The 57,671-nt window shown below is 68.8% G+C and carries 46 protein-coding genes and 6 pseudogenes (1 of these 52 running past the window's edge); 11 read left to right on the top strand and 41 right to left on the bottom strand.

Annotated features, from left to right (window positions below; translation table 11 throughout):
• Positions 1-178: pseudogene (locus OG948_RS57280) on the top strand (IS1182 family transposase) (its annotated part extends 74 nt beyond the left edge of the window); the annotation flags it as partial.
• Between the two features lie 11 nt (positions 179-189).
• Here OG948_RS57280 and OG948_RS57275 read toward each other — a convergent pair.
• From OG948_RS57275 to OG948_RS57230, 10 genes are all read right to left on the bottom strand, one after another.
• Positions 190-1,764, bottom strand: coding sequence for a GMC family oxidoreductase N-terminal domain-containing protein (locus OG948_RS57275; RefSeq protein WP_331772997.1), 1,575 nt, complete (start codon positions 1,762-1,764; stop codon positions 190-192).
• 92 nt (positions 1,765-1,856) lie between these two features.
• Positions 1,857-2,840, bottom strand: coding sequence for a sugar kinase (locus OG948_RS57270; RefSeq protein ID WP_331772996.1), 984 nt, complete (start codon positions 2,838-2,840; stop codon positions 1,857-1,859).
• On the bottom strand, positions 2,837-3,541 hold the full coding sequence (locus OG948_RS57265) for a bifunctional 4-hydroxy-2-oxoglutarate aldolase/2-dehydro-3-deoxy-phosphogluconate aldolase (RefSeq protein ID WP_331772995.1): 705 nt from the start codon (positions 3,539-3,541) through the stop codon (positions 2,837-2,839). The genes OG948_RS57270 and OG948_RS57265 overlap by 4 nt, the downstream gene beginning before the upstream one ends.
• Positions 3,538-4,701, bottom strand: coding sequence for a glycoside hydrolase family 88 protein (locus tag OG948_RS57260; protein ID WP_331772994.1), 1,164 nt, complete (start codon positions 4,699-4,701; stop codon positions 3,538-3,540). The genes OG948_RS57265 and OG948_RS57260 overlap by 4 nt, the downstream gene beginning before the upstream one ends.
• A gap of 53 nt (positions 4,702-4,754) precedes the next feature.
• Complete coding sequence (locus OG948_RS57255; protein ID WP_331772993.1) at positions 4,755-5,543, bottom strand: enoyl-CoA hydratase-related protein; 789 nt, start codon at positions 5,541-5,543, stop codon at positions 4,755-4,757.
• Positions 5,530-7,104 (bottom strand): CoA-transferase, encoded by a 1,575-nt coding sequence (locus tag OG948_RS57250; protein WP_331772992.1) that lies wholly within the window; start codon positions 7,102-7,104, stop codon positions 5,530-5,532. Before OG948_RS57250 ends, OG948_RS57255 begins: the two co-directional genes overlap by 14 nt.
• A gap of 62 nt (positions 7,105-7,166) precedes the next feature.
• Positions 7,167-8,702, bottom strand: coding sequence for an aldehyde dehydrogenase family protein (locus OG948_RS57245; protein ID WP_331772991.1), 1,536 nt, complete (start codon positions 8,700-8,702; stop codon positions 7,167-7,169).
• 49 nt (positions 8,703-8,751) lie between these two features.
• Positions 8,752-9,978 (bottom strand): ABC transporter permease subunit, encoded by a 1,227-nt coding sequence (locus OG948_RS57240; protein ID WP_331773638.1) that lies wholly within the window; start codon positions 9,976-9,978, stop codon positions 8,752-8,754.
• Positions 9,979-10,016: 38 nt separating this feature from the next.
• The gene (locus tag OG948_RS57235; protein WP_331772990.1) at positions 10,017-10,853 is read right to left on the bottom strand and encodes an ATP-binding cassette domain-containing protein; all 837 of its coding nucleotides are present in this window, start codon (positions 10,851-10,853) and stop codon (positions 10,017-10,019) included.
• A 75-nt stretch (positions 10,854-10,928) separates the two neighbouring features.
• Complete coding sequence (locus OG948_RS57230) at positions 10,929-12,011, bottom strand: substrate-binding domain-containing protein (protein WP_331772989.1); 1,083 nt, start codon at positions 12,009-12,011, stop codon at positions 10,929-10,931.
• 222 nt (positions 12,012-12,233) lie between these two features.
• On the opposite strand from OG948_RS57230, the gene OG948_RS57225 reads away from it, so the two are divergent.
• Entirely contained in the window at positions 12,234-13,025 is a 792-nt protein-coding gene (locus OG948_RS57225) for an IclR family transcriptional regulator (protein ID WP_331772988.1), read from the top strand.
• Between the two features lie 78 nt (positions 13,026-13,103).
• On the opposite strand, the gene OG948_RS57220 is transcribed toward OG948_RS57225, so the two are convergent.
• Together OG948_RS57220 and OG948_RS57215 are read right to left on the bottom strand one after the other, a co-directional pair.
• Positions 13,104-13,697: an ATP-binding protein gene (locus OG948_RS57220; RefSeq protein ID WP_406300815.1), complete on the bottom strand. Its 594-nt coding sequence runs from the start codon at positions 13,695-13,697 to the stop codon at positions 13,104-13,106.
• Between the two features lie 441 nt (positions 13,698-14,138).
• Positions 14,139-14,447 carry a hypothetical protein gene (locus OG948_RS57215; RefSeq protein ID WP_331773637.1) on the bottom strand — a complete coding sequence of 103 codons (309 nt, stop codon included), beginning with the start codon at positions 14,445-14,447 and terminating at the stop codon, positions 14,139-14,141.
• Between the two features lie 277 nt (positions 14,448-14,724).
• Between OG948_RS57215 and ligA the strand changes: the two are divergent.
• Positions 14,725-16,404, top strand: a pseudogene (gene ligA / locus OG948_RS57210) (NAD-dependent DNA ligase LigA); the annotation flags it as partial.
• Positions 16,405-16,459: 55 nt separating this feature from the next.
• On the top strand, positions 16,460-16,975 hold the full coding sequence (locus OG948_RS57205) for an SMI1/KNR4 family protein (RefSeq protein ID WP_331772986.1): 516 nt from the start codon (positions 16,460-16,462) through the stop codon (positions 16,973-16,975).
• A 520-nt stretch (positions 16,976-17,495) separates the two neighbouring features.
• Here the strand turns inward: OG948_RS57205 and OG948_RS57200 are convergent.
• The 8 genes and pseudogenes from OG948_RS57200 to OG948_RS57165 all read right to left on the bottom strand — a co-directional run.
• Complete coding sequence (locus tag OG948_RS57200; RefSeq protein ID WP_331772985.1) at positions 17,496-18,278, bottom strand: hypothetical protein; 783 nt, start codon at positions 18,276-18,278, stop codon at positions 17,496-17,498.
• A gap of 339 nt (positions 18,279-18,617) precedes the next feature.
• A complete protein-coding gene (locus tag OG948_RS57195; protein WP_331772984.1) occupies positions 18,618-19,295 on the bottom strand; it encodes a response regulator transcription factor in 678 nt (225 codons plus the stop codon).
• Complete coding sequence (locus OG948_RS57190; RefSeq protein WP_331772983.1) at positions 19,292-21,250, bottom strand: histidine kinase; 1,959 nt, start codon at positions 21,248-21,250, stop codon at positions 19,292-19,294. Before OG948_RS57190 ends, OG948_RS57195 begins: the two co-directional genes overlap by 4 nt.
• 19 nt (positions 21,251-21,269) lie before the next feature.
• Positions 21,270-21,455 (bottom strand): annotated as a pseudogene (locus OG948_RS57185) (reverse transcriptase domain-containing protein); the annotation flags it as partial.
• Between the two features lie 21 nt (positions 21,456-21,476).
• On the bottom strand, positions 21,477-22,358 hold the full coding sequence (trpA, locus tag OG948_RS57180; RefSeq protein WP_331772982.1) for a tryptophan synthase subunit alpha: 882 nt from the start codon (positions 22,356-22,358) through the stop codon (positions 21,477-21,479).
• A gap of 1,224 nt (positions 22,359-23,582) precedes the next feature.
• Entirely contained in the window at positions 23,583-23,924 is a 342-nt protein-coding gene (locus OG948_RS57175; RefSeq protein ID WP_406300814.1) for a hypothetical protein, read from the bottom strand.
• Positions 23,925-23,935: 11 nt separating this feature from the next.
• Positions 23,936-25,009, bottom strand: a complete 1,074-nt coding sequence (locus tag OG948_RS57170) for an IS4 family transposase (protein ID WP_331772981.1) — start codon at positions 25,007-25,009, stop codon at positions 23,936-23,938.
• 618 nt (positions 25,010-25,627) lie between these two features.
• Positions 25,628-25,892: pseudogene (locus OG948_RS57165) on the bottom strand (ISAzo13-like element transposase-related protein); the annotation flags it as partial.
• 68 nt (positions 25,893-25,960) lie between these two features.
• Here OG948_RS57165 and OG948_RS57160 point away from each other — a divergent pair.
• On the top strand, positions 25,961-27,124 hold the full coding sequence (locus OG948_RS57160) for an IS4 family transposase (RefSeq protein ID WP_331772980.1): 1,164 nt from the start codon (positions 25,961-25,963) through the stop codon (positions 27,122-27,124).
• Between the two features lie 217 nt (positions 27,125-27,341).
• Here the strand turns inward: OG948_RS57160 and OG948_RS57155 are convergent.
• The 8 genes and pseudogenes from OG948_RS57155 to OG948_RS57120 form a co-directional block, all read right to left on the bottom strand.
• A pseudogene (locus OG948_RS57155) lies at positions 27,342-28,292 on the bottom strand (ISAzo13 family transposase); the annotation flags it as partial.
• Between the two features lie 124 nt (positions 28,293-28,416).
• Complete coding sequence (locus tag OG948_RS57150; RefSeq protein WP_406300813.1) at positions 28,417-28,947, bottom strand: helix-turn-helix domain-containing protein; 531 nt, start codon at positions 28,945-28,947, stop codon at positions 28,417-28,419.
• Between the two features lie 559 nt (positions 28,948-29,506).
• A complete protein-coding gene (locus OG948_RS57145) occupies positions 29,507-30,070 on the bottom strand; it encodes an MFS transporter (RefSeq protein ID WP_331773636.1) in 564 nt (187 codons plus the stop codon).
• Between the two features lie 376 nt (positions 30,071-30,446).
• Positions 30,447-31,328, bottom strand: coding sequence for an alpha/beta hydrolase (locus OG948_RS57140; RefSeq protein ID WP_331772977.1), 882 nt, complete (start codon positions 31,326-31,328; stop codon positions 30,447-30,449).
• Positions 31,329-31,366: 38 nt separating this feature from the next.
• A complete protein-coding gene (locus OG948_RS57135) occupies positions 31,367-32,665 on the bottom strand; it encodes a hypothetical protein (RefSeq protein WP_331772976.1) in 1,299 nt (432 codons plus the stop codon).
• Positions 32,666-32,838: 173 nt separating this feature from the next.
• Positions 32,839-33,417 (bottom strand): TetR family transcriptional regulator, encoded by a 579-nt coding sequence (locus tag OG948_RS57130; protein ID WP_331772975.1) that lies wholly within the window; start codon positions 33,415-33,417, stop codon positions 32,839-32,841.
• Between the two features lie 259 nt (positions 33,418-33,676).
• Positions 33,677-35,491 (bottom strand): SpoIIE family protein phosphatase, encoded by a 1,815-nt coding sequence (locus OG948_RS57125; protein WP_331772974.1) that lies wholly within the window; start codon positions 35,489-35,491, stop codon positions 33,677-33,679.
• Between the two features lie 129 nt (positions 35,492-35,620).
• The gene (locus OG948_RS57120; RefSeq protein ID WP_406300933.1) at positions 35,621-36,478 is read right to left on the bottom strand and encodes a shikimate dehydrogenase family protein; all 858 of its coding nucleotides are present in this window, start codon (positions 36,476-36,478) and stop codon (positions 35,621-35,623) included.
• 174 nt (positions 36,479-36,652) lie between these two features.
• Here OG948_RS57120 and OG948_RS57115 point away from each other — a divergent pair, with 174 nt between their 5' ends.
• Together OG948_RS57115 and OG948_RS57110 are read left to right on the top strand one after the other, a co-directional pair.
• Positions 36,653-37,567 carry an alpha/beta fold hydrolase gene (locus tag OG948_RS57115; protein ID WP_406300812.1) on the top strand — a complete coding sequence of 305 codons (915 nt, stop codon included), beginning with the start codon at positions 36,653-36,655 and terminating at the stop codon, positions 37,565-37,567.
• A gap of 122 nt (positions 37,568-37,689) precedes the next feature.
• Positions 37,690-37,850: pseudogene (locus OG948_RS57110) on the top strand (amidase family protein); the annotation flags it as partial.
• Positions 37,851-38,314: 464 nt separating this feature from the next.
• Here the strand turns inward: OG948_RS57110 and OG948_RS57105 are convergent.
• The 9 genes from OG948_RS57105 to OG948_RS57065 all read right to left on the bottom strand — a co-directional run bounded on the left by OG948_RS57105 (position 38,315) and on the right by OG948_RS57065 (position 46,931).
• Complete coding sequence (locus OG948_RS57105) at positions 38,315-39,076, bottom strand: SDR family NAD(P)-dependent oxidoreductase (RefSeq protein WP_406300811.1); 762 nt, start codon at positions 39,074-39,076, stop codon at positions 38,315-38,317.
• 38 nt (positions 39,077-39,114) lie between these two features.
• On the bottom strand, positions 39,115-40,008 hold the full coding sequence (locus OG948_RS57100) for a TIM barrel protein (RefSeq protein ID WP_331772970.1): 894 nt from the start codon (positions 40,006-40,008) through the stop codon (positions 39,115-39,117).
• Between the two features lie 399 nt (positions 40,009-40,407).
• Positions 40,408-41,490, bottom strand: coding sequence for a maleylacetate reductase (locus OG948_RS57095; protein WP_331772969.1), 1,083 nt, complete (start codon positions 41,488-41,490; stop codon positions 40,408-40,410).
• Positions 41,480-42,403: a dioxygenase gene (locus tag OG948_RS57090; protein WP_331772968.1), complete on the bottom strand. Its 924-nt coding sequence runs from the start codon at positions 42,401-42,403 to the stop codon at positions 41,480-41,482. Before OG948_RS57090 ends, OG948_RS57095 begins: the two co-directional genes overlap by 11 nt.
• On the bottom strand, positions 42,400-43,230 hold the full coding sequence (locus OG948_RS57085; RefSeq protein WP_331772967.1) for a sugar phosphate isomerase/epimerase: 831 nt from the start codon (positions 43,228-43,230) through the stop codon (positions 42,400-42,402). The genes OG948_RS57090 and OG948_RS57085 overlap by 4 nt, the downstream gene beginning before the upstream one ends.
• Entirely contained in the window at positions 43,212-43,868 is a 657-nt protein-coding gene (locus OG948_RS57080) for a nuclear transport factor 2 family protein (RefSeq protein ID WP_331772966.1), read from the bottom strand. The genes OG948_RS57085 and OG948_RS57080 overlap by 19 nt, the downstream gene beginning before the upstream one ends.
• A gap of 164 nt (positions 43,869-44,032) precedes the next feature.
• On the bottom strand, positions 44,033-44,824 hold the full coding sequence (locus tag OG948_RS57075; RefSeq protein WP_331772965.1) for an SDR family NAD(P)-dependent oxidoreductase: 792 nt from the start codon (positions 44,822-44,824) through the stop codon (positions 44,033-44,035).
• Entirely contained in the window at positions 44,821-45,579 is a 759-nt protein-coding gene (locus tag OG948_RS57070; protein WP_406300810.1) for an alpha/beta fold hydrolase, read from the bottom strand. The genes OG948_RS57075 and OG948_RS57070 overlap by 4 nt, the downstream gene beginning before the upstream one ends.
• Before the next feature lie 23 nt (positions 45,580-45,602).
• Entirely contained in the window at positions 45,603-46,931 is a 1,329-nt protein-coding gene (locus tag OG948_RS57065; protein ID WP_406300809.1) for an MFS transporter, read from the bottom strand.
• 304 nt (positions 46,932-47,235) lie between these two features.
• Here OG948_RS57065 and OG948_RS57060 point away from each other — a divergent pair, with 304 nt between their 5' ends.
• The 3 genes from OG948_RS57060 (at position 47,236) to OG948_RS57050 (ending at position 50,277) form a co-directional block, all read left to right on the top strand.
• Positions 47,236-47,985, top strand: coding sequence for an IclR family transcriptional regulator (locus OG948_RS57060; RefSeq protein ID WP_331772962.1), 750 nt, complete (start codon positions 47,236-47,238; stop codon positions 47,983-47,985).
• 679 nt (positions 47,986-48,664) lie between these two features.
• Positions 48,665-49,198 (top strand): alpha/beta fold hydrolase, encoded by a 534-nt coding sequence (locus tag OG948_RS57055; RefSeq protein WP_331773635.1) that lies wholly within the window; start codon positions 48,665-48,667, stop codon positions 49,196-49,198.
• Positions 49,171-50,277: a hypothetical protein gene (locus OG948_RS57050; RefSeq protein ID WP_331772961.1), complete on the top strand. Its 1,107-nt coding sequence runs from the start codon at positions 49,171-49,173 to the stop codon at positions 50,275-50,277. Before OG948_RS57055 ends, OG948_RS57050 begins: the two co-directional genes overlap by 28 nt.
• 352 nt (positions 50,278-50,629) lie before the next feature.
• On the opposite strand, the gene OG948_RS57045 is transcribed toward OG948_RS57050, so the two are convergent.
• Positions 50,630-51,487 (bottom strand): hypothetical protein, encoded by an 858-nt coding sequence (locus OG948_RS57045; protein WP_331772960.1) that lies wholly within the window; start codon positions 51,485-51,487, stop codon positions 50,630-50,632.
• Positions 51,488-52,091: 604 nt separating this feature from the next.
• On the opposite strand from OG948_RS57045, the gene OG948_RS57040 reads away from it, so the two are divergent.
• Entirely contained in the window at positions 52,092-52,640 is a 549-nt protein-coding gene (locus OG948_RS57040) for a GNAT family N-acetyltransferase (protein WP_331772959.1), read from the top strand.
• 79 nt (positions 52,641-52,719) lie between these two features.
• Here OG948_RS57040 and OG948_RS57035 read toward each other — a convergent pair whose 3' ends face one another.
• The 3 genes from OG948_RS57035 to OG948_RS57025 all read right to left on the bottom strand — a co-directional run bounded on the left by OG948_RS57035 (position 52,720) and on the right by OG948_RS57025 (position 57,504).
• Positions 52,720-53,301 carry a transcriptional regulator gene (locus tag OG948_RS57035; RefSeq protein WP_331772958.1) on the bottom strand — a complete coding sequence of 194 codons (582 nt, stop codon included), beginning with the start codon at positions 53,299-53,301 and terminating at the stop codon, positions 52,720-52,722.
• 50 nt (positions 53,302-53,351) lie between these two features.
• Complete coding sequence (locus tag OG948_RS57030) at positions 53,352-55,841, bottom strand: DnaB-like helicase C-terminal domain-containing protein (protein WP_331772957.1); 2,490 nt, start codon at positions 55,839-55,841, stop codon at positions 53,352-53,354.
• A gap of 1,189 nt (positions 55,842-57,030) precedes the next feature.
• Positions 57,031-57,504 carry a hypothetical protein gene (locus tag OG948_RS57025; RefSeq protein ID WP_331772956.1) on the bottom strand — a complete coding sequence of 158 codons (474 nt, stop codon included), beginning with the start codon at positions 57,502-57,504 and terminating at the stop codon, positions 57,031-57,033.
• Between the last annotated feature and the right edge of the window lie 167 nt (positions 57,505-57,671).

Genomic DNA, 57,671 nt, shown 5'->3' with positions numbered 1-57,671 from the left:
GTTCGACCCGCACCAGGTCCTGCTGCTGCCCCCGTCGCTGGACGACTGGCTGCCCCAGGATCACCTGGCCCGGTTCGTCGCCGATTTGGTCGACGATGTGCTCGACCTGGCCGCGATCCGCGCCGACTACACCGGGAAGCGCGGCTACCCGCCCTACGATTCACGGCTGATGGTGCGCTGAGCGGTCTTCTACTTCTTGATCAGGTCGGCGCCCTTCTCGGCGATCATCATGGTCGGGGCCATGGTGTTGCCGCTGATCAGCTTCGGCATCACGGAGGCGTCCACCACGCGCAGTCCGGCAATGCCGCGCAGGCGCAGTTGTGGATCGACGACCGCGTCGTCGCCGGGGCCCATGCGGCATGTGCCGACGGGGTGGTAGTCGCAGGAGGCGTATTGGCGGACGTAGGTCATGATCTCCTCGTCCGTTCGCATCCGGGAGCCGGGCAGGCGCTCTTCCTTGATGAAGTGGGCCATTTCCGGCTGGGCGAGCACTTCGCGGATCGTTCGCACCTGCAGCAGCGCCATCTCCTTGTCGCGTGGGGCGCTGAGGTACCTGGGGTCGATCAGCGGCTCGGCCGTGGGGTCGCTGTTGGCGAGCTTGACCGTGCCGACGCTTTCGGGTCGCAGGAACGTCGAGTTGATGGTGAACCCGTGCCCGTCGAGGCGGGTCCGGCCGCCCCGGACCACCATCGCGGGTGCGATGTGGATCTGCATGTCGGGGCGATCTGCGCCGGGGCTCTCGAAGAAGCCGCCGCCTTCGACGATGACGGAAGAGGCCGGTCCGGTGCGCATGAAGATCCAGCGCATGCCGGGGGCCAGGAGCTTGGGGAATCGGTCGAGTCCGTCGTAGCTGATGGGTTCCTTCAGACGGGAATGGACGTTGGTGTTGAGGTGGTCCATCAGGTTCTTGCCCACCCCCGGTAGATCATGGACAGGCGTGATGCCGAGCGGGCTGAGTTCATCTGCGGCGCCGATGCCGGACAGCATCAGCAGGCGGGGGGTGTTGATGGCACCGCTGGCGAGGATGACCTCGTGGTCCGCCCGGACGATCTTGGAGGTGCGGCCGTGGCCGATCTCCACGCCGACGGCACGCCCCTTCTCGATGACGACGCGCAGTACACGAGCGCCGGTCTTGAGAGTGAGGTTCTTGCGGCGCAGGGCCGGCCACAGGAATGAGGTCGACTGGGAACGACGCATGCCACTGCGGAAGGTCACCTGGTACATGCCCGCGCCGTACATGGAGGCGCCGTTGAAGTCGGGGTTGCAGGGCAGGCCCCAGGACTGTGCGGCGCGTACGAAGGATGTGCTCAGGATGTGGGGGTTGGTCTGGTCGGAGACCGCCTGAGGGCCGCCCTGCCCGTGGTACTCGTCGACCAGACGGCTGTTGTCCTCGGACTTCCTGAAGTAGGGCAGCACGTCGTCGTACGACCAGCCTTCGTTGCCCAGGGACGCCCAGTGGTCGTAGTCCTCTCGTTGGCCGCGGATGTAGATCATGGCGTTGATGGAGCTGGAGCCGCCCAGGGTCTTGCCCTGGGGGTACCAGATGCGCCGGTTGTCGAGGTGGGGCTGAGGCACGGTGTGGAAGCGCCAGTTCACCCGGGGGCCGAAGAGCATGCCGACGCCGCCCGGGACGTGGATCATCGGGTTGAGGTCGCGGCTTCCGGCTTCCAGAAGCAGCACTTTGACGCCGGGGTCCTCGGTGAGTCGGTTGGCCAGAACGCAGCCCGACGTGCCGGCACCGACGATGATGTAGTCGTAACTCACGGACCTTCTCCTTGGCTGTCAGGCTTCCGCGGGGCCGGGGGTTGAGCGGCCGGGGTTCGCGAAACCTGAGGTGCGGTGTGGTGGTGTCGGGCTCAGCGCACGACGTCGCCGGTCGGCTTCAGCAGTGCGTCGAGTTCCCTGCGCGTGGGCAGCAGCTCGCAGTCCCCGGGCACGGTGACGGCGTAAGCGCCCATGGCGCAGGCCGTGCGCAGCCGCTGGTCTGCTTCGGCGCCTGCCATGTGTTCCGCGAGATATCCGGCGACGAAGGCGTCACCGGCGCCGACCGGGTCGACGACGTGGACCGTGGGTGCGGGTTCGACGAGTTCGGCGCCGTCGATGGATGCGACGCAGCCGTCGGGGCCGGCTTTGATGATTGCTTCCTTCGGGCCGAGCAGGGCCAGGCCTTCGGCCAGCGACACGACGTCGTCGGTGTCGGTGTCGAGGACCAGTTGGGCTTCCTCCACCCCGGCGAAGACGATGTTCGCGTGGCTGACGAGCCTGCGCAGGAGGGGGCGGGCGTTGTGACCCGTCCAGAGTTTGCTGCGGTAGTTGATGTCGAGGCTGACCGGCACACCGGCGGCCTCGGCAGTGGACACAGCGTGCAGCACCGTGTTCCGGGCGGAGTCGCTGAGTGCGGGCGTGATACCGGTGATGTGCAGGATCGACGCTCGCCGGATCAGCGCGGAGGGCAAGTCGGACGGCGCCAGGCGGGAGCCTGCGGATCCGGTGCGGTGGTAGTCGACGTGCACGGTGCTGCCGGCCCGGCAGTGACGCACCATCAGCCCCGTGAACGCTTGATCGCGGGGGGTCAGGACGTTGATCCGCTCGGATCGCAGGCGCCGCTCGATCAGGTCGCCGGCCGCGTCGGAGCCGATGCGGCCGGCCCAGGTGACCGGGGCGCCCAGGCGGGCCGCGCCGATGGCGACGTTGCTCTCGGCTCCGCCGATGCTGAAGGTGAAGTCCCGCGCGTAGTCGAGGAAGCCGGTGCCGACTGCGGAGATCAGGCCCATCGTCTCGCCGAAGGTGAGCAGGCCGATGGGGGGCGAATCGGTGGCTGCCGTGTTGCCGGCGCTCATGGTGTGCTCCGGGCGGCGGCGATGAGGTTCAGGGCCTTGCGGGCCCGCGAGGTCAGGGATGCGGTCACTCCGTCGGTGGCGTCGTTGCCGATGAGGGGGCCGCCGAGGCCGACCGCGGCAGCTCCTGCCGAGATCCAGGCGGGGATGTCGAGCAGGGTGATGCCGCCGGTCGGAATGATGGGAACACCGGGGAGGGGGCCGTGCATGTCGGTGATGAACCGTGGTGGGACGGCTGAGGCCGGGAAGAGCTTCACGGCTGCCGCTCCGGCATGGACGGCGGCCGCGATCTCCGTCGGGGTGAGAGCGCCTGGGTAGGCGGCCACGCCGGCGATGCGGGCCGCTGCCGCGACGTCGGGGGATGCCACCGGTGACACGAGGAAGGACGCCCCGGCTTCGATGCACGCCTCGGCCTGGTCGGCGGTCATCACCGTGCCCGCGCCGATGACGACGTCGTCGCCGTAGGCCGCGGTCAGAGCACTCAGGCACGGCAGGGCGCCCTGGGTGGTGAGGGTGACTTCGATGGCCCGGATGCCGGCACTGACCAGAGCGTCCGTCAGGGCGGGGAAGTTCTTGGCGGTGGGGGCACGCAAGATGGCGATCAAGCCGCCGGCGGCGATGGTCTCGGTGACGATGCGTTCCCGGCCGCCGGTGATGCTGCTCACGGCGGCGGGCGATGGGACGGTGCGTAGGGTTCTGGTCATGCCGACTGTCCCGCCCTAGCCGTCAGTTGGTGTGCGACATCGAGTGCCTCGAGGAAGTAGTAGTCGCCCCACATCACGCTCTCGTCGATACCGAGGCCGTTGCGCTGGTGGTAGGTGGCGTGGCGGATGATGCCCTGCCAGCCGGGTGTGTCGGCGGCAATGAATTCGGTGGACGAGAGCGTGTTGAGGCTCCGAAGCCCATACGACTGGTAGTCGTCGAGGCCGGAGGCGGCGCCCAGGCGAAGCATGGCGGCCGCGGCGATGGCGGCGGCGGAGGCTTCCCATGGCAGTGCCGGTGACGGATCGCTCCAGTCGTTGGGCGGTATTCCGTGCCCGGGGGTGTGGTTGATGTAGAAGTCGGCGGCGCGGCGTGCGGCGTCGAGCATGTCCTGGTCACCGGTGTACTGGTAGGCGGTGGTGAAGCCGTAGATCGCCCAGGCCTGGCCGCGGGACCAAGTGGAGTCGGCACGCCATCCCTGGTGGGTGGCGCTGCGCATGAACTCACCGGTGCTGGTGTCGAACCAGCCCTCGTGCAGGGTGCTGCCGTCTCCGCGCATCAAGTAGCGCCGGCTGGTGCGGCAGTGGGTGACGGCGACATCGTGGAGGGCGGAGTCGTTGCTGTAGGCGGCGGCGCGGAAGATGATGCCGACGTTCATCATGACGTCGATGAAGGTGCTGCCTGGGTCGACCCAGGTGCTGAGGTAGCCCCCGGGGGCCTGGAGCCGGCCGGCCATGGTGCGTCCGCCTTCGATGAGGACGTCCCGGGCGCGAGGCGTGGGGTTCAGGTCGTACCAGCGGCCCCAGCTGGGTTCCAGCACGAATCCGATGTCGTGGGTACCGGTGTCGGACTTTCGGGGCTCGAGCAGTTCGCTGTAGTGCTCGGCCTGCTGACGCCACCATGGATCCTGGGTATGGCGGGCGAGGATCCACATCATGCCGGTCAGGAAACCCCCGCTCCACGTCGGCGCCCATGGATCGTCTTCGAGCACCCAGTGGCCGTGTTTGGTGTAGGTGGGCATCCGCCCGGGGTCCTGGGTGATGAGGGTACGAACCTGGTGCTGGGCGAAGGCCATGGCCTCGGTGAAGTCGAGGAGGCGGCCGGGGTGGGTGGATGGGGCGGCGGCCTTCGGGTCCCGGGACTCGGTGTTGGGGGAAGCCATGACGAGAAGCCTTTCGTGGGGTGGCGGTCCAAGGGGCTCGGTCGGTGGGCCGATCAGGAGCCACCCGAGGCTTTGCGCTTGAGGAAGGCCTGCACGGCCGCCTTTTGTTCGGGCGTTTCGCAGCAGGCGGCGACGGCGTCCGCCTCCATCTCCAGGCCGTGCTGGATGCCGTGGGTCAGGCCCGCGTGAATGGCACGCTTGGCCCCGGCGACCGCGGTCGCGCTCTGGGCCGCGATCCGGGCGGCGAGGTCGAGTGCTGCGGTCACCGGGTCGTCGGCGACCCCGTCGACCAGGCCGAGGTCGGCGGCCTGCTGCGCTGTGACGAGGTCACCCGTGAGAATCAGCCGGGTGGCCCGGCTGCGGCCGATGAGCCGTGGCAGCCGCTGGGTTCCTCCCCATCCGGGAAGGTTGGCGAGGGTGATTTCGGGCTGCCCGAGGCGCGCGGTGGGCGCGGCGATCCGGATATCGGCGGCCATCGCGAGTTCGAGACCACCGCCCAGGGCGAAGCCGTTGACGGCGGCGATGACCACGACGGGAAGCCGCTCGATCCGGTCGAAGACCCGCTGACCGTGGCGCATCTGCTCACCGGCCCTGGCTCCGCCGATGCCGTCGAGTTCCGTGACGTCCGCGCCGGCACTGAATGCCTTGGCACCCGCACCGGTCAGAATCAGGGCCCGGCAGCCGTCGTGGCGGCTCTGGTCCCTCTCCACCTCGGCGGCAAGGCTGTCGAGCGCGTTGATGAGGGGCTGGTTGAGGGCGTTGCCCTTGCGCTGCCGGTTGAGTGTGGCCAGCAGGGCAGGCCCGCGCCGTTCGCGCAGCAGGAGGTCGTCATTCTGCGTCACGGGCGTGTTCCCTTCGGGACGGGGGCAGGGTGAGCCCCATGGGATGAGGCTGGAACAGGCGGATGTCCATGGGCACGAGGTCAGGGCTGACGCGCGGCTTGAACTCCAAGTGGTCGAGCACGTCCTGGGTGAGGTCCAGGCTCGGCGCGATCTCGGTGAGTTCCAGGCCCTCTTCGGTGAGCCGGAAGACGGCCCGTTCCGTCACGTACGTGACCGACTGTCCCGCGCGCAGTGCCTGTGCGGCGGAGAAGCTGATCTGTGCGACGTCCTGGACGGCCTTGGTGGGCCGGTTCCGCGGAACGCTGATGGGCTGGTCGCCGCCGAGGGTGTAGGAGCCGCCGACCACGAGGGTGCCGACGAAGACGAGGCGCTTGGCGCCCTGGGAGATGTTGATGAATCCGCCGACACCGGGAATGCGGTCGCTGAAGCGGCCCACGTTGACGTTGCCGGCCGCGTCCAGTTGGGCGAAGCTGAGGACCGCGACGTCCAAACCGCCGCCGTCGTACCAGTCGAACTGATGGCCGGCGTCGACGGAGGCGTCGGGATTGATACACATGCCGAAGTCGCTGCCGCCTACCGGGATGCCACCGATGTGGCCCTGCTCGACCGTGAAGGTGACGTCGTCACTGTGTCCTTCCTCGGCGAGCACGGCCGCCACCCCGTCGGGCATGCCGTAGCCGAGGTTGATCACGTCGCCACGGTGCAACTCGATGGCGGCACGGCGGGCGATGACCTTGCGGACGGACAGCGGCATGGGTGCGTGCGCTGTGGCCGGGGCACGCAGCGCGCCCGTCATGAACGGGTCGTCTGCGGTGGCGAAGGACAGGCGTTGCGTGGGGTCGACGACCAGGGCGTCGACGAGTACGCCGGGGACGCGCACCCGCCGCGGGTCGAGCGTGCCGGCCTGGACGACTTCACGGACCTGGGCGATGACCAGACCGCCGCTGTTGCGGGCGGCCTGCGCAGCAGAGAGGGTCTCGGCGAACAGGCCCTCCCCGTCCATGGTGATGTTGCCGTTGGTGTCGGCGCGGGTTCCGCGGATGACGGCGACATCGATGGGGAAGGCGGGCGTGAACAGCCACTCGCGCCCCGCGAGTTCGATCAGCTGGACGATGTCGTCCCTCGCCGAGGCATTGAGACGCCCCCCGCCGAGACGGGGATCGACGAAGGTGCCGAGCCCGACCGACGAGACGACGCCGGGCCGTCCGGCGGCGATGTCGCGCAACAGGTGAGAAAGGGTTCCCTGCGGGAGGCAGTAGGCCTCGATCCGTTCGTCCCGAGCCAACTGCTGCATGCGGACGGTCCAGCCCCAATGGCCGCCGATGACCCGACGGACCATGCCCGGGTGGGAGAAACGGTCGATGCCGCCGCCGTGGCCGTCTCCCATACCGGAGACGTGCATCACCGTGAGGTCGCGGGGGCGGCTTTCGGCGAGGAAACGGGCCTCGAGACCGGTGAGGACCGCCGCGGGTTCGTTCACTCCGCCGCCGGAGCCGTCGACCAGGACGGTCGCACCGTCCGGCACCAGGGCCGCCGCTTCTTCGGCACTACAGATCTTCATTCTCGCCGCTCCTTGAAGAACTCACGCGTGGGGTGATGTCGTTGCCGCCTCGCGCCGGTGTGTCAGGCCGTGCGCTCATGAGTCCCGCCGAAGGCGAAAGTGCCGCTGCGCTTGCCGGTGCGAATGCTCACCGACTTCAGTTCGGTGAACTCCTCGAAGCCGGCCTGTCCCATTTCCCGGCCGACGCCACTGGCCTTGTAGCCGCCGAAGGGCAGCGTGGGTGGGGCGTCGATGGTCGTGTTCACGTAGACGGTGCCGCTCTTGAGGGCCTTCGCCATGGGCAGCACGGTGTCGACGTTCTTGGACCAGACACTGTTGGCGAGGCCGTAGTCGACGCTGTTGGCCAACGCGATGGCTTCCTCGGCATCGCAAAAGCGCGAGACGGTGAGCACGGGGCCGAAGATCTCCTCGCGGAAGACGCTCATGTCACGGCCGACGCCGTCGAGGATGGTCGGCTGGACGAACAGTCCCTCGTCCAGCGCCGGTCCGGTCGCACGGGAGCCGCCGGCCACCACCTTGGCGCCCTGCGTCCGGCCCTGGCTGATGTGGCCGAGGACCGACTCCAGGTGCCCGGGGTCGATCATGGCGCCGACATCGGTGGCGTGGTCGAGCGGCTGCCCGACCCTGACCCGGCGGGCACGGGCTTCGAGTTCGGTGACGAAGGCGTCGGCGATGCTGTCCTGCACCAGCAGACGGGCCTGGGAGACACAGCATTCGCCGTTGTTGAAGAACGCGCCGAAGATCACTCCTTCGGCGGCGTCCTCCAGATCGGCGTCGGCGAAGACGATGTTGGCCGCCTTGCCGCCCAGTTCCAGGGACAGCTTCTTGAGGTTGCCCTGCGAGGCGGTGAGGATCTTCCGGCCGGTCGCAGTGGAGCCGGTGAAGGACAGCACGTCCACGCCGTGGTGTTCGGCCAGTGCCCCTCCGGCGCGCCCGTCGCCGGTGACCACGTTCAGCACACCGTCCGGGAGTCCGGCCTCGGCGTACAGGCGGGCGATCTCCAGGGTGCTGCTGCTGGTCAGCTCGGACGGCTTGACGACGACGGTGCATCCCGCCGCGAGCGCGAAGGGCAGCTTCTGGCACAGGATGAGCGCCGGGAAGTTCCACGGCGTGATCAGGCCGGCCACCCCCGCCGGTTCGCGCAGCACCAGGCCGGTGTGGTCGGCCCCGTTGTTGGTGTGGGTGGTGCCGTGCATCTGCACGGCCAGGCCCGCCGCGTACCGGGTCAGGGAGGCGGCACCGGCGATGTCGCCCTCGCTCAGCCGGATGGGCTTGCCGCCTTCCTCCGCGTCCAGCGCGGCCAGCGGGGTGCTGTTCGCATCGATCAGGTCCGCCGCACGGTTGAGGATCCGCGCCCGCTCGGTGGCCGGAGCCTGCGACCAGACTCCCCTGTCGAAGGCACGGCGCGCAGCGAGGACCGCGGCGTCGACGTCGGCAGCGCCGCCCGCTCCCACCATGCTGACGACAACCCCGGTGCCGGGGGCCCGCCGCTCCAGTACGTCGGCCGGCTCCCGCCAGGCCCCGTCGATGAAGTACCCGTAACTCCGCGGGCCGTTCGCGCTCTGCGAGGTGCCGGTCCGGATGGCGTCTGCGGTCATTGTTCCTGCCTCTTCCGACGAGAATCGCGGTCGTGCTGGTGCACATGTGCTAGGCGCGGCCGTGCGCTGCGCGGGATCGCCGCGCCATCGAGTCGACGATCACGGCAATCAGCAGGACCACGCCGGTGATGACGAATCGGATGGCCGAGCTGAGGTTGAGCAGGGTCAGCCCGCTGGCGATGGACTGGATGACGACGATGCCCAGCAGCGCGGAGTAGGCAGTGCCCCGTCCGCCGAACAGGCTCGTCCCGCCGATGACGGCCGCGGCGATGGCATTGAGGTTGGTGTCGCCGGCTCCGCTGCTGGTGCTGGCGGTGGCGAGTCGGCCGGCCGCCAGCACCCCGCCGAGCGCGGCCAGCAGCGAGCACAGGGCGAACGCGGAGAGGTAGATGCGGTTGACGCGGATGCCGACGCGGCGGGCGGCCTCGACGGAGCCGCCGACGGCGAACACCGACCGGCCCCACCTGGTTCGCGTGAGCGCGAAGTTCGCCGTCACGACGAGCGTGACGAACAGGACGAAGGGCGCGCTGACGCCGCGGTCCCGGTTGAGGTACCAGCAGCCGGCCTCCAGCGCGATCAACAGGAGTCCCGTCTTCACGAGTGCGGCGGTCGGCGGTGCCGTGGACAGGGAGTGCGTGCGTCGACGCCGGTTGCGGGCCAGTTGGGAGGCGAAGTAGGCCGCTGCGATCAGGGCGGCCAGGATGTAGGACACCGGACGGGACACGAACGTCTGCTGGCTGAAGCGGACGATCCAGTTGTCGAAGGGGATGTTGATCGAGCCGTTCGTGCCGAGGATGTTCAGCTGCAGTCCCAGCAGCGCCAGGAGCCCGCCGAGGGTGATGACGAACGACGGCACACCGAACCGTATGAAGATCACGCCGTAGAGCAAACCCGTGGCCAGCCCGGCAGTCAGGGCACAGCCCATTGCGATCCATACGGACCAGCCCATTTGGGTCAGTCCGATGCCGAGGATGGCGGAGGCCAGGCCGCTCATTGATCCCACGGACAGGTCGATCTGCCCCAGCAGCAGTACCAGGACGATGCCGAGGGAGATGGTCCCGACTGCGGCGCACTCGGTGGCGAGTGAGACGAGATTGGCACTGGAGAGGAAGAAGCCGTTGAGGCTCTGGAAGATGACGGCGATCAGGACCAGCCCCGCGACGACGGGCAGAGATCCCAGGTCACCGCCGCGGACCCGGGCGGTGAAGGCGGTCAGGGCGCCCCGAGGCCCGGTGGTGCGAATGAGGCGTTCGTCGTGCAGGTCGATCGGCGTCATGACCGGATCGACGCCGGTCTTGGTAATCTTCGTGGCGCTCACGGCGCGGCCCCTTCCGTGTTCTGCGTCGCGTTTGCCGTGGCGGCCGCCCGGCGCGTCACGGCGCTGTCGGCAGCCCCTGTGATGGCCGCGACGATCTCTTCGTGGGTGACGTCCTCGACCCGGAACACCCCGTTGTTGCGGCCCAGGCGCAGGACGACGGCACGGTCGGCGACTTCGCGCACGTCGGCCATGTTGTGCGTGATCAGCAGAACGCCATGGCCGCGGTCACGAAGCCGTTCGATGAGGTTGAGGACTTCGGCGGTCTGCTCGACGCCCAGCGCAGCGGTCGGCTCGTCGAGGATGACGATCGACGGATCCCCGATCAGGGAACGAGCGATGGCGACGGTCTGGCGCTGGCCGCCGGACAGGCCTGCCACCAGGGTGCGCACCGAGGGGATCTTGGCCGACAGCTGGCGCAGCAGCGCCCAGGCCTGTTCCTCCATGCTCTCCTCGCTCAGCGTGAGGCGGGTGCGTTCACGGCCGAGGAACAGGTTGGCGACGACGTCGAGGTTGTCGCACAGGGCCAGGTCCTGGTAGACGGTGGCGATACCGAGGCGGCGTGACTCTGCGGGAGAGGAGATGTTCACCGGCTCGTTGTTGAAGGTGACCGTGCCGGAGTCCGGGGGATGCACGCCGGAAAGGGTCTTCACCAGCGTGGACTTGCCTGCGCCGTTGTCGCCGAGCAGGGCGACGACCTCGCCTGCGTGGATGTCGAGGTCGACGTCGGTCAGGGCGCGGACGACACCGAAGGTCTTGTTGAGTCCTCGCAGTGACAGCAGCGGCTGCCGTCCGGAGGACGAGGTGACGGAAGCGGTAAGGGTGGGAGACGTCATCGTTGCTCCTGGCGATGCCGAGAGTTGTGCAGAACGGGCCGGTGCGCTGCGGCCGGGGCGCAGCGCACCTCTCCCCTACTTGATGCCTTGCTCGGCACACGCCGCGTTGTAGGCGGAGGTGCACAGCTGGGAGACGGACCAGAAGCCGTCGCGGATCACGATCGACTCGATGGTGGAGGCGGTCACCGCCACCGGCGGATTGAGAGTGGCCGGGTGCCCGTCCACCGTCGCCGGCGCCTGCGGCGGCACACCCCTCGCCAAGTCGTAGGCGACCGCAGCCGCCGTCTCGGCTTCCTTCTGGAAGGAGTTGTACGTCGTCATGTACTGGTTGCCGACGAGGATCGCCTGCAGGCCGGACAGCGTGGCGTCCAGGCCGGTGATCGGGGGCATCGGCGCGACGCCGGCGGCCTTGAGCGCGGCGATGGCGCCGCCGGCATTCCCGTCGTTGGCCGAGTACACGCCGACGATCTTGGTGCCGAAGCGCGTGATCTGACCGGACGCCCAGCTCTGCGCGGCGGCGGGTTCCCACGTGTCGGTGGAGGACAGGACCTTGTAGCCGCTCTTGTTGATCACGCTGAGCGCGCCCGCCTTGATGGAGGCCGCGTTGTTGTCGGTGCCGGCGCCGTTCATCATGATGATCCCGCCCTCCGACGGGGACACCTTGCCCGCATTCAGCTTGTCGACCAGAGCCTGCGCCTGCAGTTTCCCCACCTGCTCGTAGTCGTTGGAGACCACGTACGACAGTTCGGGACTCTTGATCAGCCGGTCGTAGGCGACGACGGGAACGTTCTTGGCCTTGGCGGCCGTGACGATGCTCGCCGCGGCCACGCCGTCCACCGGGTCGACCACCAGTACGTCGGCGCCCTGCGTCAGCATGGACTGAGCCTGCTGCTGCTGCGTGTCGGCGCTCGCGTTGGCATTGGCGTAGAGCAGGGTGCACGAGGCGCACAGCTTCTTCAGCTCTGCCTTGAAGTAGGGCTTGTCCTTCCCGTCATAGCGGGGAACCGCCGTCTCCGGGAGCAGCAGGGCGATCTTGTAGTCCTTTCCATCGCCCTTGGCCGCGGCGGAGGACTGGCTCGGGCTGTTGGTGCTGCATGCGGCCAGGGCGAGTACCCCCGCGGCGCATCCAGCGAGCAGGCGCGCCTGTGCGTTTCTCATGGAACGAACCCCCACTTTCGGGACAACGAACGAGTGCCTACAAATCGCCACAATATGGACGTGGCGGCTGAACTGCGCTCACCGTAGGCCCAGCGTTTCGTTCGCGTTAACGCTGTTAGCGCACTGCTAACGAATGTTCCCGGCCGCGCACGCTCGGGGTGCAGACTGGGGCCGGATACCGTTTGGCATGAGCAAACGGTCCACGAAGAAGGGAGCGGAAACATGGCCGAACCTGCCGCCGGCAAGTCGCGCCGCGTGCGAGCGGTCGACCACGCCGTGGACGTGTTGCAGGCCATCGCGGGCGCCTCACACCCCGTGGGGGTCAGCGACCTGGCACGACGCACCGGCCTGAGCAAGGCGAGCGTCCATCACCTGCTCGCCACCCTGGAGAGCCGGCGCCTGGTGATGCGGGACGACGAGACCGCCCTCTACCGTCTCGGCTGGGGCCTGTACGAGTTGGGAGCCAATGTCGTACGCAACACGGACATCTCCCGTGTCGCGCGGCCCTACCTGGACAAACTGGCCCTGCAGACCGGTGAATCGGTCCTGCTCGGCATCCTCGACGACGAGTCGGTCCTCTATCTCGACCGGGGAGAACCACCCCAGGGGCTGCACATGGTGGCCAATGCCGGCCGGCGCGGGCCCCTGCATGCCACTGCCTCGGGAAAGGCACTGCTGGCGTTCGCGGCGAACTCCGAACTCGTCGAGAAGATTCTGCTCGAGCCGCAGCACCGCTACACCAAGACGACCATCACCGATCCATCCCAGCTGAGGCAGGAACTGGCTCAGGTGCGCCAACAGGGCTACGCCACCTGCTGGCAGGAGCGGGAAGTGGGCCTGTGCTCGCTTGCCGTGACCCTCAGGGACTACACCGGCGCCGTGGTCGGTGCCCTGACGGTGGCAGGCCCCGCCACGAGACTCACCTCGCGCACCGTCGGCAGCCACCTCACCCCCCTGCAAGCGGCCCGCCATGCCATCGAAACCCGGCTGGGCGCTCAGCCGGACGGATCGTGACGTGCAAGTCGCCGGGACGTGCAAGTCGCCGGCGGGACTCACCCCTTGGTGCCTGCTGCGCTCCGTCGGGCCGTCCAGTCATCCCGGGCGAAGGCAGGAAACGTGGCCATGGCCCGACGCGTCCACATGAGCCCAGACGGCCTGTCCTGCCTCTATCCGGCGCCTTCCCCAGGATGACGCGGCGTGGGCGACGAGGAAGAGCCCCCGCCCGGACTCGTCCTCGTCCGCCGCCCCGCCCGGCTCCAGCGAGCCACCCCCGCCCGGCCCCTCGTCACGTACCTCGATGGCGATGGTGGAATCGGTCAGCGCGAGCCCGAACCACACCCGGGCCGAGCGGGTATGGGTAACGGAGTTGGTGATCAGCTCGGAGACGATCAGCTCCACCGCATCGGCCGGCTCTCCCCCGATCCCCCAGCCGGCAAGGCAGATCCGAGCCAGCTTCCTGGCCCGCCCCGGGCTCTCCGGCGTCCGCGGGAACTCCCAGAGCCGGCTGTGGTTCAGGGATCGCTTCTCACGGCACGCGTCCACCCTGCCGGGAGAACGACACGGCGCGGGGCCGACCGTCGACCTCGCCCCCACGTGACCCGACAGGTCCGTCAACAGCCCGGTCACTTCTCGCATCGCACTCACCTCTCCGGAACCGGCGACGACCTGAACGGCCTTCTCGCCCAAGGTAGGCACTTGCGTTTCCCGATCGTAAACACCGTTTGGCTATGACTAACAGAATTCGCGATGATGGGGGCCGTCAAGAACGCCCACCTGCACGCACTGAGCGGCGAGTTCCCGCAGACTGAGAGGAAATGGGAGGCCTGTCGGTCGTGTCCGACGGGGTTCCGGAGCGACGGCAGGGACCGGGGAGAGGGGAATCACGGTGGGGTGGTTCGGGCGGGCGGCCCGGGCCACGACGACAGGAGGTGGGGTCGTGCCGTACCGCAGGCCCGATCGCTCTCGAAGGCCGAACCGTGGTCTCAACTACCGGTCCTGGTGCCACATTCATGGAGCTTCGGGTGGAGCCTGATCGAAGAGTGACCGGAGAGGGCGCGGGGCGTTCGCCGTCAGTCGGCTGTTCCGGCGGGGCCACCCATTGGGTGGGCCGGCCGGTGACGGCGGCGATCATCTCGTAGTCGCCGTCGTAGTGCAGGACCACCACGCCGTGACGCTCCGCGGTGGCGGCGACGAGCAGATCGGCCATGGACAGCGCCCGGTGGAACCCTTGCCCACCGTCAGGCGCCGGACGTCCTTGGCGCGATCCCACACCCCGTCGATCGGGAGCAGCGCCCGCGCGCCGCGGGGCACGACCGCGCCCGTCGAGACCGCCACGGCGCACCCCGCGGCCAACCCGTCCCCGATCCACGCCCGCCCGGCAAGCGCCTGGCCCACGACCCGCCAAGGTCCGACCCCCACCACGGCGAAGCCGTCCATCGCCGCAGTGTCGAACCCCGGCAAAGGCGCTCCGGCGACCAAGAAGCCGTCTCATTTGGCGTATCGGCGGTAGCAAATGAAATGCGGCCGCGATGCTGACGAACGCTCCGAAGTGCGATGCCTTGACCTCGTATCGACGGGTGAACTTCGTCGTCTTCCACCTTTGGTGCGACGAGTGCCAACCCCGCGAAGACCAACCCGGCGAACGCCTCGGCCTCAGCGGCCAACGTCAACGGCACGGGTCGCACATCACGATCCGAGACCCCCGCCCCTGACCACCGCCGGGGAGGACGTGTCGCATGCGATCGGCACGGTGCAGGGTCTGCCGGAGCGGCTGGCCGAGCCGGTGTCGATCGAGGTTCGCGGGGAGATCCTGTTGACCGGCGAGCAGTTCGAGCGGACCAACGAGATACGCGTCGACAACGGCGCGACCGTCTTCTCCAACCCGCGCGGCGGCGCGGCGGGAACGCTGCGGGCCAAGGACCGGCCGTACACGATCCCCACGACGTCCTACGGCTACGTCGGCATGCCCGTGGCCGACGACGATGGCTCCTTCGCCGCGTTCCTGCGCGAGGCGACGCACTCCGAGGTGATGGCCGCGGTCGCGAACCTGGGGGTGAACACCACCGGTGGCACCCCCGCCGGGCTGCGGGTGTGCCCCACGTTGGTGGAGGTGCAGGAGGCCGTGGACGCGATCGCGGCCATGCGGCCGGACCTGCCGTTCGGCATCGACGGTGTGGTGATCAAGGCCGACGGCGCGCAGGACCAGGCCGACGCGGGCAACGGGTCGCGCGCGCCGCGCTGGGCGATCGCGTACAAGCTGGCCGCCGTGCACAAGATCACCCGGCTCGTCGGCGTCGACTGGGCCGTGGGCCGCACCGGGGTGATCGCGCCGCGCGCGATCCTGGACCCGATCGAGATCGACGGCAGCGTCGTCGGCTTCGCCACCCTGCACAACCCCGCCGACATCGAACGCCGCGGCCTGATGATCGGCGACCAGGTCAGCGTGTACAAGGCGGGCGACATCATCCCGCGCGTGGAGGCGCCGTTGGTGCACGTGCGCACCGGGGACGAGACACCGATCGAATTCCCCGCGGTGTGCCCGCAGTGCGGCGGCGGGATCGACACGTCGGAGCAGCGGTGGCGGTGCGTCCAGGGGCGGGCGTGCGGGTTGTACGCGGGGATCCTGTACGCGGTGGGCCGGGACCAGCTCGATGTCGAGGGCATCGGCGGCCGCTTGGTCACCCAGCTCGTCGACATCGGAGCCGTCGCCGACGTGGCCGACCTGTTCACCCTCACCCGCGAACAACTCCTCGCTCTCGACCGCATGGGCGACAAGAGCGCGGACAAACTCCTCGCCGGGATCGAGGACGCCAAGTCCCGGCCGTTGAGCCGGGTGCTGTGCGCGCTGGGGATCCGCGGCACGGGGCGTTCGATGTCCCGGCGGATCGCCCGCCACTTCGGCACCATGGACGCGATCCGGGCGGCGGACGTCGTCGAGATGGCACAGGTCGAGGGCATCGGCGACGGCAAAGCCCCCGTCATCGTCGCCGAACTCGCCGACCTGGCGGAGGTGATGGACAAACTCGTCGCCGCCGGCGTCAACACCACCGAACCCGGCGCCACCCCTGCGGGAGCGGCCGACCCGGACGCCGCCGACTCCGCGAGCGGGGACCCGTCCACGGGCCCGCAGCCGTTGGCCGGCCAGACCGTCGTCGTCACCGGAGCGATGGCCGGGCCGCTGGCCGCGCTCTCCCGTAACGAGATGAACGAACTGATCGAGAAGGCCAGCGGTCGGGCCGCTTCGAGCGTCTCCGCCAAGACCACCCTGGTCGTCGCCGGGGACAAGGCCGGCTCCAAACGCGCCAAGGCCGAGACCCTGAACATCGAGATCATCACCCCGGAGGAATTCGCGACGCTGGTGGCGCCCGTCCTGGACGACGGCGCGTCGAACTGACGCTGCCCGCTCCCGGATCCCACACCCGATCACGACTGCATACGAAGGACATCCGGTGGAGCTCGCGCGCGTCCTCGGCGCACCTTTGTTGAATCACGACGTCGACTCCGATTGGCGGGATTTCGAGAACGAATTCGAAGTCCGCCTCCCACTCGACTACAAGAGGTTCATGTCGGCCTACGGGCCGTGCGTGATCAGCGACACTTTGACCCTCTTCCATCCTCGGGCACCGAATGCGGACGACAGTCTCAGCCTGCGCTGGAAGATCGCGACTGTTTCCGACGTGTACGCGCAGACCGAACCGTCTCTCGTGCCGTACCGGATCTTCCCGATGGCGGGTGGTGTGTTCCCGATCGGGCACACGCCGTTCGGGCACCAGGTGTTCCTACGGCCCAGGGCCGCCCGAGTCGACGACGGTTGGTCCGTCCTGGTCGACTGGGGCACCGAGTGGCTCGATTATCAGATGGGTTTCGAGGAGTTCCTCACCAAGGCGCTCGCGGGAGATGTTCATTTCTTTCACGATTCGGTTCTGGAAGAGCCGTCCTACGAGATGGTGGGTCGTGTGCAGTAGCCATCGGGGGGCCCGGATGCGCGGCGCGGGCCCGGATCAGCACCGAGTGCTCGGTGGTAGAGCGAGCGCACGTGTGCTGCGATCTTGGAAAGTCCGTGATGCCTGCCACGGCACTCGAGGCCGCCATCGACGTACTGCAGTGCAGCGTGGCCGCGAGGCGGCTCGCCGGGGGCCCGTGGCGCGGTCCGCGGCGGCGATGTGGAGCATGCGATGCCCCGGCTCGGATCGCGGGGAAGCGCTGCATGGGCCGAATCTTCCACCGAACCGCAGGGCCGGGGAAGCAGGTTGTGAAACCCGAGGTGGGTCGCACCGCAGCCGTTCGGCAAGTCAAGGTGGACCGGGTCGAGTTGGCGTTGCCGCGAGTGGCGGGTCCGGGACGCATGGCCGGTTCCGCTGTCGTCACGGGCGATCCACGCCGACACCGCGCAACGCCCGGAGCGTCCACCCGCGCGGATCATGTGGTGGCCGTCGACGGAGACGGTCGCCATCACGCCATGCCGGCGAACCTTCCGTGATGTGTTCACCCGGTCGGGCCGTTGTGCCCACCGTGCAGGCCCGGCGTCCCCCCGTCGCAGGTGTCCCGCCACACCCGACGGCCCATCCCCCGAGGCCGGCGGGGCCGGACGCGGTCGGCGCCGGCCGGCACGACGCCGGCGCCGACCGCCCCCGGCGCGCGGGCGGCACCCGACCCTGCTCCCGGGCCGCGACCGCGGCGCCGAGCCGTCAAAAGGGCGGGTCGTCGGCGCACCCCTCGGGTGCCGCCCAGGGGTCGTCGGCGCCCGCCGGGCGTCGGCGGGAATCCGGGTCGAACATCCGCTGCAGGGTGTGGGTCAGTCCGTCGCCGTCGTAGTCGACCCGGGTCATCCAGGGCACCGAGGCCATCGAACGGCCGAGTTCGTCGGTGACGCACTCGTCGAGGACGGCGCAGGGTGTCCGGCGCGGGGTCGTCGACCAGGCACAGCCATCCCAGGGCCGCGCTCACCCGGACCTCGGCGGGACGCGCGGGGTCCGACCACAAGGCGCGGGTGAAGGCGGCGGCGTCCTCGTGCCGGTGTTCCCGGGCCAGTTGCGCGATCGCCAGGACCAGGCTCGCGCCGACCCGCGCGTCGTCCTCGGCCCGGAGGCGGTCGTGCAGGGCGGCGGAGATCTCCCCGGCCCGACCCGTCGACGCCGCCGGCACGTACGCGGACGCCTCGCGCACGTCGGGGTCGGGGTCGTCCAGGAGCGCGATCGGGATGTGCGCGTCGGCGGCGATCGCGTCGCGCGCCGCCTCGACGGTCCAGTTCTGGAAGTAGCCGCTCATGTCGAAGTGCCAGTCGTCGTCGCCATCGGCGACCTGCTGGCTCTATTCACGAGTAGTGACGTCAGTTGTTCATGGGTTTGGGAGGCACCCGGATCCACGGTCGGGTGATGTTCACGAGTTTTGACAGCACTGGGGTACTTGCCAGGGCAGCATCGGGGTGCTCCTGGTGAAAGGTCCTGGTCATGCCGCAGATGTCCAAGGTCGAGCTGTACGCGGCGATCCGGCGTGATCACCGCGCCGTCATGACGATGCGTGAGCTTGAGCGCAAGTACAACGTGTCGTGGCGGACGGTGAAGAAGGCCGTGGACTCGGTCTGGCCGGAGCCTCGACGGCGCGGGCTCAGCCCGGTGGGGCCACCAGGCCCGCCTCGTAGGCGGCGATGACCAGTTGCACCCGGTCGCGGGCGCCCAGTTTGGTCAGCAGGCGGCCGACGTGGGTTTTGGCGGTGGCGGAGCCGATGTGCAGCTCGGCGGCGATCTCGGTGTTCGTCAGGCCGCGTCCGACCAGGGTGAGCACTTCGCGTTCGCGGGTGGTGATGCCGGACGGCGCCGGGCCCGAGCGTACCGCCCGTCCCGGGGCGCCGGCGGGGTCGGGGCGGCCGGCGAATTCGGCGATCAGGCGGCGGGTGACGCTCGGTGCGATCAGGCCGTCGCCGTCGGCGATCACCCGGATGGCCGCGAGGATGTCCACCAGGGCCATGTCCTTGACCAGGAACCCGGCGGCGCCCGCGCGCAGCGCGCCGTACACGTTCTCGTCGTCGTCGAACGTGGTCAGCACCAGGACCCGGGTGGCCGGGCACTCGGCGGTGATGATCCGGGTGGCCTCGATGCCGTCCATGTCGGGCATCCGGATGTCCATCACCACCACGTCCGGGCGTAGTTCGGCGGCCAGTTCGACGGCGCGCGTGCCGGTGCCGGCCTCGCCGACCACCTCCAGGTCGGGCAGGCCGGCGATGACCATGCCCAGGCCCGCGCGGATCAGTTCCTGGTCGTCGACCAGGACGACGCGGGTGCTCACGCGGGCAACCTCGCCGCGACCCGGAAGCCGCCCTCGGGCCGCGCCCCGGCGCCGAACCGCCCGCCGACCAGGGCCACCCGCTCGCGCATCCCGGCGATGCCGAGGCCACCATCGCCGGCCGAACCGGTGCCGGTCGAGCCGGTACCTGCCGAAGCAGTGCCCGCCGCGCCGCCGTCGCCGTCGTCGACCACCTCGATCGCCAGTTCCTCGGCCGAGTACTCCACGGAGACCCGACACCGCCGGGTGCCGGAGTGGCGCACCGTGTTGGTGACCGACTCCTGGATGATCCGGAACGCGGTCAGGTCGATCTCGGGTGGCAGCGGGCGCCGTTGGCCGTGCCAGGCCACGTCCACCCGTACGCCCGCCGCCGCCGCGGTCGCGACCAACCGCTCGACCCCCTCCAGGCCCACCGCCGGCGCGAGCCGGGCGCCGTCGGGCCGGGTGTCCCCGTCGACCCGGCGCAGCGAGACCAGCATCCGGCGCAGCTCGGCCAGGGTCTGCCGACTGGTGCTCTCGATCGCGTCGAGCGCGGTGCGCGCGCCGGCCGGCTGCGAGTCCAGGACCAGGCTCGCCGCGCCCGCCTGGATCGCGATCACGCCGATGCTGTGCGCCACCATGTCGTGCAACTCCCGGGCGATCCGCAGCCGTTCGGCCAGTACCGCGCGGGCCGCCGCCTCGGTGTGCAGCGCCTGGAGGTGGTCGTGGCGTTGCCGGGCCGAGGTGCCCATCATCCAGCCGATCAGCACCATGACGAAACCGGCCGCGAGTTGGGTGAGCACGTCGCCCAGGGTGTCGCTGCCGGTGTCGACCGCCCAGCGGCCGACGAACACGGCGCCCCAGGCGGCCCATACCAGCCCGGCCGCCACCGTGCCGCTACGGCGCGACGCGTCGGCGGCGTACCGGCCGACCAGAACGGCAAGGGCCGGGACCAGCGGCCAGGCCCGGTCGCGCAGGAGCAGTACCGCGATCGCCTCGGCCGCCATGATCGCGAGCACCGGCAACGGCCGTTTGCGCAGCGGCCCCACCGGCAAGGCGAGCAGCACGGCCACGATCGCCGCAGCCATCGTCGCCAACGGCGTGTAGGACTGCTCCGCTTGATACAACAACATATGCAGCACGAACCACAGGACGACCACGACCAGGCCGACCAGCGCGGCGAGCACGGCACGGACAACGGCGGACAGGGTCGGACGGGGTGGACGAAGCGGCGAGCGCGGCTTCGTGGGCACCGGGGTCGAGATCGGCGGAGACGAACTGTCTGCGGGCACGGGCCGATCGTAGCCGGCGCCCTCCCCACCGAGCGTCCACCGCCGGGCGTACACCCGAGCGGCTACCCGGCCCGAACGGCTACCGCGAGTACGACGGCGCCTGCTGCCATTTCTCGTGAACATCCACGGGCCCCGAGACCCGCAAGTGCCGCTAAAAGCAGGAGACAAACGCTGCTGCGAGAAGTGAACGAAGCCAACCTGCAGCAGATCGGTACGGAACCCGTCCTCCCAGCACTTGCGCCGCGCCACGACCGCGACCAGTTCGAGCGTGTCCGCGCGGTGGTGCGTGGAGCGATCCGCGGCGATCCGCAGCAGGAACGGCACCGCGAGCGGGGCCACCGAACACCGCGATCCCTGATGGGAGATCGATCCCCACCACGACCGGAGCCCCCGCCCCGCCGTCACGGCGTCGGCACAACGCATCTCCTCCAAGCGCTCGGGGACGTTCTCGCCCGAGCCGTAGGCGTGGGAGAACCGGCCCCACGGAACCCGGTCGTAGACGAAGCCGTCCCTCACCTCGACCGGCATCCGCGCCACCACCATCCGCACGTCCCGCTCGCTCCCGCGCCACTCCTCCGACCAGACCTCCGGCAACCGGACCTCCGGCGACGTCTCGCCGCTCCAGGCCTCCCGCAACGAATCGCTCCAGGCCTCGTGCAGCGCCTCGACGTCGAAATCGTCGTTCATCCGCACCCGTCCCCAAGGCGGCTTTGACGATGAGGTCCCACCGGACTCTGTCGAAGAACTTCTGGACGTCGAGATCGATCACCCAGTCCCTCTTCCTGCAGCGCTTCCGGCAGCGTTCGACCGCATCCAGTGCCGACCGTCCAGGGCGGTAACCGTAGGAGTCTTCTGGCGAAGGTCCACGAGCGTCTCCCTTCCAGGCGATCACGGGCGAACAACACCTCTGGCGTCACCGCGACACGGCATCCGCAGCCCCCGCCGCGCAGGCCCGGGGCAGCCACGGGAACCGGGGCGCCGAGCGACGGACGCCGTCGGCGAACTCCCGGGCCAACGCGCCGGCGGCGGCCGCTGCATCGGAACTGGCACGCATCCGTCGAATCAGCGGGGACCCGATGATAACGGCGTCGGCGAAGCCCGAAACGTGCGCCGCCTGTTCGACGGTGGACACCCCTATACCGACGCCTATCGGCAACGAGGTGAGCGACCGCAGACGGTCGACCAAGTGTGGAAGATGCGGACTCAGCGGTCCCTGGGCGCCTGTGCCACCAGTCGTGGCGGGTACGTAGATCATTCCGGTGGAAACGGCACACGTTCGGACGAGTTGCGCGTGGGTTGCGTGGGGCGCCACGAGATTGATCGTGTCCAGCCCCGCGGACTGTGCGACGGCCGCCCAGGGTCCGATGTCCTCGATGGCGAGGTCCGGCACGATCACGGCGGAGGTTCCGGCGGACGCCAGTTCACGGGCGAAGTTCGTGACGCCGTAGCGCTGGATGGGTGCCCAGTAGGTCATCACCGACAGCGCGGCCGGTGACGCCGACAACTCGCGCAGCACCGCGAACAAATCTCGCGTCCGAAACCCGGAGGCGAGGGCCTGCGCAGATGCCTCTCGAATGACGGGCCCGTCGAGTACGGGGTCCGTATGGGGGACACCGATTTCGAGGACGTCCGCACTCTGTGCCAGTTGTCGCAGTGTGTCCAGGCTTTCGGGTACCGATGGATACCCAACGGGCACATACGTGACGAGCGCCGCGCGGCCCTCCTTCGCGGCCACGGCGAGCACCCGGTCGAACCGGGCGAGGGGTTCGGGAGAGGACTGCGACAAACGCAACATGATGACGACCGTCTCTCTGCTCCGGCTTGAGGTGTCCGATGGCCGGGCCCGACACGGCGACGGGCCGGAAGCCTGCGGCAACCTCCGCTGTCGGCGAAGTGGTCGGCGGGGACGCGGCGGGTGGGGTTCGGCCTCGAGAGCACCGCGGATCCTGCACCACTTGATCGTCATCTTGGTGTCCCTGAGGGTTGGTCACTATCCAGGAAACGCGAACGATGTCTTCGATTTCGGATCGTCACGCCCGGTATGCGCAGTCTCACGTGGCCGTGCGGCCTCGGAGTCGGCACGCAGCCGGTCGGTGAGCGCGGCGAGCGCCGCCAGTTGCGGGCGAGGTCGATGCACCGCGAAAGGACGCGACGACCTGCACCGGTGTCGCTGCATCGGGGAGAACCCAGGTCGTAGCCACGGTCCGCCAGAGCCTGCGCGACGGCTCTCGCTCCGACGCCGAAGCCGAGCTTGAGCCCCAGGACGGGCGCGGTCGCGGCCGGCAGCGCCGGCACCGGGCGGCGTCACCACCCCGGTCCACCGCGCCCACACCGACCGTTCCGGCTCCGGGCCGCCACCCACCGCGCGGCCCAGCCCCGGCACCAGCGGTGGGTCCGCCGACCGAGCAGCGCCAGGACCGCCGGCAGCAGCGACACAGCCGGCGCGAGTATGACTGCGACGACCATCACCCCGGCGGCCATGGCCCGAAACACCGGCGTGCGGACCAGCAGAAACCCGGCCACCGACACCGGCACCGTGCCCCCGAGAACAGCGCCTTGCCCGCAGTGCCCATCGTCGGCCCCACCGTGCCCGACACCGGCCGGTCGGGGTCGCCAACCGGTTCCTCCCGCATCCAGATGACGACTAGCCTAGGGAGCGCGACGACGGGCCCGACGACGACGGACACCGACCGACACCCGCGACGGCGTGGAACCACCACCCACCCCGGGCACCCCAGCCGGCTCCGTCGACGAACCACCCGGGCCCCGACCGCCCTCCTCGGCGATCCGGGCCTGGGCGGGATCCCGGCGGGGCCACACACACCCGCCGCGCACGAGCCCGACCCCCGCACATGCGTTGTGGTCGGGCCTTCGGCGCAGGACGGGAACGGATCTGCTTCCGGTGCGGCCGCTCGCCGGGACTGTAAAAACTACGACACCCCCAAGCCGGACCCCTCACGGCCCTCGCCCGGACGGCCGCAAAACATTCTCATCCAACCTGCAACACAATGCCGGGGAGTCAAGGATCTTCGGTGCTTGTCAAGCTGTTGCCGGAGATTCGGCCCACGATCTTGTAGGTGGCCTGCAAGGCGGCCCGGCCTTTGGCCCGCAGCGCGGGCAGTTGTCTTTGGGCAAAGGCGGACACAGGACGCTTGACGGCGCGTGGGCTGACCCGGGTCCGACGACGTGGGAGCACTTCTCGGAGCAAGGATTGATGCAGTCGCCCGTCCGTGTGTGCCTTCGGTGTGATCGTGGCCTTGACCAGACTGTCCCGAGCCCCGCGAAGAGCGACCGTGAAGGACAGCCGATCCGGGGCGATGTCAGCGGCCAAGGCGGTGAGATGCATGGCGCCGCGCAGCATCTGATAGACGATCAGGAATCCGTAGAGTCCTGGTCGACGCCCTCCGGGACGTGTGATCGCAGCACGGTACGCGCGCCCCGCAGGGACACCTTCAGGCTGAAATAGGCGGTCTCGATCTCCCACCTGCGGTGGTACAACTCGGCGAGTTCGTCGGCCGGGTACACGCGCGCGTCCCGGAGCGTCGTGACGAGCCGGATGTGTTCGGTGCGCATGTCGCCGTCGCTGGTCGACACGGTGATGTCGTACTCGATGACCCCTACCCGGTGGCCGATCGGCTCTCCCGGGAGCGTCTTGCCGCGGCTGCGGTAGGTATTTCGGCGGCGTTGGTCCCCACGTTCGGGCAACAGCGCCGTGTACGAGCCGTCCGGGAACTCGCACAACGGCGTGAGCAGACGTCTGCCGTTCACCCGCCACAGCAGATCCGCACCGCCGCTGAGGACCTCGCCCCACAACTCGTAGCCGTCGAAACCGCGGTCGGCCAAAAGGAGCATCCCGGCCCTGAGACTGCGGACCAACCGCGCGGCCAGGACGGTCTCGCCGGTAGCCCTGGGAGCCCACACCGCGTCCATGAGCGCGCGAGTGCCGCAGTCCACCATGGCCACGAGCCGCACCTGCGGATAACCGGACGGGCCCCGTCCACCGGTCGGAAGTCCGTAGAACCTCGTGTTGGCCGCGCTGGCCGCGACGCCGATACCGGTGCCGTCCCATGCGACCACCCGCAACCCACGCCACCACACCCCGTGTGTGGTGGTCCCGGAGACCGTGCCGCAGATCCGGCGGAACAACTCTGCCATCGGTTCCGTCCCCAGACGGCCTCGCGCCAGACGCAGGGCCCTCGCCGACGGAAAGAACGGCACCGAGTCGTCCAAGCCGGCGGCGAGCCCAGCCCACACGCCTCGATAACCCTGTCCCGGAAACATGGCCATGGCCAAAACGAAGTAGACGACCACCCGGGCCGGAAGCAGTCTCACACGGCGTTCCTGCCGCCGCGTCAGTTCCAGGACCTCGTCGACGACTTCGGCCGGCAATATCCCCGTCAGCTCTCCCGGATGTGCCGGAGCGAAGGCCCTGGCGGCACGGGACATCGGAATCTCCACGGACACGAACTCCCAGCGGACGAGATCACATGGTCAATCGACCTTCCTAGCGGCAGCCCCGACTTCGCGGCGAGGTTCTCCGGAAGTGGTTGACAAGCACCGAAGATCCTTAAGGGCTTGCAGAGAATCAACACGCTGTCTTGATCTCTGATGGTGCGGTGATGCCCTCTGCGGTGGCGAAGGCCAGGAACTCGGCCAAGGTGCGGATGCGTGTGGTGGTGGACTCGGGGGCGTATCCGGCCAGGGTGAGGAGTTGGTCGGTCTGGCGGATGGTCTTGTTGATGGACTGCTGACTGACGCCGAACAGTGCGGCGATGGTGCGCTCGGGGATGCTGAACCGACGGTGCAGGACGGCGGCCAACGCGGGGTCGGTCAGGGTGAGGACGGCTTTGCGTCCGGTGCCGGGAGCGGTCCGACGTGAGCCGCCGCGCCGGTCGTGTAGAGCGGCTTCCCGCTGGGCGTGTCGCAGGATGGCCAGCCGTGGGATCAGATCCTCCCAATCGTCGGCGGATATACCGGTGATGGCGGGGTGGAACAGCCAAGCGTGGCCGGGACGGGCCGGTGTGGCATCGGGATCGAGCCGCGGCCCGAGGGCCGGCCGGGCGGATTCGGGAAGCAGGGTGTGGTTCCAGTCACCGTGCCAGCCGTGGCGCACCAAGGGCAGGGCGTCCATCTGCTCGTCGCCGATACGGATTCCGGTGGTGTAGGTGGCGGTGTCGAGTTCGGCGTGGACTTTCAGGCCTGTGCGGGTCGTGGTCGCGGCGATGCTGTTGACGATGACTTCGTGGCTGGTCAGGGGCCTGCCGCGCCAGTTCATCGTGATGTGGGAGAACAGCCGGTGCTCGATCCGGTTCCATTTTGATGTGCCCGGACAATGCCGTTGCTTGAGCAGGGCAGGCAGTTTCGTGACGCCGGAGCAGTGGGGTCGTTGAGCCCGGCATGCATCCGTGGGTGGGGTTGTCCGATGATGTGCGGCTGGGTGTGGTGTCCCGATGGGTGACACCCGAACTCGTCGCCGGGGTGTTGGAGAGATGTGGCGTCCGTGACAAGAAGCCCGGTGCGTTGCCGGCCGGGTTCATGGTCTATTTCACACTCGCCCTGGCCCTGTTCCAGCAGGACTCCTACGATGACGTGGCGGAGCAACTGGTCGGCGGTATCGCGGAGTTGAGCGGAAGCATCCCGAACAAGTCCTCGTTCACGCGGGCCCGTGGGCGGCTGGGCCCGCAGGTCTTGGAGACGATCTTCCGGGAGCTGGCCGGCCCGTTGGCTCCCGTCGGCCTGGAGGGCTCCTTCCACCGTGGGATGCGTCTGGCCGCGGTGGATGGTTTTGTACTGGATGCTCCGGATGCGGAGGCGAACCGGCGTCGGCTCGGCGGGATGAAGGACGCGCGCAGCCAGGATGCGGGCTTCCCCCGGGTACGCGTGGTGACGTCGACCGAGACCGGCACCCACGCGCAGATCGACGCGGCCATGGGCGGTGCGGCCATGGGCGGGTTCTGTAACGGCGAACCGGAAACGGCGATCAAGCTCGCCCCATCGGCCGGCGGCATGCTCGTCGTCATGGACAGGGCCTTTGCGGGGGTTGCCCTGTGGCGCGCCTATGCCGACGCCGGCGCCCACCTGCTGATCCGAGCGAAATCGTGCATCGCCACCCGGCCGATCGAGCACCTGGGCGACGGCACGTATCCGGCCCGGATGAACCCGGCGGGACAAAAACGCGCGGCACCCGGCCACGTCGTCCTACGCGTGGTGGAGTACCGGGTCGACGGCGGCGAGGTCATCCGGCCGCTGACCGATCTGCTCGACCCCGGGCAGTACCCGGCCGCCGAACTCGCAGCCCCGTACCGCGACAGGTGGGAAGCGGAATCTTCATATCGCCAGGTCAAGACCTTTCAGCGCGGCCCGCAGCAGGTCTTGCGCTCGGCCGACCCGGACTTGGCGTTCCAGGAGGCGTGGGCGCACCTGGCCGTCCACCACTGCCTGATCGGGATCATCATGGAGCAGGCCGACGGCGGGAACATCGACCCCGCCGGGTCTCCTTCCTCAAGGTGCTCAAGCACGTGCGGCGCAGTGTGGTCAGTCAGACCACGACCACCGCGGTGAAGATCGGCCGGTTCATGGCCATGCCGGCATCCAAACCGCGCCGGAAACTCGACAGCGGCCCCCGACGCAGACGCGAGGCCGACCGCCTGATCGAGCGGCCCGATTCAAAGTACTCCTACCGGACCAAAGGGCAGGTGCTCCTGCCCACCCGCAAGGCATCGGCGAAGGTCATCACCTTGCACCCAGCGATAGTTCACTGACTCAAGCAACGGCATTGTGTGCCCGGAGGAAAGTGGCAGACAGTGACCTGTAGGCCTGTCTCCAGGGCCAGGGCGGCGAGTTCGACCTTCCAGGCGCGGGTGCGGTAGCCGTTGGAGCCGCCCGCGTCGGCGGTGATGAGCAGCCGGCCGGCCTGCGGGTAGTCCTCGGTGCCGCGGGTTTTCCACCAGCGGCGGATGGATTCGACGGCGAAGGCCGCGGTGTCGTGGTCGGTGCCGACGTTGACCCAGCCGGTGTTCGCGGCCGGGTCGTAGATGCCGTAGGGCACGGCCTTGCCGAGTTCCCTGTCCGGGAAGTCGTGGGTGCTGACTCGCGCGGGGTCCCCCGCGGGGCGCCACTCCCTGCCGCCGTTCTTCAACGGGCCCACGACCTCCTTCTTTTTCGTATCGACGCTGATCACCGGATCGCCGGCCGCCTGATGGGCCTTCGCCTGGTCGTTGATGTAGCGGAACTGTTCGTCCCGGTCTGGGTGTTGTTTGCCTTCGATGACCTTGGCGTTGCCCTGGAGGCTGAAGCCTTCCTCGCGCAGGACGTCGGCGACGGTGTCGGCGGAGATCCGATGGCCCCGGCGGGTGAGTTCGGCGGCCAGGTGGCGGGTGGACTTCGTCGTCCATCACAGAAGCGACATCGGGTCGCCGCGCACATCCGGTTCCACCAGGGCCAGCAGTGCCGAACGCAGTCCCGGGTCCAGGTCGACCACCCGTTTGCGGCCACCGCCGACCCGGCGCACCCGCCCCAACGGGGCCTCACCGGAGTCCAGTTCGGTGATGCCCCGGGACACCGTTGCCTCGCGCGCGCCGGCAGCTCGGGCGACCAGTCTGATCCCGCCATGCCCCAGCGCCCGGGCCTCTGCCGCCAGCAACAGACGGCGCTGACGTTCATCCAGATGCGGGAACAGCACCGTGAACTTGGCCGCCAACGCCGCTGCTATGTCTTCCTTGGCTTCCATATCATGCCAACGACCACCGAACCGGGAAGCTACGGGTAAATCCTCTGCAAGCCCTAACTCCCCGGCATTGACCTGCAACACCCCAGCCCACACCACCGCCCACACACCAACAACCACTGCGAAATCACACCACGAAATCGGGGTCCCTCGACCGAACCCACGACTGCGGGCGGCGCCACCGAACCCCCTCCGCGAGCAGGATCCTGCGAACCTGACTTCGACCCACCGCGATACCCATCCGCCCGGCCTCGGCGGCGAGGGAGTCCAATGTCCACTCCGGCGGTCCGGCCTCGTCCGCGGCCCACATTTCAATGGAGGGCTGCGTCTCCAGCCAGCCGGGCGGAGTCAGCTTGACCAGGGCGACGATCCGGGAACGCTCGGCCTCGGTGATCCGCCGCTTGCGACCGCACCCGGGCCGGTCACCCAGACCGTCCAGGCCCTCTTCGTTGAACCGGTGCAGCCACCGCCGCACGGTCTTCGCGTCGCACCCCGCCCGAGCGGCGACCCGCGGCACGTGCAGGCCCGCCCCGCTCAGCGTGACGATCCTCGCCCTCTGGATCCAGTCGCCCGGCACGTAAAGCGCCGCAGCCAGTCTCCGGATCTTCTTCTCCTCGTCCCCGTCAACGGGTTGACGGGTCATCAGATACTTCGGCATCACACTCGCCCCCGAGCAGCCGAAACAGCACTGTTTGACCACTACTTACCCGCCCAAAGCGGAACTTAGAAGTAGCGTTGGTTTGTTGAAGCCGTCACGATCAGGAGTCCAGCGGGACCCGATGTATGCCACACCACGGGTCATGGCGTCGTCATGGCTGCGGACACTCGGTAAGCACCGCTGATGAGTTGTGCGCACTTCGGTCGCGGCGGCGTGTGAGAAGCAGGAGGACGAGTGAGGCGGCGACGCCTGCGGCTGCGATCAAAGGCAACCGGGTCAGAGTGTGCGCTGCGACAAGACCACCTCCTCCCGCCCCGATGGCGATGGCGATTTGCATGACCGACTGGTTGAGGCCCAGCAGCACGTCGGACGCGTTCGGGGGCGAGAGAGGCCACGCGGATCTGCTGGGCGGCAGTGCTCGCCCATGCGGCGGCGCCCCACAGCAGAATCCCGGCTATCGCGCTGCCCGTTGCAGCGCCGACTACCGGGAGGGCGACAAGCACGAGCACGTGGAGAGCCTTCGTGGTGGTCAGTGTCCGATGAGGTCCGACGCGGTCCGTCAGGAATCCGCCGAGTTGTATGCGACAATACTTGCGATGCCGAAGAGGAGCAGGGGGAGGCTTACTGCTTCACCGTCCAGTTCGACGACGCCGAGTAGGTATGGCGTGAGATATGTGTTCAGTACCGCGTAGCCGCCGAGCCAGAGAAATGTGACCGTCAAGCCGAGGATGGTGCGCGCGTTGGCGAGCAGGCCGAGTTGACGGCGAAGCGGCACAGGAGCATGAGGGGCGGTGCGGGGAAGGGCCGTCCACACTGTTCCCGCCACGAGTACCGCGAGTGCGGCGTTGAGGGGGAAAATGGTTGTCCACTCCCAGTGTTCGGCGATGGCGCGTCCGGTCGGCACTGCGCGGACCAGGGATGCCGTGATGCCCATCACGACGGTCGAGACCGCGCGTGCGCGGCGCTCGGCAGGCGCGAGGCGTACTGCGAGGCCCAGTGCTGTGACGACGATGAGACCGGTACTCGCTGCCATGACGACCCGGAGCGTCATGCTCGTCAGGAGGGTGGGGCTCTGCCAGGACGCGATGTTCGTGGCCGCGAAGACGAGCAGAGCTGCCGATATGAGGAGGCGGGCGTCAGCAGCCCGTACGCGAGAGCGAAGACGGTGACGAGCTGGCCTGTGGTCGCCTCACTGACTCCGAGTCCTTGGGCGACGAGGTCGAGTTGTCCCGTCAGGACGTATTCGGCGACTCCGGCCGTGAACGTTGCACCGGAGAGCACGGCAGTGATCAGCGCGGGACGGTGTTTTCCCGGGTTTCCAGGGTTGCGCATGGTGCTCAATTTCGTGGCGTTGAGGAGTGCTTGGAGCGCGCCCGCCGGGCGCTGGTGGAGGCGAGGGGGCCTCGTGGCCGTGCGGAACCGGATCGTTCGTTGCGGCCACGAGGCCCCCTCGCCCTGCCGGGCTGCTTCAGATCGCCGACCTCGGCGGCCGGGTGCGGTTACAGATGCGCGGCCAGGAACGGCAGGACGACCTCGGCCATCTCGTCGGGCACTTCCTCCGCGAGGTCGTGGCCGGCGTCGAATACGTGTCCGGTGACGTCGTGGGCCATGAGCCGCATCTGGGACTCGTTGCGGTCGCCGATGAACGCGGACCCGCCGAGCGCCAGGACCGGGATGTCCAGTTTCTTCTGTGCGGTCTGCCGGTTCTGTTCGGCGTCGACGAGCATCGCGCGGTAGATCGAGAGCATCGCGCGGATGCCGCCGGGCATGGAGTAGCAGCGCACGTATTCCTCGACGGCGTCGGGGGTGGCGGTGTCGGGGTGGCTGCGCTCGTACTTGATCATGTAGGTGATCAGCTCGCGCTCGTGTCCGGCGATCAGCATCTCGGGTACGTCCGGCTGGAAGTAGAAGCCCAGGTGCCACAGGTGCATGCCGGCGGAGACGTTCTCGGGGGTGAGGGCGGTGTGGTCCTCGAAGCCGAATCCGGGGAACAGGGCCTCGGCGAACACGAGGGCGGTGACGTGGTCGCGGTGCCGGGCGGCGAGTTGGTAGCCGATCACCGCTCCCCAGTCCTCGCCCACCACGGCGTATGTCTCGTGTCCGAGGTGGGTCATCAGCTCGGCGATGTCGTCGCTCATCGTCGCGGAGTCGTAGCCGTCCGCGGGGCGGGCGGAGTCGCCGAGGCCGCGCAGGTCCGGGACGACGACGGTGTAGTGGGGCGTCATCTTCGGGAGGAGCCGGCGCCAGTGGTAGCCGGTCTTGGGCACGCCGTGCAGGAGCACCACCGCGGGACCGGCCCCGGCCGTGCGGTAGTGCAGACTCGTTCCGTTGACGGCGGCTCGGCCCGTGCGGACGGGCATTTCGTCGTGGTCGAACATCATGTTCTCCAACCTTTCTGTTGTACTTCGCGATACGAGTGTCAGTGGGCTTGCGGAGGGTCGACGACAGTCACCAGGCGGCTCGGTCCGGTGCCGTCCGTGGTTGTCCGGGCAGCGGAATGGCCGGCGGGGTGCAGGGTCATGTTCTCCGGGTAGAGCCGACCGAGCAGGGCCAGTACGACGAGGTCGTCCTGGCCGGTGGCGTCCAGGGTGACGTCGCCTGCTTGCGTCCACACCAACCCCGGTGCGCGCAGTGCGGACCACACAGTCGCGGTGCGGGGCGCGGCATCGGTGTGCGCGTCGCCTGCGGCGGGGTCCGATCGGTGGGCGAAGCGGTGGCCGCGCAGGGCCTGGCCGAGGTCGACGTGGGCGGTGGTGCCGTCGTGGGTGACCTCGATGCGGGCGGTGCGGGTCCCGCCGGCGACCGGCCCGGTGCCGGTGCGGGCGGTGAGCGGCCCCGATGCGGTGTTGGCGGGCGGGAGATCCTCGACGAGGGTGCGGGGGGCGGCGTAGTAGTCCTGCACCTCGGCGACGTACGTGACGCTGTCGTCGGCGGCCGGATCGGTGCGCCAGGTCAGCAGGTGCCGGGGTGCGGTCAGGGGTGGCTGGTCGAGGACGGCGGGCAGGGCGGTGCCGCGGCCGGTCTCGAAGCCGTAGCCGGCCGGGCCGGAGGTGCCGGTGACGACATGGCGGGCGAAGTCCACGATGCCGGCGTGCCGGATCTGGCGGACCAGCAGTTCGGTGAGGAACGCGTCGCGGGCCGGTTCGGCGTGCCGTAGCCCGGTCGGGGTGATCAGGAGCGGAACGTCCTGCCAGTTGGTGAAGGGCAGCAGGGCGTCGCGCAGCAGGACCATCTGGTGCAGCCACTCGTTGTAGAGCTGCATCGTGACGGGCCCGCCGCGCCGGCCGCGGAGCAGATCGGCCGCAGATGGGGTGAGCAGGTGGCCATAGCAGTGGCTGCGGACGACCAGGGGGCCGGCGGGCAGCGGTACCGGATCGGTGAGCAGCCTCTCCAGGGCCGAGGTGGCCCAGGAGGTGAGCTCCCGGCCGATCGTCTCGGCCTGCGCGCCCAGTTCGCGCGCTGCCGAGGCGCTGTCCGGGCCGATGGCCAGCGGCAGGGACGTCTCGCGGGTGCCGAGAGCAAGTGTCGCGCGGATCTGGTCTTCCAGCACCTTGCCGTCGGCGCTGGTGAGGGCGTTGTCATCGATGATGCCCTGCAGCAGTGGCTCGGTGGCGGTGAAGAAATCGCGGGCGGTCAAGGTGGTACCGGCCCCGGGGAAGGCGTTCCAGCGGCTGCCGCCGAGAGCGGGCGTACTCGGGGTGGGTGTGGGGTGGTGCATGGGTCCTCCTCTGTAGTCGATGAAGTAGGGGCGGGTGTCGTCTGTAGTCGATGAAGTAGGGGTGGGTGTCGTCTGTAGTCGATGAAGTAGGGGTGGGTGTCGTCGGATTCCGTGCCTGCGCGGGATCCGAGGGCTTTTCTGGATCGTCTGATACAGATTTCGGGCATGGAAAGTCAGTCGAGGGCGGCCAGCGCGACCTCCACGAGGGGTTCGAGGCTGCGGACGTCCGGCGTGATCTTCGAGGAGACCAGCAGTCCGTTGAGGAAGGTGACGAGGAAGGCGGCGAGGGTGTGCGGGTCGTGCCGCGTCGCGATCTCGCCCCGCTCCGCCGCGACCCGCAGCACCTCGGCGAGCGCGTCCCGACTGGCCTCCTGCATGTCCCGCACGGTGCGCCGGATCGCCGCATCCTCCGGCAGGCGCTCGCAGGCGGCGTTGACCACCAAGCAGCCCCGGCCGTTGTCTTCCACGGCGATCCGGACCCGCTCGACCAGCATCGTACGGATCGCCGACCGCGCGTCCGTCCCCTCCTCCAGGCCGCGCAGGGCGGCCGCCGCGAGGGTGATGCGGTAATGCTCCAGCGCCGCCCGGTACAGACCCTCCTTGTCGCCGAACGCGGCATACAAGGACCCCTGCCCGATCCCCAACTGCCGGGTCAGGTCACGTACCGAAGTCGCCTCGTAGCCACGCGTCCAGAACAGCTCCATCGCGCGACTCACCGCCGCCTCGGTGTCGAACTCCCGGGTCCTTGCCATGACCCCACCGTAACCTATCTGGATCGCACGCTCAAGAATGCGGAGGCGGCGGCCGAGGGGCGCACGCGCAAACAGAGGGACACCGCCCCATTCCCGGCCCCGAATGCGGCGCACAAGGGCCCTGCCCGAAGAGAGCGCCTTCGGCGTTGCCGAGGCGCGGTGATCTTCAACCCCGGACGTCCCCATCGCCGCCATCGGCACCCTTGCGGCCATATGCCCGGGTCGGCGATCTGCTCACATCCCTCTCTTGGAGCAGCGGTCATGCCGGGGGAATCAGCATTTCGAACCATGTCGTCTTGCCGCGTCCCGTTGGAGAGCTTCCCCAGCTGGAGGCGATGGCGTCCACGATCAGGAGACCGCGGCCGGATTCCGCTTGGTCGTCGCCGGTCTCCGCGGTGTCCAGGATCGCTGCGGGAATGGGTGGGTGTGGCTCGTTGTCGCGTACTTCCACCCGCAGCCGGTCGCCGTATGTCCGCATACGGACGTCGACCGCGCTCTGGCCGTGGATCAACACGTTCGTCACGATCTCCGAGACAAGTAGTTCCAGCTCTTCGGTGAGCGCCTCCAGACCCCAGTCGACTGCCTGTGTACGGGCGAAGCGACGGACATCCTTTACCCGCCCCACGTCGTAGCGGTGGACCGCCATGTCGGCGATCTGCGCGGAGACGCCCTCTGCGCCGAGGAAGCGTGTCGGCAACAGTGCGGTGTCGTCGCGTCGGGGCCGGGAGTCGGAGTCTTCGATGAGCCGGTCAGCCAGCGTCTCCAGGTTGTCGGACACGTGCTCGGCGACAATGCTGCGCAGGCGCTCGACGGGCTCCTCGGCGTCCACCGTTCGGGTGTTGAGCAGACCGTCGGTGAAAAAGGCGGCGACCGTGCGTTTGGCCAGCACGAACTCTGATTGGCGGTAGCTCGCCACGGGGTCAACTCCCAGGGGCGGGCCCACGCTCACCTCGGTGGCGACCCTACGGCCGTGGGGGTCGATGGCAACGGGCGGGTGATGACCGGCGCTGGCCAGCGTGGCCGTACCGGTCTCCAGGTCCAGCCACAGGCAGCTGCACGTGGCGAACAGATCGCTGCCGAGTGCCGAGAGCAGGCGGTTGCTCCTGGTGAGTACGCTCGCGGGGTCATGGCCCTCGGTCGCGTAGGCTCGCACGCCGCTGCGCAACTGCCCCATGATCCCGACTGCGTCCAGGTTGTGGCCCTCGACGTCGCCGATGATCATGCCGACCAGGTTTCCATCCAGCCTGATCACGTCGTACCAATCACCTCCGACCTCCGCTCCTGCGGTCGCCGGGAGGTACCGGGCCGTGGTTTCCACGCCCCTCACATACGGCAAGTCCCGCGGCAGCAGGACACGTTGCATGCCCCGGTTGATTTCCTGCTGTGTCTCGTTGCCACGTGCCCGCTCCAGCGCCTGTGCCACCTGGCTGAGCATGGTCGTGAGGATTGCGAGATCCTCATCCTGCAGGTCCGGGGGACGATCGAAGGCGATGATGCAGCAGCCCACTGCCCGCCCGTTCGATACCAGCGGCAGGAAGGCCCGCGGCCGCCCGTCGTGGTACCGGTCGAGGTCGGGGTACGCCTGGTGAAGCTCATGGGAGGTCGCGAAGACCATGGGCCGTATGCGTAGTGCCGCATCCGTTTCCGGTGCCCCCTCCGAGAACGGGAGTTGGCCCACACTACGCAGATCCTCCTTGGACGCTCCGGACGAGCCGGCGACCAGCAGCCGTTCGTGCTGCGTCATGCACAGCGTCACGGCCCGGCCGCCGAAGGGCCGCGACACGACCTTCCGCGTGGCCGCGATGACATCTGCCACCCGGCTCGCAGCGGTGAGTTCGATGCCGAGCTGCTGCAACTGCCAGAGGTATCTGCTGCTGCTCGTCTGCCGACGCCACTCCGTGGGGACGGCGCCAGACCGCAGGGCGGACTCCGTGGCCGCCGTCCCGGATTCCACCGGCACGTAGAGGGGAACGTCGGGGGCCTCCATCGAGACGCCCTGGTCGGCGAGGGCGTCCAGGGAATCGGCCACCCTGTCGGCGAGAGACATCAGGAAATCGCGGAACCCTGTGGGCACGGCCCGGTCCTGAACCCACCGGGCGCTCAGCACGCCAAGACGCATGCGTGCTGTGCGCAAGGGAGCCGAGACTGCCCCTCTCGTCAACTCATCTGCTTGAGGTTTCTCCCCTCTGCTGGAGGCCGGACATCAGCTCCAACGACAGGGTGTGCGGCCCGCAGCCGCGGTGAGCCCTGCGCGCAATAGAGGAGCGAAGGATTCGGGCAGGTCCAGTAGCGGGAGGGTGGCCACCGCCTGGGATTCGAGATGGGCAAGGCCGTCGCACACGGTAACGCCCGCCCAAGTTGCGGTGCGTTGCAGCGCCGTGGGCACGGACGCGTACACGAAGTCGTACAGCATGGGGCGCCCGCAGAACCGGGAACCGGGTATGGGGCTCGGCTCGCTCGGATCCGTCATGCCGAAGGGAGCCGAGTTGATCACCAGGTCCGCCTCGCGCACGACGGACTCCAATGTCGGCCAGTCCCCGACTCGCCCGGGCAGTCCCCAGGCCCTCGCGCGCTCCGCAAGGCCCATCGCCGCGGTGCTACACCGATCGAGGATGACCAGGTCGGCGACGTGGAAGCCGTCTGGACCCGCGACTGCCGCACGGCCTGCACCGCCGGCACCGCGCAGGACGACCCGCCACGGTGAGCGGGCATCGTCGCCCCTCTCGGCGAGCAGGGTGCGCACTGCGGCCACATCGGTGTTCGCCGCGTACAGAGAACCTCCGTGCCGGCTGAGCCAGTTGGTGGCCCCAGCACGGTCGGCGTCCTCGTTCCGGCCGTCGGCGACAGCGAGCGCCGCGACCTTGTGCGGCATGGTGATGTTCGCACCCGCGGTACCGGGCCGCCTCAGGGAAGTGATCGCTGCAGGCAGTTCGGCCGGCCGGGTGGGACACCCGGTGTAGCGCCAGAATTCCGCCAGTCCCCCAGCCTCGAAGGCATGGTGCCACATCGCGGGGGACAAGGAGTGAGAGGTGGCCTCGCCGATGAGGTAGAGATTTTGCATCATGCGGGATCGGCTTTCGCGTTTCGGGGCTGCCGTCGCCGGCGAAGCTGCGGCACCTGACGGGGTGCGGCCGTGCACAAACAAAACACCTCACGCAGCCAGAAGTGCTGATCCGCCTGCCACTGGGCGGCAATCCAGGCTTGGTGTCTCAGGGTCGTAAGCGAGTATGTAGTCGTGAAGCGACTGAATGGCAAGGAGAGAAAGATGCGTCGGGACATCGTCGAGTCGATAAGCCTGGACGACGTCGAGTTGGCCTACCGTATCGTCGGCGACGGGCCGCAGTTGGTCGTGCTACTCCACGGATGGCCTCAGACGGGTGCCTGTTGGCGCCATGTCATGGAACCGCTCAGCCGCAGCCACACCGTGATCGCCCCGGACCTGCGCGGTTACGGAGCCTCGGGGCTGGCCGGTTCGGGCTATGGCAAACGCGCCACCGCAGCTGACCTGAGCAGCTTGATTCACCGCCTTGGATACGAGTCGGCGGTGGTGATTGGCCATGACCGCGGTGCCCGCGTCGCCCACCGATGGGCTCTCGATCACCCCTCGGAAGTCGATGCGCTGGTGCTGCTGGACATTCTGCCGACCAGGGTCGTCATGCGGTCGTATGACCGAGACTCGGCGAGCGCAATGTGGCACTGGTTCTTCCATCGGCAATCCGACCTGGCGGAAGAACTGATCTCTGGAAATGTCGAGGCGTATCTTCGATATTTCTTCGATCGCGTTCTCGGCTCAGGCGCCGTCGACTCGGAAACATTCGAACATTACGTTGCCGCATTCAGCGACCGGCGCCATCTGCGGGCGTCCTTGGAGGACTATCGAGCGGGCTTCACGACCGATCTCGAACTCGACGAGGCAGATCACGAGCGCGGGCTTCGGCTGCAGCCGCCACTGCTTGTCCTCTGGGGCGCCGAGGGTGGCCTCGCTCAGAGCGACGTCGTGCGCATCTGGCAGGACCACCACGCCGACCCGACCGCGGTGAGCGGTGGTGCAGTACCCGGGGGCCACTACGTTCCAGAGGAAGCTCCCTGGGAGGTCGTGCACGCCGTCGAGTCGTTTCTCGACGTTGCGCACACGCAGGTCCACGGGTAGCGACGGTGAGCCGACGGTCCGGCAATGCGACCGCGATCAAGACCCCGCCACGGTGCCCTTACAGAGGGACGAACTGGTAGGTAGCAGCTACCGAGGGACAGCGCACCGTCGTTGAGCGGCGACGAACACCCGGCGGCTCCGGCGGCGGGGAGCCGGCCGCGATCGCTGCCGGGATGTCACCCCTCGGGCTGGGCGGCGACATCGCCATCTCGGTACGCGGCCCCGCGCACGACACGGGGGTCGTCGCCCTGAAGGCGGCCAGGGAAGAATCCCGATTGTCGGCACTGGCACTGCCGGTCGGAACCACCAGCGACAACCTCCCCCGTAGGTGTACAACTCATCACCCGCCGGCACGATGAAGCGACCCTCCTGCGCCTGGCCACGGCACTCGAAACGATCAGCCCCGTCCGCGACCACCACCCTGCCCCCACCGGAAGCCGAGCGGTGAGCGATTGCCCGTTGCTGTGCCGCGGGCAGCGGCCAGGCAGGACGGAGCCACCGGCGTCTCCCCCGGCTCCGCCACGTCCGGCGGTACGGTGCCGGCCGCCCACAGGGCCGCCCGCCGCGCGTTGCGGGTACACGCCTTCGATCCGCCCTGGGCTGCGCACCCGTGCAGCTACCGGGCGGAGCCATCCGGTGATTTCCGTAGCAGTTCTTCGGGCCGGGAAGGCGCATGAGACGCAGCGACGGCGCGCTGTGAAGCTGCGGCTCACCCCGCTGTGCGTCGCGCAGCTTCGCGGGTCTCGGTCAGACGGAGGTGAGGCCGCCGTCGACCAGGATCTCGATCCCGGTCACATAGGAAGACTCATCGCTGGCGAGGAACAGGACGACGTCGGCGACCTCCTGGACCTCGCCCGACCGCTTCATCGGCACGCCGTCGATCTGCTTGGCCCGCCAAACCGGGTCGGCGGAGCCCCGAGACGTACGCATCGGAGGCAACATACCCGGGGCGACCGCGTTGACCCGAATACCATGCTCTGCATGGTGTACCGAGGCGGTGGTGGTCATCGACTTCACGGCGGCCTTGGACGCGCCGTAGCCCATGTGTACGCCCGGCTGGCCGATCGTGGCCGAGATCGAGGACAGGTTGACGATCGAGCCGCCGCCCGAGCGGATCATGGCGGCGGCCCCGTGCTTGATGCCGAGAAAGACGCTCTTTGCGTTGACCAGCATGAGCTGGTCGAAGAAGCCGGTGCTGGTGAGGTCAGGGTCGAACGTGCCGCTGATCCCTGCGTTGTTGACCAGCACGTCGAGTCGACCGAACAGGTCGAGGACCTCGTCGATCGCGGCCGTCCAGGCGTTCTCGTCGGTGACGTCAAGGTGAACGTAGTGGGCCTGCCCACCGGCGGCATGGATCTCCTTGACCGCGGAGGCGCCGTCGCTGTCATTGATGTCGGCGACGACGACCGTGGCGCCCTCGCGGGCGAACGTGTCGGCGGTGGCCCGGCCCATCCCACTGGCGCCGCCGCTGATCAAGGCAACCTTGCATTGAAGCCGCATGATGTGCATCCTTCCTTGCCCCCGCCTACTGTGCGTCGCGGGACGCTTCATGGGGTGGCGCAGCCATCGCAGGAATCGAAAGCTGCATGAGCGAAAGTGTGGTCGCCGTCGGCCTTGAAGGCGGCGGCGGATTCAGCCTTCGCGATGATTTGCATCGTCGTGAATACGACTTCCTCGGAAACCACTTCGAGAGGAAGTCGTTCAAGGGCGTCGGAAACCGGCTCGACGCTGATCGGAGGCAGACCGGCCGCCAGCAGGAGAATCCTGGCCAGAAAGCCCACGGTATCCAGGTTGCCGCGCCCTGGGTAGGTGCGGAGGTGGCGCGCTTCTCTTGCGAGCTCTACACCGGTTCTGGGGGATACGTCGGAGAGTTGCACTCCCGCAACGTGGTCAAGGAGCTGATTGTCGATCTGCTCGATTGTTCCACCGGATCTGAAGAAGTGGACGATGTCGAGCACGATCGTCGCGTTGTCGGTGTCGGCGTGCGAAACCAGTGATAGTGCGGCTTCCACGTTCTTCAAGACCGAGTAGGGCATGAATTCCACCGCCACCGGCGTGTGCGGGTGTCGCCGGCACAGGGCGGCGAATTCGTCCGCGGCCCTGGCGGCTTCTCCGGTGAAGGCCGCGGTGTGGAGACGGTCGGGTTCAAGAATGTCGACGAGATCCTCGACCAGGCCGTTGGCACACCGAGTGGGTCCATCGTCGCAGAGCCGGACGAGTTCGAGCTCGGCGACCTTCAATCCCGCGTCCTCGATGCGTTTGGGCAATTCCTCCAGCGCGATACCACGCTCGAGGGCAGACACGCACTGTCCGACTGTCAGTCCGATGCCGGGGAAGCCGCTGGCGCTCGCCGCCGCGATGATCTGGGGGAAGGGCCGATCGCGAAAGCAGATCGCCCCAAGAGCCAGGGGTGCTGCAGGTCTCCCGTATGAGAAGGACATGTGCGCTCTCCGTCCGATGGCAGGTAGAAATCGGGACACGATGGAGGGCATGCTCGCCCGGACCGGGCGTTGGATGCACGCCGTCCCTCGAGCGCTACGGCGAGTATGCAGACGGCGACGGGGGCGAGCATCCCGTCGAGGGTCGCCACTCCCGGACAGGGCAGCAGCACCCGGCGTTGCAGGCTCCCGATCTTGTGGCGGTTGATGAGACCTTGCAGATCGAGGGTGGCGGTCCAGGCACGGGTCCTCCAGTGGACGGCTTCATTGGCGCCGACGGCATGGGTGGCAGGGCTTCCGCCCGAGGCTGCGCGAAGAGAGGGCGGTGGGGAGCGGGCGGGGATGCCGACGGCGCCGCTCGTTCATCCCGCGGCCGGGCACGGGCCCGGGAATGACCGCTTTCTACTGTGAGGCGCCCGGGCGGGTGGTGGGCGCGGCGCCGAGCAGGGCGTTGCCGAGGAGGTGGCGGAGGTCGGCTTCGGCGACGGGTGTGGGGTTGGCGTAGGGAGCGGCAATCGTCTGGTCGATGACGGTTTGCAGGCCGTCCTCGGGCATGCCCAGCGCCTTGAGTGACATTTCGGCGCCGAGGTCTTGGGCGAGGTGGAACAGGTGCACTGATGGCTCCGTGGTGCCCAGCGCGGCCTCCAGCGCGGTCCGCGCCGTCGACGCGGCGGGGAGGTTGACGGCGAGGACGTGCGGCAGTACGGCGGTGTGGGTCTCGGCGTGCGGGAGGTCGAAGGTGCCGCCGAGGATGTGACAGAGCTTGTGGTGCAGGGACATCGTGGTCGATCCCAGGGCGCTACCGGCGAGCCAGGCTCCGTAGAGGGCGTCCGAGCGGGCGTCGATGTCGCGCGGGTCGGCGACCAGGCGGGGGAGGGCGCCGGCGATGGCTCGCGCCGATTCCGCTGCCATGAGTGCGGTGATCGGAGAGCAGTCGGGCGCGTAGAGCGCCTCTGCGGAATGCGCGAGGGCGTTCATGCCGCTGGTGACTGAGAGTGCGGGCGGTAGCGTGACGGTCAGCTGGGGGTCGTAGACCACGGTGACGGGAAGCACTCGCGGGTCCCGGCCGGTGGTCTTGCGGCCGGCGTCGGTCAGGCCCCAGATCGTTGTCATTTCCGAGCCGGCGTATGTCGTCGGCAGGGCGATGATCGGCAGGCCGGTGTCCTTGGCAATGGCCTTGGCCAGGCCGATTGCGGAGCCCCCGCCGATGGCGATGCAGCCGTCGGCGTCGATCTCTCGGCTTCGCGCGATCCCTTTCGACGCGACGGCGACCGGGACGTGCATCGTGGCGTGCGGGTAGAGTTCCGCCACTTTGTCGCCGAGCGGAGACGTCAGCTCGGCGGCAAGGTCAACCTGCTCGGGTGTGCACACCACCATCAGGTTGTTCAGGCCAAGGTGGTCGATCTCCTCGGGCAGCCGGGTTCTCGCCCCTACCCCGAAGACGACCCGACCGGGACGGCTCTCGTGGACAAAGTCATGCTTCATGATCGCTCCGCGCGGCGAGGGGCTCGAGGACGATGTCGAACGCGAGGAGCCGGAAGGGGTTGGGGACGTTGTACTGCTCGGCGTGACGCGGATCGTCGACCACCGTGACCGGCCGGATCAACGACTGCTTCACCCCGAATACGGTGTCGGAGTCCAGGTAGGGGCTGCCTTCGACGAAGACGTGCGTGGTGAGCGGGGCGTGGCTGTCTGCTTCGCCGATGACGTGGATGTGTGCGGGGCGGTTGGGGTGCCGTTTGGTGACGGCGAGTAGCTGCCCGACCGGCCCGTCGTCGGGAATCGGGTAGTGGCGGGGAACCACGGTCCGCAACCAGAAATGTCCCTGATCGTCTGTGACGAACAGTCCGCGGAGGTTGCGCTCTGGCTGCACCTCGGGTTGCTGGACGTCGTAGTAGCCGGCTCCGTTGGCTTGCCACACGTCGACCCGCGCTCCGGGCAGCGGTGTCCCGTCGGAGGACCGGACCTGGCCGGCGAACACGCAGGGCTCACCGTTGTGGTCGAGCGAGATGGTCGCGCCCAGCTCACGCTCCGGCGACTCGACCATGTGGAACGGGCCGAGGACGGTGGAGTCCGTGGCCCCGGCAGTCTTGCGATGGTTGATCGCATTGACCAACATCGATACCCCGAGCACATCGGAGAGCAGGACGAACTCCTGCCGGGTGCTGTCGCACATGTGCCCGACATCCGTGAGGAAGTCGACGGCGTCCTGCCACTCCTCCTCCGTGGGCTCGACATCCTTGACGAACGCATGCAGGTGCTCGACCAGACTCGTCATGAGCTGCTTCAGCCGCGGGTTGGGGGTGTCGGCGAAGCTCTCGGCAACCACCTCGACGGAGCCTTCCTCCGAGAAGCCGGCGGGGCGGGCGGCGGGTTGCTCGGCCCTGCCCGTGGTCATCGGGCCTCCTCGAGGTTGGTCGTCCAGGACGGGGCGCTGAGGTTCGCACGGTCGAGGGCCATGGCGCCCGCGTCGTATGCCAGTTGGGCCGCGTCCGCGGCGGGGAGTGCGTCGAGGTCGTCGGAGAAGACCTCCACCGACGCCGGCACCCTGATGCCGCGGTCGTGCAGGGCGCCGAGCACGCCGAGGGTGTCTCCGGCGCCCTGCCCGGGGAGCAGACGTCGGTGGCGGGCCTCGTCGGCGAGGTCGGGACCGGTGTCGGGGAGCACGTCGCACAATTGCAGGGAGGTGATCGCGGACGCCGGAATATCGACAAGGTCCTCGGGCTCGGCGCCGGAGCGGAACCAGTGCCAGAGATCGAGGATGACCCCGCCGTTCGGCCGGGCCGCGGCGGCGACGACTTCCCATGCCTGGCCGAGTGTTCGAACGTGGCTGTAGGGGAGGAACTCGAAACCGACCAGCAGGCCGTGTCTGGCTGCCCGGTCGCACAGCGCCGCGAACGGCCGCACGAGATCCGACAACGGGTGCGCCGCGAACATCGGGACGTTGAGCTGCCGGACGCCGATTCGGTCGGCGAGCCGGAACATGGCCGCCTCCACCGGATCCTCGCCGGCGGCCCAGTCCCAGGTGTGCTCCAGTTCGAGCACGCGCAGACCGTGCCGGTCGAGGAGGTCGCGGATATCCGCATCCGCCATGTCGGCGTCGAGGTAGTCGGCTACGCGTAGGCCAAGGCCGGTGAAGCCGGCCGTGGCCGCCGCGGATACCCGGGTGGGCAGGTCGGCGAAGCGCAGGGTGTTCGCACTACAGGTCAGGTGCGCGGTTGGCATGTCCGAGGCTCCTCCCAGTGCAGGTCGCCCGGGGTTGCCGAATCGGCCAACCACCTCGCGCCCTCGTCGTACAGACGCTGCACGGCCTGCCCGGTCAGACCCGGGAGACCGGCCGTGACCGTGAAACCGACCTTGGTCTGCAAGTACCCGAGGTGGCGATAACCCACGGGGAAACGGTCCAGCAACGCTCGGTCGAGCTTCAGCTCAGCGGACGGATCGACCAGGTCCAGACGGTCGTGCTCGTAGATGGGCTGCCGACGTACGATCTTCCACTGACCGTCGTATCGGCGGCAGAAGTCGTAGAAGCGGCCGGTGCAGACCACGTCGACATCGACACCATCGATGCTCCCGCGCTGCTTTATCGTCATCTTCGTCTGGCTGATGGCACGGTCATCCAGGACGTCTGCGGTGTGTCCGCCCAAGAAGTGCAGAATGCTCACCCCACTGTCGAATCCGGCCCTGCTGGCAGCAATGAACTCTGTCGCCGGGCCCTGAAACCACGTCGCCGTCATCCAACCCTCGGTCGGGTCCCACACAGTGGCAAAGCGATCCCAGTCCCCGCTGTCGCGCCACAGCGCCCAGTTCTCGACCAGCTCCCGCAGCGCCAGCCTGTCCTTGTAGCTTGTCGACACCCTCATGACCTCCCCTTATTCGTGCCGGCCGACTCGAGTCGAGGCCGTAGTCCTCGGCGATCGGGCAGCCTGCAACCTCCCTGCAACACGGCAATACTGCGGGGCAAACCCTGCTCCATGCCATGGTTGCTTGTCATCCAGTGGCACTTTGACGAGACTTCGTATGCGGTTCAGTGGATGAACGGCGCGAGCTGCGTCCCGGCCGCCACATGCACCGTTTCGCCGGTGATGTTGCGGGCTCGGTCGGACAGGAGGAACGCCACGGCGTTCGCGACATCGACCGGTTCCACGAGCCTGCCCAGCGGCGACGCCGCAGCGAACCGGTCCGCGTAGGCGTTGACGAACTCCGCATCGCCCTTCTCGGCATTGAGTGGTGTACGTACGAAGCTCGGCGCGACGACGTTCGCGGTGACCCCGAGAGCGCCGAGTTCGCGGCATGCCGTACGGGTCATTCCGACGAGCCCCGCCTTCGACGCGGAGTACGACGCCGTCGCGCCGCCGCCAAGCCACACGCGTGAGCCGATCGACACCACCCGGCCGCCGCCCTGCCGACGCCACAGCGGAATGCAGTGCTTGATCATCAGTGCCGGGCCGGTCAGGTTGACATCGAGCGTCACCCTCCAGGTGCCCGCCTCGATGCTCTCCAGCGAGTGCTGTGGTTCGATGCCGGCGTTGTTGACCAGCGCGTCGACCCGGCCCCACGTCACATCGACCTGCGCGACAGCGGCCCGTACGGCCCCCTCGTCGGTGACATCGACCTCGACTCCCAGGACGCGGCGGCCGGTGGCTTCACCGGTTTCGGGAAACATGGCGGCGGCCTCCTGCGCCCCGCGGCGGTCCAGGAGTGCAACCCGGAAGCCGTCACCGAGCAGTACGGTCGCGATGGCCAAGCCCATCCCCCCGGCGCCACCGGTCACGATCGCAACGGGCGCGGGCACAGTGTCGGCCGTCGAATCGCTCACGACACACTCTCCATCCCGCCGGCCGATACGCGATGCCGGGACTCGAAGTCGATGATCGTGTGCGCTACCGCCTCCGGCATCGACAGCATCGGCGAATGGCTCGACTCCAGATCGCTCGACGACCCCAGCCGGGCCGCCATCATTCGCTGGACCTCGGGCGTACATGCCCGGTCCAGGGTGCATACAACGAAGTGAGAGGGGACCGTCCGCCAAGCCGCCTCGGTGATGACCGCGGTCCGGGCGTCGACGTGCTCGGGCGTAAGGCGCTCGACGGCGTTCGCCGCGTCAGTCGGCGAACAGTCGTGGTAGAACGCATCGCGCGCAATTTCCGGGTCGATGACCAGGTAGTCGCCGACACGGCGGATGTCGTTTACGCCGGCCTGCGACCCCGCCTTCGCGTCGTTGACCGACGCGACCGACTCCCCGGGCTCGAGGGCAAATGCGCTGACGAACACCATGGCGCGTACGTTGGGTGCGCCGCCGGCCTCTCCCAGTACGGCTCCGGAGTATGAGTGCCCGACGAGGACGACGTCATCGGGCATGTCCGCGAGGACTTGGACGAGATGGTCGCAGTGGCCCCGGAACGTGGGGTCGCCTGGAGCGCGGTCTTTGCCGGGCAAGGTGACCCGCACGCATGGGTAGCCGTTCGCTTCGAGCAGCGTCGCGACCGACTCCCAGGCCCAACCGCCGTGCCACATCCCGTGCACAAGGACGATGGTCGGCAGGCTCTCGCGGGCCCTTTCCTGATTCGACACCCGGTTCTCCTTTGTCCGCGAAGTCATTGGCTGGTGGGCAGGGAGGGACTGGAGAGGGACGGGAGATCGGCACAGCCCACCGACTCCGTGTGCCGGGTGCGCAGGCCGTAGGTCAGCCCGATACCGACGACGTAGATGCCGGAGATGACCCAGATTGTTCCGGCGACACCGATCGGTGCCACGAGCCCGGCTATCGCCGGCCCCATCAACTGGCTCACTCCCGCGCCCAGGTTCAGGACCGCCAGGGCGCTGCCGACACGGTGCGGAGCCAGCGAGGGCAAGATCGCGGACAGCGGAACAAAGCCGGCGAGCGCTGCCCCGTAGACAACACCAACGCCAAGGATCGCCCAGAAGTTCGGGCCGAGCAGTTTCGGAACGTAGTAGAGGGCGGGGGCGCTCACCGCGCAGAGAAATCCGCCGAACCACGCTACGGTCGAGATGCGGCCGACGTAGTCGCCGACGTACCCGAACAGCACGCTGCCCAGGATGTTCGCCAGCAGCATCGTCCCCCACACCTCCTGCCATTCAGAGGTGGACAGACCGACATCGCGGACCATGTAGGTACCCAGGAACACGACGAACGCGTAGAAGCCCAGCGTGTTGATCACTCGCACGATCCCGCCGATGCCCACCTTCGGACGCTCGACGACGATTTTGAGGGCGCTGGACATCGAGCGCAGGCTCGTGGCGAGGTCGGTCGGTTCCTGCCGGGGCGCCTTCACCAGGAGGAACATCACGCTTCCGCCCACCCCGATGAACACGAGCGACGAGGCGAGGGTCGCGAACTCCCCGATGAACGGGATGACGAAGCCCGCGTAGTAGGAGCTGATCACCCCGAGGCCGAGCACGAAGGAGAACCAGTACCAGCCTACGGCCTTACCCATTACCGCGTCGGGAGTGTCCCTCGCTACCCAGACGAGGAAGCCATAGGAGAAGAGCGGGTACCCCAGGCCGCGGATGCCGAAGGTGATCAGCATGAACGTGATGTCGTTCTGTGCCAGTGCGATCAGGAACGCGATCTCGAGGACCACCCAGATCACGAACCCCGCGAACATCACCCGCTGGACGGCAAAGGCCTCGGTGAGCGCAGCCGAGAGCCATGAGCCCAGGGCGACGGCGAGCCCGTAGACGCTCCATAGCAGGGAGACCTGGCCCGAGCCGAAGCCGTGCGCGTCGAGGTACGGGGACAGGAAGCCGGCTTCGATCCCGTCGCCGATCATGAACACGGTGAGCGCCACGAATCCCCAGCGAAGTTTCGGGACGATGCCCTGGCGTACCCAGAAGCTGGTCTCTTCGGGGGAGGCGGAGGCTGCCGGTGATGAAGTCATCGGCATCTCCCGGCTGACTTCCACCCAGTGGCAATGCAATTCCGGATGATTGCGTCCCGGTCCGGCGCCGGCCCTCGCGGGGCAAGTCCATTCTCGTGGCTCGTGAACACCCTCAAAACCTCCTCGTTTTCTGTCGGTCCTCCCGACCACCAGGTCGCACCTCGTGTCGGGAGGGCCGGACAAGGCTGTAACCTCTCGGCAACGCAGCGATAATGTGGCCGAAACCCGACCCCACACCAGACTTCATTGCCATTCAGTGGCAATGCCCCTTAAGCTGCCGGGCAGCTAGGACCGAGGGCGGGCCGGACAGCCAGACGAAGGTGAGAATGTGGCCGGACGAACGAATACCCCAGGCCAGACCGTCTCCCGGCGGTTGCTCGCCGTCCTTGACTGCTTCGACGTGGCTCATCCCGCACTGTCGCTCACCGAGGTGGCCACGCGAAGCGGTCTACCTGTCTCGACCGCCCGTCGGCTCATCAACGAACTCCGCAACTGGGGTGGGCTGGAGCGTCTCGAAGACGGCCGTTATCGCATCGGGATCCGGCTGTGGACGATCGGCACTCTCGCTCCGCAGCAGCGCGGGCTCCGGGAGGCGGCCCTCCCCTACATGCACGATCTCTTTCGGGCGACCCAGGAGAACATCCAACTGACGGTCCTGGATGGCCACGAAGCCCTCTGCATTGAGAAGATCTCCAGCGACAAGGCCGTTCCTACGCAGACCCACATCGGTGGTCGGCTCCCCCTGCACGCGACTGGGGTCGGGAAGGCCCTCCTGGCCTTCTCGGGTAGGGAGCTGTTCGGTGCCGTCACTGAGGCAGGCATGGTCCGCATGACGCCATACACCATCATCCAGCCCGGCCGGCTTGCGGCGGCGCTGGCCGAGGTACGCAAGTCCGGAGTGGCCTACTCCTGCGAAGAGATGACCTTGGGAGCCGTGTCCGTCGCGGCCCCGATCCTCAGGTTGGATGGCGGAGTACGCGCCGCACTCGGCATCGTGGCGCACTCCCGGGCGGCCGTGGACCGGCTTGCCCCCGCCGTGCGGACTGCGGCGCTCGGTATCGCCCGTTCGAGCAACTGAGCCGGGACGGACGGCGCATTTCTCGACAACGACGATCTAGCCAGTGCTGCATTCCTCAAGGGTGTACCTGAACTGGCGCCCTAAAGTGCGGGTCGGTGGGGGCGGGCGGTCTGCCCCAAGTCCAGGGTCGGGCTCGGGTGTTGAGTTGGGCAGGTCGCGAGAGTCGTGGCCTGCGTGATTTCGGCGGGGTTGGAAAAGGATCGGCCGGCCAGGGCGGCCTTGCGGAAGATGCGCCACCAGCTTCCTGGAGGTTGAGCCAACACGCGCCGACGGGGATGAAGGCGTGTTGGATCCTGGGGTGGTCGAGGAGCCACTCCCGGGTGGAAAAGCTGTGGCCGTGATACGGCGAAGGCGCGGTGTACGTCCGGCTCTTTGGCATTCCGTGGCCCAGCACCCCGGAATGGAAGATCGTCACCTGACCGGTTCCGTCGGTGAACAGCGCTGTCTTGCCGGCATGTCGCACGACGTGTCCCGGTTTTGCGCCCTTGAACTCGACGTCCGTCATCGGGCGGTGCCCACCCTCCGCGTGCCGGAAATGCTGTCGTTTCTCGTGAACATCCGCAGGCGATCGCTGCTGAATGTCGTCAATGGACGCTGTCGCCGGACGTGCACAAAGCCAAATTGGTGTTCGACGGCGGACTGGTCCCCGTCGTTAGCATTGGCGGATGCGAGTTGAGCCATACACGGTCGTCGTACCCGATACGGTTCTGGAGGACTACGAGAGCGCATCCGACACACCCGTTGGCCGGATGGGGCGCCTGGAGAACCGTGGAGCCAGGGCACCGACCTGGACTACCTGCGTGATCTGCTGGCGTATTGGGCGGACGGTTTCGACTGGCGGGCGCGAGAGCGCGAGCTCAACCACTACCAGCACAGGACGGCCGAGGTGGACGGTGTGCGAATTCACTTCGTGCACCATCGGGAGGCCGGTGGCAGGGTTCCGCTGATCCTGACCCACGGCCGGCCCAGCACGTTCGTGGAGCTGCTCGGCCTGGTCGACCGTCTCGGCGACCGGTTCGACCTGGTCGTGCCATCGCTGCCCGGCTACGCGTTCTCGCACCGCCCGCCGCGCGTGGGCGTCGACCGCGAGTTCGTCGCCAGCCTATGGCATCAGCTCATGCAGGGACTCGGGTACGAGCGATACGGCGCGCACGGCGGCGACTTCGGCGCCGGGTGGCCACGCACATGGCGCTGCTGCAACCCGACCGGATGATCGGCATCCACTTGAGTACGCCGGAGATCCGGCCGTACACCGGGCCGGGCACGCCGGCACTGTCGACCCAGGAGCAAGCATACGTCGACCACGTCGCACGCTGGGACGAGACCGAGCGCGGATATGGCGCCGTTGAGTCCACCCGGCCGCAAACGCTGGGGTACGGGCTGAACGACTCACCCGCGGGTCTGGCCGCGTGGGTACTGGACAAGTGGCGCTCGTGGTCGGACAGCGGCGGCGACCTCAGTTGGCCGATCAGCCTGGTGCAACAGGTCTGGGTCTTCGGGAGTTTCGCCCGGGGCGCCTGCGAGCCGCAGGATGTCGACGTGGCCGTGCGTTTCGAACGCGACGAGCGGATGCGGCAGGCGGTCGTCGAAGCCATCCTCTCCGGCCGCGCCAACCCCTATGCCCCGCTGCGCCGCGCGCTCGCCGGGACTTCACGCGGGCTGCAGTTCCAGTTCGAGGACCACGCACGGGAACGACTCCGGGCCGAAGGCACCGCCATGCTGTCGCTGTGGCAACGCGGCGACACGCTCCCCCAGGCCCGCACCGTCCTGCACTCCATCCCCGAGGACCCGTCCGCGGGCCGAGCCGAACGCCACGACATGATCGACGCGTTCACCGGCCTCGACCGGTACTTCCCCCGCCCGGTACGCGCGGAACTCATCGCCTGGCGGCAACGCGGACTCGTCGACATCACTCGGATCCCGCTCCCGGACGCCCCCGGGACACCGACCTGCTCGCGAACCCGCACCTCCGATGGGCCGTCGGCCGACGGTGGAACGACGACAGCCCACCGCGCCGCGCGGCCCTCGCGGGCCTGTCCCACCTGCTCACCCTCGGGGCCGACCTCGACGACGTCGACCCGGCCGGCCAACGCCTGCCCACCCCGCGACGCCTCGCCGGACACCGGAGCGACGCACACTGGTGGATCAACCGGAAGTGGCACGGCTACTCAGGCATCCCCCACCGCGTCCCCCGCGGAACGCCTGGCTCGAAGTCGTCCAGCCCACCCGGACCCGCCCGTTGACGCCCTGATGATCCGACCGGGACCGCACGCCGGAGCCCCACGGGGGTGAGGCGCGGCTCCCGGATCCGTGTGCCAGGCTCGATGGTTGTCACCGGTGGACCCGTCCAGGCCGGCAGAAGGGCCGGGCGAAGCAGCCTGGTTGTCACCTGGGAGGCAGGCCGGTTGTCACAGACGCTCAATCAGCCGCCTTCTTGTCACGTGACGCGCGACGGCCTCGCCGGGATGCCGGGCGAGCAGACCACGGCATGTGGCCCCGCACGTGACGCCTTGGTCGCCGGGGCGACGTTCGTCGTCTGGGACGGCCTGATCCCTGCCGAACGGCTCGCACACACCTACCGGATACGGCTCCAGCACACCCGAAAGCGCGGCCGGCCGACAGCGGATCCCCAGAGCCGGGCTCATCACTCGTCGTCGAAGTCGTAGGGAGGGATGGTCCATCGCATCACCATCTCCCCCGCTTCGCCGGCTTCGAGCGTGACCGGATGGACCCGGCCGGCGCCCCGCTCACCGCGGTGCCTGATCGAGTGGTCGCCCTGGTCCCATTCGATGCCGAGCACCCGGCAACCGCCGACCTCGATCGCACCGACATGGAGCGGATGGTGCCGGCCGGCCCGCCGGAAGCGGTGGAAATCGGTGTGTTTGTCGATCGAGACCATGAAGCCCTTGCCGTGGAAGCGGTCGCGCCAGGCGTCGAGTTCGGCCGCACGCGCGACTGCCTCGGCCACCGGGAGGTCCAGCCAACCGCGCGGTCCGTCAACGCCGTACCGCGTGATCCGCTCACCGCCGAACCGCGCGTGTGCGTCGTCCGCGTATCGGCCCCAGTAGGAGACATCGGCAAGCCCGTCGGCCGGCTCGTCGGCCATTCCCGTCCACGCGTCCAGCCCTGTGGCATCGCCGACAACCATGCCGCACCTATCGACCGGCAGGTCCCCGAGCGGCACCGGCACCGACCGATCCGCAGTCCCGGGCCACGGAAGACCGAGGCCGATCTCCAGGGTCGCGATCGTCGGCTCCTCGTCGAACGGGGACGGCGAGGTGCTCGCCCTCACCCTCAACCTCCGGTCGTCGGCGGCCGGGACCGCGACCGCCTCGCACAACCACTCACGAAGACGACCTCCTCCCGACGACGCCGCCACCCCCGCGCGCGTGGACAGGGGCCGGCCCGGTGCCCGCCAGTGGTCGATCCCTCCGGCCATGCCGAGCACCAGCACACCGGACGGCGCATCGACAAATCCCAGATCGACGAAGGTCTCAGACATACGCCGATCGTGCCTTCCCGGTACGACAGCGTCGGTACGAGCTGTCGGCGCCCGCCGCCAGAGCCTCCGCGCTGCGGCAACCACCCGACCGCACTGCCGTCCACAGCACGATGCCCCCGTCGACACGCCGACGAAGGCACAGCACTGCCACGCTCGAACGGGTGAGTCATCGGCCTGCGAGTCTCACGACCGCTTCATAAATGCGGTCCATATGAAGCCAGTTCAGAGATTACGAAGCGCGGCGGGAGACCCTACAAGTTTGTAGGGTCTCGCAGTTCGTGTCCTGCGCCGACGCTGTGACCTGGGACTTCTCGCGGTGTCTCACGACGTATCCGGTCCCGGAATCTCACGACCGTGTCCGCATCCTCGGATCGGACGCTGAGCGCGCCCCACTGACCTGCGCAGTCTCACGAAGGGACATTCATAGGACATCGGTCGTGAGATTAGGTGTGCCGAAGCTGGATGGTTGTCACCAACCGAGCGGGGTGACCTGGCTGTTTGTGATGTGTAAAGCAGGCTGGTTGTCACCCACGAGGCATGCTTCTTGTCACTATCGGCGAATGTGTCACGGGAGAACTCGGGCGCACCGTCAAGAATGTCCCCCATGGCCCATCGCATCCTCGCTCCTCACCCCGCCGACGCCGAGGCCGTGGCCCGGATGCAGTTGAGGGCATGGCTCCAGACGTACCCCAACGATGCGGCGGGGATCGATGAGACGTGGATCCGGGAACAGCGTGGGTCCGCTGTCACCGCGGAAGGCATCACACGGTGGCGAGAGTTCATCGAGGAGGCCGGGCGGCAGCCGAACCTGCTCTTCTGCCGTGTCGTCCTGACCGAGGCAGAGATCGTCGGGTTCCTCTGTGGCCGCCGAGACGAGACGGTTTTGCTCGGACCGATGTATCTGCTGAACGAGGCCCAGGGCCAAGGCATCGGACACGGGCTGATGGGCGAGTTCCTCCCGTGGGCGGAAGACGCGCCGATACGCCTCTGGGTGACCGACTACAACAAGAGGGCGATCAGCTTCTACGAGCACTACGGATTCAAGCTCACCGGCGAGCGTGAGTTCTGGCGACGCCGGTTGCCCAATGTGCGCATGGTTCGCGACTCCATGCCGAACCATGTGAAGACAGCCTCCGACCACGGAATCCGGTGACAACAACCCTGCCTTTGTGGCAACTACAGTGCTTTGGCTCACTGAGAAAATGACACGCGATTTGAGAACCTACAGTTGATCAGGCTGCGAATCCGACCCCGGAGGCGAACTCGAAGCCGCCCCAGTCGGATCCGAGATCGGCCAACACCTCGTCGGTCCACAGGTCGTCGAGCATGCGTTCGTCGCCGGCCGCCCAGGCGCGCACGATCGCGTCCCAGCGGCGGACGTTGACGCTGCGGTGCCCGGCCACGCCCGCCCGGCGGTGCGGCTCGCGTACGCCGGACTGGTCGTGGGGATGCAGTTCCACACGGGTGCCGCGGCCGTTGTTGTTCAGGCGACGAGTCAGCGACGGGGCCACGTTGCGCCGGCGCAGGTCGCGGTAGGCCGCGTCGATCCGGCGCAGGTTGGCGCGGTTGGGGGTCTGGTCCTCGGCGAGCCAGGCGACAAGGGTGCGGGGTGTGACGGCGATCCCGGCGGTGTCCATCGCCTCGTAGCCGGCGGTGGAGGCGGTGAGGTAGCGCAGGCGTGCGGCGAGGCCGCGTTCGGTGTCGACGGGCGAGGTGACGCCGTCGGCGAGTTCGTCCAGGCGCTCGGCGGCCAGGGCGGACGCGCGGGCGCCGCGCATCCCGTACTTGCCGGGCTCCAGGGAGCGGTACGGCATCCGCGGTCAGGTCCTTTCGTGCGCGGCGGGGGCGGGTCGGCGGTGGGGCGTCATGTCCTGTCCTTGGTTTCGAGGATGTAGGCGTCCTTGACCTTCACGTCGCCGACGCCGCGGCCCTCGGTGAAGACGGTGCGCCAGTCGCCGCCGGTGAGGTGGAGTTCGTCGGTGCCCATCACCCGCACCACGGCAAGGCCGCCTTGGTGGGCCTTGAAGGCCTTGACCCACAGGTTGGAGAACGCCTGGGAGCGGATGATGTGCATCCAGTCGGGGCGATTGATCTCCCGGTTGTAGTTCGAACCACCCATCGTGGACACGAGTTTGGCGTACATCTGCTTCACGTAGTCCAGCGTGACGTCGTCGCCCTCGGCGATCGCGGTGTCGCGGGCGTCGCGCAACGCGGTCCGCAGCCGCTCCAGGAGGTTCTCGGTCGCCACCGCAGTCCAGGACTCCAGGATCCGCGGTTCCTCGCACAGGCGTCCGTAGGCGGGCGACGCGCACCGCAGGAGCAGCCGCAGGGTGGGGTCGGTGATCCACAGCGGGCCCGGCTCGTCCCGGTCGCCGAGCGGGTTCGGGAGATCGTCGTGGTCCCAGGCCGGGGGCTCGATCAGGTAGATGCCGGCGCGGCGGCGTTTGCGCCCGCGCGGTCCGTCGAAGTCGTCCAGGTCGGGGCCTGCGCGGTGTTCGAGCGGGCCGATCGGCAGGTGGGCCTTGAGCGCGGACAGGTACGCGGCGTTCATGTCCAGCGCGGTGACCTCGTGCTCGCCCGGGGGCAGGTACTTGTTGCGCCACTTGGGGCGCGCCTCCCATACCGCGTCCGACTCCTCCTTGCTGCGCTTGCGCAACAGGTCCGGCAGAGGCGGATACCAGGTGTGCTCGTACCGGGACCCGGCCCGCGACAGGCGCAGGAGTTCCATCACGTCCGGGATCGCCCGCCGGGCCAACGCCTCGCTCGCGGCGGTCATGTCCCCCTCGGCGGCGGCGAGTTCCTCCGCGACGGCGCCCGCGATCGCGCCGGGCAGCGGGTCCTCGTCGGTGTCCACCACGACCCTGTGTCCCTTCTTCGACGCGGCCGGAACCTTCGACGCGGTGGACGCCGAGCGGGCGGTCCCGCGTCCGGGCGCGGACGACGTACGGGGGGCGGTCGCCGGTGCGCCGGGCGCAGGCCGGTTCTGTCGGCCCTCGGCTCGTTCGCGAGGAGCGGGGGCGGGGGTCTTGGTGCTGTCGGCCGGGGGCGCGTCGGCCGGGCCGGTCTCGGTCGAGGCGGTCGAGGCCAGCAGGGGGTCGGTGAAACGGACGTGGGCGAGGTCGGCGTGCAGGGCCGCCTGGGCGACCGGGCCCAGGTCGCGTTCGGCGACGATCGCGAACGCCTGCTCACCCTCACGCGTCAGATGCACCACGGTGTCCGCCTCGGCCCACGCCGCCGCGACCTCCGGAGGTTCACCCGCACCGGTCTCCCATACGGCCACCACCGGCACGTCCAGGTCCGTCGCCAACCGACGCAACGCGCCCACACCCCGCCGGACATCGGAGCCCGCGGGACCGGTAGTGGCGGGGAGGAGATGGTTGAGCGGATCCACCACGATCAGACAGAGGCCCGCGATGTCGGCTGCGGTCGCGCGCAGCAGGTCCAGGGTCAGGTCGGCGCCGTCGTCCAGGAGCAGCCCCCCGGCGGCCAGGCGGGTGGACGCGGCATCTGCGGCGTGGCGTTCGGTGTCGGCGAGGGTGCCCGCGCGCAACCTGCGGTGGTCCACCCCGGCGGCGGCCGCCGTCAGACGGGCGGCGATGTCGGCGCGGGGGCGGCCGGGCGTGCACGAGAGCACCGCGTTCGGCGCGTCGGGGTCGTCGGCCGGGGCCAGGGTCGCGGACAACACGGTGCCCGCCGCGAGCAGGCCCGCGCCGGCGCCGGGCACACCGACCACCACCACCAGGCGACCGGGCAACGCGCCGCCGCCCAAAGCCTCGTCCAGGGCGGCGGGGCCGAACGAGACCGCGCGTCGGCGGGCGGTGGTCGCCTCGCCCAACGCCGTCGCGAACCCCGCGACACGCCGCCCGATCTTCGGGGCCGTGGACGGCGCCGGTGCAACGACGTCGGTCTCCCGGTGCGGGATCGCGGCGGCCGGCACGGCCGGGACGGTGGCGGCCGCGCGGGTACTCGCGGGCGTAGCTGTGGGGGCGGGTGCCGCGGAGAGGTGGGTGATCTGGGCGTAGACGGTGCGGTAGCGCAGCACCAGCTGCGGTGTGCCCGTCGCGGCGGCGCGCACGAGGTTGCCCAGGTGCTGCCGGGCCGCGGTCATCGTGAACACCGGCAACTCGCCCTGCGCGGCTATCACATCCGGGGTGGGTGGCGCCAGCACGGCCCGGACGCCGTGGGGGGCGTGGATCACGATCCGGGCGCCGGCGGCGGCGTCGGCCACCATCTGGGCCCATTTGCGGCGGACCTCCTCCACACCCAACGCCACGTCCGGACCGGACCCGGCCGGGAGGTGGCGCGGGGGTTCGGTGCGCTCGTCCTGATCGGACGCCCGGCTCTCGTCGCTCATCCGTCCGACCTCTCCCACGGCGGCAAACCGACTCCTCTGATCCTACCGTGATCCGACGCGAGAACCTGGCGAATCATAAGGAATTCGAGCGGGGGATGCGGGGGTTGGCGATGCTCGCGCACGTCCCGGATGTGACCACGCCTGGTTGACGGCGGTGTCGAAATGCCGTTGACGGCCCGGCGGCCGGACCCGCCCGGTGTCGGTGATGTTCACCGGTGGTGGTGCGTCCCGGTCGGTCGTTGTCGGTCGTTGTCGGCCGGGGGCGTCGTGGGCTCCGGCAGCGCACGCTGCAGGTGTGCGACGCGGGGACCGCCGGGTGCGGACACGGGGCGGGGTTCGGGTCGGGGATCGCTCCGGGGCGGCCGCGGAAAGTCCGGGAGGGGTTCGCGGGCGAACCTCCTCGCGGATTCGAGTTCGCGTCGTGACTCCTCGCACAGGCGGACGAGTCTCTCCTCGGCCCAGGGGGCCGGCCAGAGCTGGAGGAGATAGGAGTCCCCGCTTCCGCGGCCGGCGCGTTCCTCGCCGCGGTTGTTCACGTACACCCGCACCCGGTAGTCCCCGGGGCCGAACGCGGCGAGGTCGCCGAACAGGAACGGATGCCGGACTCGAGCACACGCAGCCCTCCCGAGGGAACCGCGACGGAGACCTCTGCGACATCCTCCCAACCGGGCTCCAGAGGCGGCTCCCGGTCCAGGATCTCGGTGGCCGGCGGCACCTCACCGGTTTGTGTCCCGGTGGTGATGCGCACCTCCTGCCCACGTGCCGAAACCAACCCCGTCGTCAAGGAGTGCGGCCAGCCCCGAGGCCGTTCCTCCCCGGGCGCGAGGTAGAAGCTCCCGTACTCCGTGAAAACGGTGCCCCGTGTTCTGTCGGCCATACCGCCTCGCCTCCCCAGGAGCCTGCCCCGACGTCGAACCCAGCCCCGCGAGGATACGTTTGTTGCCGTGGAAGGCCCCGAGGACAGCGCCGGCGGTGTTGTGCCGGGCCGGCGGTGAAGTGGCCCGGTCGGCCCGGGAGTACGGGAGGGCTCGGCGCGAGGAACTCGACCGCCGACCGGCGGGCGCGCCGCACGCCGACCACCGAGGTCACCGCCCGAACCCTTGGCCCCGGATGCGGGATTTCAACGGTGCCGGTCGCACTGACGGCGACCCTGGCGTAACGGCGACGGCGGCCGACTCGACTCGACCGCTCATGCCTCGGCGCTGCGGGCGGCGACGCGAGGGGCGTCGGGAGCGAGCAGATGTTCCACGCAACGCGGCAACCCGGTGTCGTCGGAGGCGATCATGTGCATCCACGGAACGGGCGCCATCACGCGGGCGAGTTCGTCGGTCACGGTCGCATCGAGGACCTCGCGTAGTTCGTCGGGTATCGGGTCGTCCACCAGGCACAACCATGCCAGGGCCGCGCTCACCCGCACCTCCGCCGGCCGTCCCGGGTCCGCCCAGCACGCCCGTATCCAGGCGACGGCCCCCTCGTCCGGATGCTCCCGGGCCAGTTGGGCGATCGCCAGGACCAGACACGCCCGCACCCGCGCGACCTCCTCCACACGCAGGCGACCGTGCAATGCCGCTAGAACGCCACCGATTTCGCCGGAGGCTGCGGCAAGGACGTAGGCCGCCAGGCAGCGCACCTCGGGGTCGGCGTCGTCGAGCAACGCCGTCACGATCCCCGCGTCGGCGCCGATCGCGTCGCGTGCCGCGGCGATCGACCAGTTCTGCAGGTAGCCGCAGGCGGGGAACGCCCACTCGTCGTCCGCGTAGCCGACCAGGAGCAGGTCTCCGCGGCCGAATCCGTGAAGGTCTCCGGCGGCGTCGGGACGCTATCGGTCGC

The sequence above is a fragment of the Embleya sp. NBC_00888 genome, from assembly GCF_045207655.1.
Classification (GTDB): Bacteria; Actinomycetota; Actinomycetes; order Streptomycetales; family Streptomycetaceae; genus Embleya.
This window is presented reverse-complemented; position numbering and strand designations above follow the sequence as displayed.

Excerpts from the sequence above, each read along its gene's own strand:
- OG948_RS57265 (WP_331772995.1), bottom strand. The coding sequence starts at position 3,541 with ATGACCAGAACCCTACGCACCGTCCCATCGCCCGCCGCCGTGAGCAGC.
- OG948_RS57200 (WP_331772985.1), bottom strand. The coding sequence starts at position 18,278 with ATGAGCGGCTACTTCCAGAACTGGACCGTCGAGGCGGCGCGCGACGCG.
- OG948_RS57090 (WP_331772968.1), bottom strand. The coding sequence starts at position 42,403 with ATGACCACGGGCAGGGCCGAGCAACCCGCCGCCCGCCCCGCCGGCTTC.
- OG948_RS57105 (WP_406300811.1), bottom strand. The coding sequence starts at position 39,076 with ATGCACATCATGCGGCTTCAATGCAAGGTTGCCTTGATCAGCGGCGGC.
- OG948_RS57175 (WP_406300814.1), bottom strand. The coding sequence starts at position 23,924 with ATGCTGCGCGGCGCCATGCATCTCACCGCCTTGGCCGCTGACATCGCC.
- trpA (WP_331772982.1), bottom strand. The coding sequence starts at position 22,358 with ATGTTGCGTTTGTCGCAGTCCTCTCCCGAACCCCTCGCCCGGTTCGAC.
- OG948_RS57245 (WP_331772991.1), bottom strand. The coding sequence starts at position 8,702 with ATGACCGCAGACGCCATCCGGACCGGCACCTCGCAGAGCGCGAACGGC.
- OG948_RS57100 (WP_331772970.1), bottom strand. The coding sequence starts at position 40,008 with ATGTCCTTCTCATACGGGAGACCTGCAGCACCCCTGGCTCTTGGGGCG.
- OG948_RS57030 (WP_331772957.1), bottom strand. The coding sequence starts at position 55,841 with ATGAGCGACGAGAGCCGGGCGTCCGATCAGGACGAGCGCACCGAACCC.
- OG948_RS57235 (WP_331772990.1), bottom strand. The coding sequence starts at position 10,853 with ATGACGTCTCCCACCCTTACCGCTTCCGTCACCTCGTCCTCCGGACGG.
- OG948_RS57260 (WP_331772994.1), bottom strand. The coding sequence starts at position 4,701 with ATGGCTTCCCCCAACACCGAGTCCCGGGACCCGAAGGCCGCCGCCCCA.
- OG948_RS57130 (WP_331772975.1), bottom strand. The coding sequence starts at position 33,417 with ATGGCAAGGACCCGGGAGTTCGACACCGAGGCGGCGGTGAGTCGCGCG.
- OG948_RS57095 (WP_331772969.1), bottom strand. The coding sequence starts at position 41,490 with ATGAAGCATGACTTTGTCCACGAGAGCCGTCCCGGTCGGGTCGTCTTC.
- OG948_RS57230 (WP_331772989.1), bottom strand. The coding sequence starts at position 12,011 with ATGAGAAACGCACAGGCGCGCCTGCTCGCTGGATGCGCCGCGGGGGTA.
- OG948_RS57160 (WP_331772980.1), top strand. The coding sequence starts at position 25,961 with ATGCATCCGTGGGTGGGGTTGTCCGATGATGTGCGGCTGGGTGTGGTG.
- OG948_RS57085 (WP_331772967.1), bottom strand. The coding sequence starts at position 43,230 with ATGCCAACCGCGCACCTGACCTGTAGTGCGAACACCCTGCGCTTCGCC.
- OG948_RS57270 (WP_331772996.1), bottom strand. The coding sequence starts at position 2,840 with ATGAGCGCCGGCAACACGGCAGCCACCGATTCGCCCCCCATCGGCCTG.
- OG948_RS57170 (WP_331772981.1), bottom strand. The coding sequence starts at position 25,009 with ATGTCCCGTGCCGCCAGGGCCTTCGCTCCGGCACATCCGGGAGAGCTG.
- OG948_RS57225 (WP_331772988.1), top strand. The coding sequence starts at position 12,234 with ATGGCCGAACCTGCCGCCGGCAAGTCGCGCCGCGTGCGAGCGGTCGAC.
- OG948_RS57250 (WP_331772992.1), bottom strand. The coding sequence starts at position 7,104 with ATGAAGATCTGTAGTGCCGAAGAAGCGGCGGCCCTGGTGCCGGACGGT.
- OG948_RS57150 (WP_406300813.1), bottom strand. The coding sequence starts at position 28,947 with ATGCCGAAGTATCTGATGACCCGTCAACCCGTTGACGGGGACGAGGAG.
- OG948_RS57215 (WP_331773637.1), bottom strand. The coding sequence starts at position 14,447 with ATGGACGGCTTCGCCGTGGTGGGGGTCGGACCTTGGCGGGTCGTGGGC.
- OG948_RS57120 (WP_406300933.1), bottom strand. The coding sequence starts at position 36,478 with ATGCAAAATCTCTACCTCATCGGCGAGGCCACCTCTCACTCCTTGTCC.
- OG948_RS57080 (WP_331772966.1), bottom strand. The coding sequence starts at position 43,868 with ATGAGGGTGTCGACAAGCTACAAGGACAGGCTGGCGCTGCGGGAGCTG.
- OG948_RS57135 (WP_331772976.1), bottom strand. The coding sequence starts at position 32,665 with ATGCACCACCCCACACCCACCCCGAGTACGCCCGCTCTCGGCGGCAGC.
- OG948_RS57140 (WP_331772977.1), bottom strand. The coding sequence starts at position 31,328 with ATGATGTTCGACCACGACGAAATGCCCGTCCGCACGGGCCGAGCCGCC.
- OG948_RS57035 (WP_331772958.1), bottom strand. The coding sequence starts at position 53,301 with ATGCCGTACCGCTCCCTGGAGCCCGGCAAGTACGGGATGCGCGGCGCC.
- OG948_RS57040 (WP_331772959.1), top strand. The coding sequence starts at position 52,092 with ATGGCCCATCGCATCCTCGCTCCTCACCCCGCCGACGCCGAGGCCGTG.
- OG948_RS57050 (WP_331772961.1), top strand. The coding sequence starts at position 49,171 with ATGGCGCTGCTGCAACCCGACCGGATGATCGGCATCCACTTGAGTACG.
- OG948_RS57190 (WP_331772983.1), bottom strand. The coding sequence starts at position 21,250 with ATGAACGACGATTTCGACGTCGAGGCGCTGCACGAGGCCTGGAGCGAT.
- OG948_RS57045 (WP_331772960.1), bottom strand. The coding sequence starts at position 51,487 with ATGTCTGAGACCTTCGTCGATCTGGGATTTGTCGATGCGCCGTCCGGT.
- OG948_RS57240 (WP_331773638.1), bottom strand. The coding sequence starts at position 9,978 with ATGACGCCGATCGACCTGCACGACGAACGCCTCATTCGCACCACCGGG.